Below are 57,671 nucleotides of genomic sequence, written 5' to 3'. Positions count from 1 at the left end.
CCCAATGGGGTATCGCCTCCGAATTTCATTAAATTTTCTTGTGTTTGTCCGCCACTTACCTGCAAGGGAGTCCAGACCGGACCGGGTGCAACACCGTTTACTCTGATTCCTTTTGGTCCCAATTGTTTGGCGAGGGATTTTACATAATTGGTTGTTGCAGCTTTAGTCTGAGCATAATCATAAAGATCCGGCGACGGATCATACGCCTGAACAGATGACAAACCAATGATACTTGAACCAGGTTTCATGTGGGGCAAAGCAGCTTTTGTAATCCAGAAAGGCGCGTAGATATTTGTTTTAATCGTCCAGTCAAAATCTTCTGTACTGATATCAAGTATTGACTCAACACTTTTCTGGTGACCTGCATTATTAACCAGTATATCTAAACCTCCGAGTTGCTGTACAGCCTGATCGACCAGTTTTTCACAAAATGCCTCACTACGGATATCACCAGGAATTGCAATGGCTTTCCGGCCTTCTTTTTTAATGAGTTCGATCACCTGTTGGGCATCTTCTTCTTCGGCCGGAAGGTAATTGATGGCTACATCTGCACCTTCTCTTGCATAAGCAATCGCTGCAGCACGACCAATACCGGAATCTCCACCTGTAATAAGTGCTTTTCTTCCTGCTAATCTTCCGGAACCGACGTAGGTTTTCTCTCCATGATCAGGAACGGGCGACATTTTACTTCCCAATCCTGGAAATGGCTGAGACTGATTTTTAAAAGGTGGTTTCGGATATTTATTTCTGGGATCAGTAAGATCGGGAGATGTCGTATTTGTTGTTTTTCTGTTTTGTGATTGTGCCAAAGCTGCCGGAGCAACTGCAGCTACAGCAATTGTTGCGGCTATTTTTCCTATAGCATTTCGTCTTGTGATTTGATCTTCCATACGATAAAAATTTGGTGTTTATTATTTTATTCTAATATTATAAATGAGAATTTCATCGGTGTCGGTCAAAGCCACGATAAAGAAGTAATACTAAAACAGCTCCTGAAATAGGTGCCCCGATTGTCAGAAAGCTCCAGAGATTTTCAAAATAAATATTGGTGATATTTAGTAGAACCCCTGCAACAACCGCTCCTACAATCCCAAAAAGTATAGTAAAATTATCATCTTCTTCAGCGGAATGTTCAGAACTTAATTTTGCAATAATTCCGACAATGATTCCGACAAAAATCCATGCTAAAATTTCCATATTTAAATTATTTAAAGATTCAGATCTATTTAGTTTAAGCCATCATCTGCACGTCAATAATATTTGGTACGCTCCTGTTCCTGTGACATGATCTGTAATTGAAACCGTCAAATTTTCTTTTTTAAACTGAGAAACCAGGATCTCTTCAGACATTTTCTTTTTTCCGATAATTGATAGCCTTCTGTAGGCAATTCTTCTTTCAGTTTGGTAACATGAGCTGCTGATCCGTTGACAATGCTCAACACATTTGAACAGCTTTCTGCATTTTTAATGACAGTGACAACAACCAATTGGCGAGTATCATTACTATCGTTGGTATATACTTTCTGGTTAGTGTCTTCAATATCTTCAACCCGTTTGAACCCATGTTTAGAAATCATCACTTTATCAAGCTCAGTAAAATCATGCTTTGCAATCTCAGTCATGTGAGATGCTTTGAGCTCCTGGGATTTGTTGAGATTTAAAAAAAACAAAAAAATGAGTACAAAAAATTTCATATTTAAAAATTGTTATAAATAATAATCAAACTACTAATCATCAATACCTACCTCAGCTTTCATAATCTGGTGAAGTTTGAGATGCCCTAAAAATCTTTGCAGAATCTGTTCGGTGTAATATAATTTGATCTCTAAAGAATCTGCTTTTTTATCCAACATCAGTTTATCCGAGAAAACCACATTTCCCTTATATAAAATTGAGTAATAGGCAAATATTTCATAAGCCGAATGTCTTTCGGGAATACAGTAACCGGATGTGGCAATGCACCACTCGCTTTCAAAGATCTTCGATGAGTGACGCCCCAACGTATCTGCAACAAAACTTGATACGCAATTGCAGTTTTTAATTTCGGCAATATCTACCTTCAGAAGTTTTACAATCTTATCTGGAGTATGCACTGTAATTCCGCCTTTGTAGAATAATTTTGAATTGATCATTTCTGAGAATGCCAGCTGCAAAAGACCAGAAGTTACACTTTCAGCAATACAAATGGTCTCATTGCCGGTCATGAAACTTTCATTGATCTCGTTTAAAAGTGTTGTATTGAATTCCATGGTATTAATTTTTACTTTTAAATATATTTTGTCCTTATTACATTATTTATTAAGAAATATCACAATGCACGATCAGAACATTTTTTAAAACAAGCCATACATTTAATTCTGTATGACTTGTTTTATGAACCTATTCTTAATCTTCCTGCTGTGCATCAAAATTGATGTTTGTCTCAGCAATCTCAGTAAGATTGTAATCTGTATCTTCTTCTTCCTGTAATGTTTTATCTAAAAGATCAGCTGCTTTATCATGACCCATTGTGATGGCCAACTGAACAAGACCACCGTAAGTTGCGATCTCATAATGTTCTACTTTTTGAGCTGCAATAATGAGTGCTGCATCTCTTGTCATAGAGCCTTCTTCTGTTGATTTGATGATTTCTTCACCTTCTTTGATCAGACCGTCCATTGCTGCACAGGTTTTCTGCTCGGGTGTTTCATCGATAGATTTAAATACTTTATCTAATCTGCTGATGTGTTTCTTGGTCTGAAGCTGATGGTCTTCAAAAGCATCTTTCAGCTCTTCTGTAGTTGCGGCATCGCCCATCTTTTGTAATGCATCAACAAGCTTGTGCTCGGCATAATAAATATCCTTCAGAGCATCAACAAAGAACTTGTGAAGGGGTGCATTTTTCATTTCGCTTTCGTTCACTTTAGCATTTCCTACCTCTGTTTTTTTTTCGGTTGAAGCTGCTGTTGTACTATTTTCTGTTGTTTTTGTAGCCATAATGTGATTGGTTTTAATGTTAATGAAAGATTGCCCCTTAAATAGGATCTAAGAGGCAATCAAGAAGAAAGAATTATGAATTACGTCTGCCTCCAAATCCTGATCTGCCAGATCCTGACGATCTACCGCCTCCGTGAGAGGCCTGACCGCCCATTCGGGCTATTCTTGTACGTTCAGATTGGCTCATTGAAGCAAAACCTCTTCTTGAAGTATCACCCCCTGAAGAGCCACCTCTGTTATTGCCGCCTGAATTGGAATTACCTCTATTTCCTGAGTTGCTATTTCCTCCTGAACGTGAACTGTTGCTGTTGTTAGAACCCGAAGATCTACCGCCTCCGTGAGAAGCCTGACCACCCATTCTGGCAATTCTGGTACGCTCAGATTGGCTCATTGAAGCAAAACCTCTGCGTGAAGTATCGCCACCTGATGATCTTCCCCTACCCTGTCCTGAAGATGATCCACGACTGCCTCCTCTTGATGAAGAACCGCCACGAGACTGAGATCCCGAACGTGAACCGCCAGACCTGCCACCACGACCGCCGGAAGTAAACCTACCCTGGCTGTCACGCTGCTGATTACCGTTTCCTGAACTTCTTCTTCCACGGTTATCATTGTCGTCGTCATCATCATCATCGTCATCATCGTCGTCGTAATCGTCATCATCATAATCGTCGTCATAGCTGTTTTGATATGAATCATCGTCATCCTCAAAATCATCTTCATAGTCTGAGAAATCATCATCGTAATCTTCATCTTCGCTTGCATCACTGTAACCGTGATCATAGCCTAACTGATACGCTTCTTCAAGACTTGACTGATCATTGTTTGATGAATTTCTTCCTGAGTTTCTTCCTGAATTTCTGTTGTTTGAATTTCTAGTGTTCATAACATTTACTTTTTTGAAATTAATATTGAGTGATTTACCACAATCCGTGACTAGTATTGAATTATGGCTGTTTTGGTTTTAAATTTCAGGCACTGTAATACCTGCATACCATAAAAACGGTATGAAATTAAAAGTCAATAAGGGCTCAGCAAAACATTAAATATGTTCTGGTCTACACTAACTTTAAAATAAAAGGGTTACTACCTTGGTGTAGTGGTTGCAGAATCTCTGTTCTGACGAGTCATCGTATCTCCTGTAGCAGGCTGAACGGTAGTCATTGTGTCTGATGGCATTGGTGCAGGATTCGTATTCATAGAATCCGTTGCAGGAATGGTATCTGAATCAGACGGAGTTGTTGTTTGTACTTCTTTTTTACAACTGATAACAGTAAGCCCTAAAATAAGAGCTATAGTGATAATTGATTTCATATAATAGATTTTTAATTTGGTATTTCAAAGCTAAATAATGCTCTAAAGCCATCCTATGATCATAGTCATACTCGAAAAATTATTTACTAATTACCACATTAACAATATATTAAAATTTAAAAAAAACTGCTAAAATGATAATTATTTCACTTTTTCTAAGGAACAAATTTTTTGCCAAAATGTGAGTTGAGTTTAAAAATTTTGCAAAAAAACTGAACTGTATTATTTTTGTTATTTGTCAATAAAAATATTTTTAAAAATTTAGCAATCCATCCGTAAGACTTTGCCACTGTATTTTCGAAAGACCTACCATTCCGCCTAAAGCTATGACTAAATTTCTGGCCTTATCTGCCATATTCGCATCTAAATTGGGCGATTCGTTACGACCGTAAACTCCGGATTTTATAAAATCTTCACCTCTTGAGATGATAAAGGTCGAGGTGGCTTCATTAGTATAAAAATGTGCTGTATGTTTTTCTTCTTTGCCGGGAATTCCGGAAGGCCGGCATTCCATTAAATAAAATTCTAAGGTTTTGCCGCTTGTGAATTCTTCGGAGTATAAATTTTTTATCTCAACCCAATCGTAACCTCTTGCTTCAAAATTTCCGGGACCCGGAATATCTATCCGTATAAAGTCACCGATTTCAGGCAGTCTTTTCTTAAGAATTCCTTCTTTCGTATGAAGCTTAAAATCTGCTCCCGCCGCTTTCGAATAGTAATACCAATAGTTAATCGACAGAAATCTGTCTTTCAAAATCTGAAAATTTTCGTAGGCAAGATCATGATTTTCAAAATACTTCACACTTTCTGTGTCATGAAAGCTTCCTTTTTCCTGTAAAGGAACGCCTGGGATCACTTTTGGTTTCATTTTAATAAAATTTTCAGATTAATGTTTATTTAATTTTCATGATGAGGCATATCGACAGGCTTAGATTCAGGAGAGCCTTTTTCTCTCAGCCAAATCGATAAGATCACAATGGATGCAACCGCTAAAAATTCGCTCTGCCAGTTTTGGAATGATTCAAACCAAAAACGGGAGTCAAAAAAATAATTCTGTGCAGACATTGCAGTCATTTTTTTTGCAGCCTGCTCAAAAACATAATCTTTATAGCTTCCGTAAAAATGCAAAGCAAAACTTATCAGAAATAATAATGCAAAGGCAATCGATAGAGAGTGCTTATACAATTTGAGCCATATTCCACCCTTTTTTACTGGCCAAGGCGCGTTTGCATGAGGTTTCGGTTCGGCATCAACATCTTCTTTTTCGTCCAGTGATTTTGATTCGCTGGAACCTTTCTGCCGTAATGAAACAGTCAGTACAATATACAGCATCATCTGTAAAAACTCACTTTCCCAGTTCTCAAAAGTAGCTTGAATAAAATGACCGCTGCGTATATATTCTCCTACACTCAAAAGATGTTGGCCTTCTTCTGCAAGCTCTTTATTTTCTGTTCTCCACCCTGTTACGAACTGACCATACAGACATATCAGCATCATTGCGATCAAAACGATACTCAAACTGTTGCGGTAAAAAAAACTTTGTTTTTTCATTCTTTCAATTTTTAAATTATTAAATATGAAGATTTGTCCATCACTGTAATGAAATAATCAATTTTCTTTCTTATTGACCTTTCACCCAAACGCTTACAGAATTTGCATTGACTTTAAAAGTGCCTTTCCCATTTTGATCTAAAACAACAGTATCTATTCTTTGTTTTAAAAAATCATAAAAGACAGCTTCTGCATATTCTTTCCCCAAATTAATTTCTTTATAACCTTCTCCATTGTTTGAGATCACAATCGCACAAGCTGAATGATTTTCATCTCCTGTTCTTACAAGCGCAATGCAATTCGGATGATCAAAATAATTCACTTGCGTGCCGTATGCAAACCGCTTTCTTGCTTCCAGTAGTTTCGGTAAAATTTCAACTTTGGGCATTACAATGTGTTTTTTCACTCTATCCTTCACATCTGTATATTCAGCACCAAAGAGGTCAGGGTAAAAAACACATGGATATCCATTTTCAGAAAGCAAAATAATTGCGTAAGCTATAGGACGAAACCAATTTTGAACAGCTGATTCTAAAGCCTGCATCTTTTGGGTATCATGATTTCCTACAAAAGACACGGAAAGTGCGGGATTATTTTTAAGGATTGTATCATTCAAGATCGAACTCAAATCGTAATCAGCACCTTTTTGTGAAGCTGTAAAAAACTGATAATGCAGGGGAACATCAAATAAAGATAATTGATGATCCATCTCTTCAGAAAATTCTGTGATTTTCTCTATTTTATCCTTCCAGTATTCACCTAGAATGTAGCAATCCTGTTTAACTTCTGTTTTAATATAAGTAATCCAGCCTTTTAAAAAATCGGAAGAAATATGTTTTAAAGCGTCTAATCTTATTCCATCGACCTTAGTGGTTTCGAAATACCATCTGATCCAGTTTTTCATTTCCTGAACCACATAAGGATTTCGATATTCTATGTCTGCACCCATCAGGTAATCATAATTTCCAAATTGATGACTTGCTGCATCATTCCAATCTGTACCGTACTGATTATGGATTTTAAAAATGCCTTTCATCTCCTCCTGATCTTTTGTAATGGTATCGATTCCGCTGAAGCATCGGTGATCCCAAATAAAATCAGAATATTTTCCTTTTCTGCCGGGAAATATAAACTTTGTTTTTGCCGTCGCTTCGAAAGCTTCACTTATCACTTCGTTTCGGTTTTCTCCATCGACTTCATGTACAGTAATTTTTTCTTCTTCATCACCACCTATCCTGTGGTTGAGTACAATGTCTGCATAGACATAAAGTCCCTTTTCATGGGCTTTTTCTATCGCCTGCAAATATTCCTCCTTAGTACCATATCTGGTGGGAATTCCATCTTTCTGGTCAAATTCTCCTAAATCATAGGGATCATAGATATCATATCCTCTCCCTTCGATCTTGTCACTGGATTTTGTTGCCGGTGGAAACCAGACTGCAGTAAAACCTAATTCTTTCAGGTAATCTGCCTTTTCTACAAATTCATTCCACAGATTTCCTTCATGATACCAATGAAAAAACTGAATAATGACGCCATTCATATTGATATTTTATCCATTAACAATTAAACCTCCGTTCGGGTGCAAAACCTGCCCCGTGAATTGTGCAGATGAATCTGTAGCCAAAAACAAATAGCTTGTGGCAATTTCTTCGGTAGAAGCATTCCGTTCCAGAGGTGGCATATTTTCGTCATCTTCTTCTTCTTCAAAAGTTTTTTCGGTAAGCGGTGTGGCCACCGGGCCTGGTGCCACTGCGTTGATACGAATACCTTTGGGTTTAGACTGTAAAGCAAGAGAACGGGTGAAGGAAACGATCGCCCCTTTTGTTGCTGAATAGTCAACTAATTCCTCGTGACCCTGATACGCAACAGCCGATGTTGTATTGATAACAGTACTTCCTTGTTTTAAATGTGGAAATACTGCTTTGGTGAGTAAAATCATTCCGATGATATTGGAATTGAATGTTTTTCTTACATCTTCTTCCTTTATCTCTGCAATGTTGTCGCACGGAATCTGAGTTCCTGCATTATTGATCAAAATATCGATTCCGCCAAATTCTGAAACCGTTTTTGATACGACTTCTTTGCAAAATTCATTATCATTGAGATCGCCACCAAATGATATTGCACGTACTCCTAATTCCTGAATCTCCTCCTCAGTCTTTTCAGCATCTTTATAATCTTTGTAATGAACGAAAGAAATATGGGCACCTTCTTTAGCAAAAAGTAAGGCAACTGCTTTTCCGATTCCACTGTCTGCGCCAGTGATAAGAACCGACTTATTTTTTAATTGCAAACTTTCCATATTCTACTTTTTTTGATCAACAGGTTTTTGCATTTCTCCCATGCGGTGTGCCGCCATACTGTCGCTGGCAAGATTTGACATGGCTACGGTCAATTTATTTTTTAAACCTGAAATAATTTTATCCTCACCATTCATTAAGGCCTGATAACCATCTTGTGCTACCTCTTCAGCAGTTGCAAGATTATCTTTATCTTCCAGAATTTTACTTTGATTCATATCAGCTTTGTTGAAAAAATCTGTATTGGTAGGCCCCGGAAGAAGAGCAGTAACCGTAATACCTGTATCTTTCAGTTCTTCACGAATTGCTTCAGACCATGATAAAATAAACGCTTTTGTGCCATGATAAACAGAATGCCAAGGTCCGGGAGCCTTACTTGCAATAGACGCCAGATTCAGAATTTTACCAGAACCTTTTCCCAGACGGTCTTTCAGAAAAAGTTTAGTTAAAATAATTACTGAATTGATGTTGAGATTTACTATATCGACCTCGCGATTAATGTCTGTATACTGAAATTTGCCATACACTCCCTGACCTGCATCATTGACTAATATCTCCGGACTGATTCCATTTAACATCAATTCTGAATATAGAGCATACACTTCTTCAGTTTTAAACAGGTCTTTAGCCATAGAGATTACTTTAACTCCATATTGTTCGAATTCTTTGGCCTTATTCGATAGCTCCACACTGTTTCTAGCAACGATGATCAGATGATATCCGTTTTGAGCAAATAATTTTGCCAGCTCATATCCTATTCCGCTTGTAGCACCTGTAATTAGGGCGTATTGATTTTTAGTTTTCATGTGGTTTATTTTAAGATTAATAGTTGATTGAGTTCACCTTTAAAACATCCCAGAATAAATTCTGTATAATATACCTGAGCTGCTAGAGCTTCAGTTTTATGATGCAGCTCTAGTTTTTTTGAAAGTATTACTTCATTCTTATACACAAATGAGAAATAAGCGAAAATTTTAAACTCAGATTCTGGTACAGGTGTTGCGTAACCTGTAATTGCAATTCCCCAATCGGTGTTAAATGATTTTGTTACCTGCAATGCCATTTTCTCAGCAATCTCCTGAGAAACACAATCACACTTTTCTGCTTCTTCTTTATTGACGTTCAGTAGATTTACTTTTTCTTCGAGTGTATACGCAGTAATACCGCCTTTAAAAAATTCTGAAGCATCCTTCATTTGTGAAAATGAAAACTGTAAATAACCCGACGTAACGCTTTCGGCTACAGAAACTGTTTCATGGGTACTCTTTAACGATCTGCTGATATCATCCAGCAAAGAATGTTGAAATTCCATAATAGTAAATTTGTGTTAGAATTGAAGATCAACTGCCTTTAAATAACATCCGAGGCAATATATTTTACTTCCAGGGATCAAGAACAACTTTCACACAGCCGTCTTCTTTTTTGTCAAAAAGTTCATATCCTTTTGCTACATCATCAAGAGAAAGTCTGTGGGTAATGATGTCATCCAATTTTACCTGTCCGCTTTCTACATATTTCATTAATTTATCAATGATGGCATGAACCGGAGATTGGCCTGCTTTTAAAGTAATTCCTTTATCAAACAGCTGCCCTACTCTGAAATTGTCATAATTCATTGGGTAGACGACTAATATAGAAACAAATCCGCCACGTCTTACTCCGCTCATACAGGCCTCCAGGACTTTAATAGAACCTTTTTCAAAATTAACCAGAGCTTTAGCTTTATCAACAAGATTCCTATCCGGTTCAAAGCCTACTGCATCAATACACAAGTCTGCACCTCTACCGTTTGTCATGCTTCTGATTTGTTCAACGGTTTGTTTGGAATCTTCCCAAAGGATAGTTTCGCAACCTGTCAGGTTTTTGATTTGATCTAATCTATACTGGAGCGTATCGATGACAATTACTTTTTTTGCATTGTGAAGAATAGCACTTTTAGCAGCCATTGAACCTACGGGTCCTGCCCCGAAAATAGCAACCGTTTCGCCACCTTTAAGATCAGCCCACATCACGCCGGTGTATCCTGTAGGGAAAATATCGGTAAGGAATAAAACCTGCTCATCGGATAATGAATCAAGAACTTTTCGAGGACCGAAATTGGCATATGGAACTCTCACATATTGAGCCTGCCCGCCATTGTATCCACCATAAAGATCGGTGTAACCAAACATTCCGCCTCCTTTTTCGGTAGCTATACCTCCTTCAGGTCCGTAATTTTCAGGATTGGAATTCTCACATCCGCCCGGAAGATCGTGCTGACAAAAATAGCACCCTCCACAAGCGATAGGAAACGGAACCACAACACGGTCACCTACGGCTAAATGTTTAATATTTTTTCCGACTTCCTCGACTATCCCCATGAATTCATGTCCCATGACCATCGGTCTTGGCTGAGGAATTCCTCCTGAATACATGTGCAGATCGCTGCCACAAATTGCTGTTGAAGTTACACGAAGGATGATATCATTTTCATCCTGAATTTTAGGGTCATCGACAATATCGCAAGTAATTTTACCCGGCGAATGAAAAACTGCTGCTTTCATAATATTATATTTTAAAATTTGGTGTTTTGTGGTGTATCATGCTATGAGAATTACTTACTCAGATGATTAATTCGAAAATAGTTTTTTATTCAGATAAATAAAATGATTTGGATCATAAGCCTCCAAAAACTTAATATCTAATACATCTCAGAATAAGCTATTTTTTAAATTCTGTGATGATTTTTATAAAAGAAAAAAGTTATTTCTTTGGAAAAATCAACCTTTTAAAGATTTAATCCTCTTCAGAAATAACTTATGATATTGGGTTGATTTTCGACTATTTTACTTCAGCCTTAGCCTTCTCTGATTCCATCAGATGATGTTCCAAAGTAGGAAGAGTTTTGCTTGCAAAACCTTTCAGTGAAGTTTCAGAACCGTCAGAAGCTTCTTTTTTAAAGTCTGCAATGTCTTTTTTGTGATCGCTGACCATAAGGTCGGTGTACATTTTGTCGAATTCTGTTCCTTTCTTGGTTTTCAGCTCGTCGTGCTTCTTCTGTTGCTCAGTATTCAGGCTTGTCGGTAAAGTATAGCCCGATGCTGAAGCCCACTTTTTGAGTTCTTCATTAGCTTTTCCGTGATCTCTGGACATCATTTCGCCTAAAGCTTTTACAGAAGCATTGGTAGAAGTTTTTGCAGCGAGATCGCCCATCATCACTTCCATCATTCCGCCTCTTGCAGCAGCGTCGGCAAACTTCTTATCCTGATCGTTGAGCGCAGTAGCTGTAGATCCTGTATTTGTACCTGACACAGTAGCAGAATCATTGAGTGTTAGTGGGGAATCTGCCGGAGCATTCATTGTGGTACTGTCTGCTGTGGAATCAGCGGTTGACGTGTTTTCTTTTTTGTTGCAGGCCACCATTGCAGCCAATGCCAACAATGTTAGAATTGAATTTTTCATAATAATAAAATTTGATTTGGTTTATAAAATTGAATAATATTTAATTACTCTGCAAAATGTGTTAACAATTATTTTGCCAATTTTAAGTAATATATATAAAATATTAAGGCAAAAGTTGCAAAAACTATTGTATTTACCTACTTTTACCATTGTGCATTTAAATAATACTAGCTTTTAATTTCTTGATATTTCGGTTGAAATACACTTTGTTGATAAATTGTACAACGGTTACAGCAGTTATTTTAGTTAATAATCTAGTTTTTGAATCCCTCAAAAGTCTTTGCGTAATTACGTCTGATCATAAATTGATCACAAAGCCGGGAGAATAATGTTTCAATCCTCTCTCGTTGTTTTTTGAATAAATAAAATTGAGGTTTGTAATTTTTTTGATTAATTCTCTTAGAGAGTTTGTAATTCTATGTGAGCATAGTTGAACAAGTCAATTTGAATTTCCGAAGATAAATATCCCTTATCTCCAAGTAACGTACAATCAGATAATTGTTCCCTGATATCTTTTAAGTAATGAATGTCATGAATTGAAGCAGGGCTTAAGTCTATGCTTTGAAAAATACCGCTCACAGAGCAAACTGCATGGAGTTTGTAACCGTAAAAATGCATTTTTTGAGAAGCACAATATCTTCTGTTGAGATAAAATATAGTATATTTTTCAATTTACTTTTTTGTTCATTTTCTAATATACTTTTACAAAATTAGTCGTGTAACTGTTTTATTCAAAATAAAATTAAAATATAATAGATGTTTTTTTGATTAATCTGCATGCATAATTATAAATTAAATGTCATTTAAGACCTTCAAAATATTATCTATATCTGTTAATAAATGGTTTGAATAGAGTCCTGTCGAGGTCACAAGACCGACATTTGAAGATTTCACTCTTCGATGTCGGTTTTTTTTATTTCCTAATTCACTGTTATACTGATAAATACACCAAGCAACAATATTCATTTTAGGTGTTTGAAAACTTTTCCCGTCAAATTCAACTTTTTTAAATTAACCCTAACCTACCATTTTTGCAAACTGCTGCTAACAACGTTTTTTCTATTTATTTAATTTTTCTAATTCGGGTAATTCACTTTTATATTTTTCAACGTCCCAAATTAAATTCCAATTTTTAACATAGTCAGAGATTGAACCTAAGCCAACTTTTGTTCTTCTTTTATCTACATTGTCAGGATCAATTAAAGGTAAAACATATTGAGTTTTGTTATTTGGATTGGTTCCTATTTGACTTCCATATATTTGTTTTTTACCTTCTCGAATTTCTATTCTGTCAATTAACAAAGCTAAAGAACTTGGACTTGCATTACCTCAATCTGATTTACATAACTTTCGTAAAGCTATTTATGTTACTAATATAAAATTTATTTTGATGATTTGATTCTTAAGTGCTTACTATTTTTTTTGACCGCCTTGAATCTATTAAGTAATTTCTGTCTGAAAAGATTAAGACTGTTTACATGCTTATACGAATCAGCTTACAAGATATTTTCGCAAGGATTTTTTAGAAGCCGAAGGTGCAGGACACTCTATTAAGGCATTCATACTAATTTAGCTAGAAATCAATTAGTAATCAGATTATATTATGTATCGAAAACTATATTTATCCTTACTTTTAGTAAGTTCATTTTGTGGACTAACTTACTCACAGCAACTGGCCTTTCCCGGAGCCGAAGGCTTTGGACGTTTTGCGGGTGGCGGACGGGGTGGCACTGTTTATCACGTGACCAATCTTAACGATACAGGCGTAGGTTCATTCAGGGATGCGGTGAGCCAGACTGGCAGAACTGTTGTTTTTGATGTTTCCGGTGTGATCAAAATCAAAGAAAAGATTGCTGCTGCTCCCGGAATTACTATCGCGGGACAGACGGCACCGGGAACCGGCATCACTGTTTATGGCAATGGCGTATCTTTTGGCGGCAATTCCATTATAAGATTTATCAGGTTCCGAGGGAGCATTAATATGCCTAAAGGAGCTTGCACCGTAGTAGCAGATGACCTGAAGGATATTATCTTTGACCACATTTCTATAGAATGGGGCAGATGGGATAATCTGCATGTAAAAAACAGCACCAATGTTACCCTCCAATACTGCCTTATCGGTGAAGGTATAGATCCTCAGCGTTTTGGAGCCTTATTGGAAAATCCTGTAGATATGACCGTGCATCACAGTTTATGGACGGGAAACCAAAGTCGTAGCCCCAAAGCGAAAGCAAAAATCGAATACCTTAATAATGTAGTCTACAACTGGGGCAAAAGCGCTTTCATTGGAGGACATTCTGCTACAGACCATTATCAGGATCTTGTTGGTAATTACTTTATTGCCGGGCCAAGTTCGACCAATGATTTCTTAAGCATGTTCACTCCTACTGATCATGTTTATCACAAAGATAATTATGTAGACCTCAACAAAGATGGCAAAGTAAACGGCCGATTGGTTATTGATGAAGATTTTATCAAACAAACAGCTACGCTGGTAAAAGAACCATCAGCAATGTCAAGAAGTAGTGTTAAAATTCATGCCGCGGATGATGCCTTGAAAATAGTTATGGCAGAAGCTGGTTCTTCTCTAAAACGGGATGCAGTAGATAACCGCATCATCGGGTATTTTAAGAGTCTTGGTAAGAAAGGTCAGATTTTCAAAACTGAAGCTGATGCCGGCGGACAACCGGAAATGAAACAGATAATCTCAAAGCTTAGAGATACAGATATGGATGGCATTCCTGATAGCTGGGAAGCTAAAAATAAGCTAAATGCTAACGACGCTACAGATGCAGCAACAATAACGCAAACAGGTTATACAAATTTGGAAAACTATATTAACAGTCTAGTAAAATAATTGAAAATATTTCTGAACCGTTAGTTATTCAGGTTGACGAATTGCAGTATGTAATTGACAAATTCTTCCATGGTGAAAATTTCGGGGTTATAAAGGGTATGTCTTTGTTAAAAAATAAAAGAGACTGTTTTTTGAGACAGCCTCTTTTTCATTTCTTAATCTTTAATATGCATTTCTGTTATTCATATTTAGAAAAATCAACCGCAAATATGCATCGGTTGACCTGACTTCCGTTCTGTGCTCCGGCATTGGGTTCAAATTCCGTCAAACTCCACAGATAACCATATTGAGATTCATAGTAAAGGGATTCGGATCCGTATGGCCATCGGTAACGTACAGTATCATCGGCTCCATCGGTATAACGGGCTAATCTTGCATTGGAGCCATAAGAATTGCTTGGAGATCCGGTACACGAAAGCCAAGTTCTGTTCCCTTTTCGGAATACCCCTTGTATTCCATGAGCGTGATTATCCGTGAAAAGACTATTCTTTGGGGTCACCGCGACAATTCCAGTATTTTGAAGTGTTCCATTCACGTCAACAGGAAAACCAAATACCTGAGGAACAATGGAAGCATCAGCACTGCCTGCATAATATTGTCCTGTCCAAAACTGAGTCCCTTCATCATTGACTTGTATAGTGGAAAAAGGATTAGCATTGTTAATTTTTTGATACCCTATCTGAGGCAATATATATCGATAATTGAAGGCGAATAAATTACCGTTGGCATCTTTACCACATTTCTCATTGGTCGTTTCACCTGTAGTCACTTCAATTATTTTATTCAAATCAAATACCCGAACACCCAAATTAGTGCTGCTTAGATATATTTTACCTTTAAAATAGGCAATCCCACCGGCATGTACATTCAATGGAGCGTAAGAGCCATATTGTGAATAGGTTGTTGTAGTTGTCGGAATATCAGGCTGCACCAACAGAATATGACGGTACGTAAGATAAGTAGGAGAACTCGGACTAATATCAATCAGTGTAATGCGGGAGCCTTTATACTCCGCATCATCTTTTGCATACCAGCTCACCAAAAGATAACGAACACCATCTTTGGTAAATCCTGCAATCCCTTGGGGTCTCCAAATCGATGTAGTTTCATCATCGGTATTCCAACGGATTCCTCTTACTCTGTTTTCTTCAGGGATATTAAACCCGTATACCTCGGTGTAAGCATTTCCGCCTATAGCCTGACGGTTTTTATCGATCTGAGATGGGTTCAGAAAACTAAAGCCAGAATTGATGTAGGTACTTGTATCCACATAAGCATTGACACTTACATCCGTAGCCGCTTTATTGGCGTTGAGTTTTGAAGAAAGCTCTTCTTTCATTGAAGTTGAAGAAATTTCATCATTCTGGCATCCGATGCCTGTTACTGCAAGCATAAGCATCCATCCAATGAATTTTTGTCTTTGAATCATGATTAATTTAATGTGTTTTAATAGTTTTTAAATTGCTTGCGAAACTATCGGATTCTCTTTTTATTTAAATCACGTAAGCGTTAATTATCTATTAAATTTATGATTCCAGCACTACTTTGGAGATTTCACCAAAAGTGATCAGTCTTCAAGATACCATCCGAACAAGATGTTAAAAGTGGGGCTTTAATAAAAAAATAGTGACGGATATAATTCTGTCACTATTTTTTAGATTAATTTGTTAGCGCTACATATTGATGAATAAATCTTTGATTTTCAGCTTCATCAATTAAGAATTTCGCCACGTCGGCTCTTGATATCTTTCCCACTTTCATCCCTTTTTTAAGTTCGGATAATACTTTGTAAAATGAGGTTGCACTTCCGTTGGTAAGCATTCCGGGTCTTATGATCTCCCATTTCAAACTACTTTTAGTGATCAATTCTTCCATTTCTGTTTTATTGATGTATTGATCTTTTAAGAATAATGATATAACCGTTCGCATAAAAAAACTTAAATAATTTTTACTTTCTCCCGCCCCGAAACCTGTAATAACCAAAATTGGTGGAGAAGAATTAAGTTCATCAGTCACATTAATGAGCGTTCTAGCAATGTCTGAAAAAAGGGTTGTTGCTTTTTTATTTTTTGTTCCTACAGTTATCAAAACCGCCTCAGAATTTTTAATTGCTTTTTTCAAATCAATTGATGAGGTTGCACTTCCATTTATTTTAATGAGATTGTGATGATCTGTAATATGATTTGTGTTTGTAGATAATGCTGTTACCGTATGACCTTTTTCGAGCGCTTGATTTACAGATTCCAATCCAATTCCAGCTCCGGCTCCTATAATTGCTATATTCATTTTAAATTTTAGATTTAATTGAGAGATATTTTTCAGCAGCCGTTTTTTGTGCTACCAAGAGGTTTTCACTTCCCCATTTCCAGGATTTTCCATCGGTTGTTAAAATTTCAGCTCCAGCTTCTTTAGCGATAAGCAATCCTGCAATCCAATTATAGGTATCGAGATCTTCCTGAATAAACAGATCAATCCTTCCTGCAGCTACATAAGCCAATTGCAGTCCGTGTGGTCCATAATTTCTAACAACTCCAAAATTATCCAGCAGTTTTGTTACCGTGGATCCAATCTTTCCATTCAAATGATTGTTGGATTTGTCCTGATGTCCATACTCAAAAACCGAAAGCATAACGGCCGGATCTGTTTTATGACTTATTTTTAATTCTTTATCATTCATAAAAGCACCTTCACCATGTTTTGCCCAAAACATTTCATCAGCCAACGGATCATAAATAACAGAAAATAAAGGTTTTCCATCACGTATAAGGGCTAAATTGATCGTCCAACCCGCAATATGCTGAAGATATTGTATGGCGCCATCCATTGCATCACACAGCCAATATTCGTGTTGTCCGGCGGGATTTCTTTGTGATTCGGTATCGAACTCGTCACCAATATTCCAAGGAGTATTTGGAAATTCAAGAGATAAATCTTCTTTTAAAGAAGTCAGACACAAGGTATCGATGTCTTCCAATTGTCTTAAAAGCTCATCCATACTTTGCGGTATAGGATTTTGTTTATAATCTTTTAGAAAGGCATCCCCCACTTTTCTTACAGCATCGAGTATGGCAGGAATATTAATTTCGTTTTGCATTTTAATTATTGTATTAATTACAATGCAAATCTACTCACAGGATTGCCCTTAATGATAGTTTTAATGAGGGGAAGGATAGTCCTGATCACGGAATTTCTTCCGAAATTCAAGAGGTGTAAGTTTTGTAATTTTTTTAAACAATTTTCCAAAATATACAGGCTCATTGTAACCCACTTCGTAAGCAATTTCTTTAACAGTTTGTTCTGTAAAATAAAGCAATCTTTTGGCTTCCATAATTGACGCTTCCTGAATATGAGCCGAAACCGGACTTCCTGTTAATGATTTTACGGTGTCGTTTAAGTGAGAAACTGAGATAGAAAGTGCCGAGGCATATTTTGCGGGCTGTTTCCAGACTTTGAAATGTTCTTTGCTAAGTTTGATGAAGTTTTCCTTAATAGTAATACTGCGGTTTTCTTTCCCTTTTTCAGCGGGCAAATTGGCAACCAATTCTCCAGCAATAAGACTTAAAAGTGCATTTAGTAAAGAATTAACACTTTTTTGAATGTACGAATTTGTATCTCGTAGTTGTACTTTCTCCATTAAATCAAACAAGATAATGATTTGCTGAAAAAAAACGGATTCCTGATGAAGTAAAAACGGATTATTGAATTTATTTTCTAAAAGCTGCAGCACTTCTTTATTGATGAGCGAAGGATCAAAACTGATTAACCATCCTTTTTGATCTTTTACTTCTGACACATAATGTACGGCTTCAGGAAATACACAAATTAATGCCGGAGCAGTAAACTCAATGATTTCAAAATCAATATTTAACCTAAATTCACCTTTTACCGCTACCATCAATTGACAGTGATTATCCCGGTGCGGTTTAGAAACATCGTGTTCTTCAACTTCCTGATCTTCCATATTTACAATCACAATTCCTGCCTTTGCCTGCGGCGAAAGTTCAAAGTGTTGGATTATATGTTTTTCATTTTTCAAGATTGATAAATGTAGAAATATCTTGACTAATTGCAAAATGGATAATAGAAAATTTTAGTGATTTGCTATTTATAAAAAGTCACAAATTCTTCCATTGGTTTGCGTACTTTTTCATTTTTAAAATTCCAGTCATTTTCTTTGTCTCGATAGCCTACTGCCAAAAGCATCGAACTTCTTAGTCCTTTGGAACTTAAGTCAAGAAGCTCATCAAGAGCTACAGGGTCAAAACCTTCCATTGGCGTTGTATCTATTGCCTGTGATGCGGCAGCCACAATGGCTAAACCTAAAGCGATGTTGGCCTGTTTTGCAGCGTGATGGAAATTCTCTTCAATGCTCATATTTCCGAAGAATTGTTTAGCAAAATGTCTTTGTCTTTCATAAGGTGCAGATTCAGAATGTCGTTTTAAAATGAGATGATCAAAAACGTGGTCAATCCTTTCCTTAGTATATTCATCCCAAACGGCGAAAACCAAAAGATGTGATGATTCGGTAATTGCAAATTGATCCATAGCAATTGGAAGAATCTGTTTTTTTATTTCAGAATCACTGATGACGATAATCTCATACGGCTGTAAACCAATTCCTGAAGGTGCCAAATGTGCAGCTTCCAGAATGATATTGATTTTTACTTCTGCAACCTTTTCTCCTGTCATTCTTTTAGTAGCATAGCGCCAGTTCAAAAGGTCTATTATATTTTCCATTTTTGATAAGGTTTTTAAAATCAAGGTGAAAAAAAATTCAATCACCTTGAAATATGTTTTATTAAAAGATTCCCAGCTGCCCAAACATAATCGTTGCTCCAGTGTAACAATGGAATGATTTGATCTTGCCGTTTTCGATTTTGAAGACATCACAACAAGGAACTTGTATCGTTTTTCCCGTAGCTTCAATAGGTCCTGATGGTAATTGTAACGGACCTTTATGTGTTCCGTTCAGAGATAATTCTACAACTACTGTATTCTCATCTTCCAAAACATACAGATCATATAATTCTCTGTGCATATCTGGAAATGCAGTGGCGTAAACATCTACTGTTTTACCGATGTCTTCACCGTAATATTTGGTTCCCGCAGAGACATCCCAGAAATAACCATCTTCTGCGAACAGATCAACAAATCCTTTTGTATCTTGGATTTCAGCAATTCTGTACAATTCACGGATCAATGTTTCATTTTTTGAGTTTGGGTTGATGATTGAAGATTTCATAATTGATAATTTTAAATGTTATTATTAAGTAGATTATATTGATTTTAATTTCAAAGATTATTTTTTGCTGTCCACGAAAACATAGAGTTTAACCGCTTTTCCGTTCTCGAATACAAAAAGATCCATTCCGGTCACTGCATCAGGCTTTTCTGATGTTCCGTTTTGCCAAAAAAGACGTGCAATATTGTGATTGACATCAATCGTTTTGATGTGAGTGAATTTTGAACCAGGCGCTTTTTTCTGCAGATCTTCCACAAAACCGTTGATCTCTTTAAAGCCTTTTGCGATAAAATGACTGTCTACCATTTCGATATCATCTGCATAAACTTTTTTCATCAAAGCTTCACGTTTCTTCAGATCACTTTCATTCCAGATGGCAAGATGTGTTTCAACTAATGAACGAATTTCTGCCTCGGATAAAGTTTTTGAACTAATTTTTGATTTTGATGAATTAAAATCTTTCGGAGACCATAGAATTGCAGCAGGTTTATTCTTTTCATAACCTTTACCGTTGGGATAAGAAACCAGTTCCATTTTTGCACCCCAAGGTGTTAAGAAATAAACCCAGGTTTCGCCTTCTGTATCGCCTGACGGCATTAGAAATGGTTCACCCAAAAATTTTACGCCTTTACTTTTTAAAAATGTTACACTTTGCTTGATGTCATCTGTATAAAAAGCGATGTGGTTTGCACCAAGATCGTCTCCGCCAGGAAATTGTTTGCTGCCTTTATTATCCTGATATTGGAATAATTCTATATTGGCACCAGTTCCTGCTTTTACCATTTTGATCGTTACTGCGCCAGTTCCGGACTGCATGTGATTGTTCTTTTTCCAAACATCGTCTAAAGGAATTGGACCTAATGTAGTGACTGCAGAAAAGCCTAATATATCTGTAAAGAAATTAACTGCCTGATTCATATCTGGAACATTGATTCCAACATGATCCACACCAAGGATTTTTGATTTCTCTTGTGCGCCAAGATCAGAAACTGAAGCTGATACTAATAATGCACTGGCGACTGCAGTTGCTTTGATTTGTTTTTTTAAATTGCTCATCTTATTTAATTTTTTTGTTGTTATTTGATAAAGCAAATTTCTACCATTTGACCGTGTTCTTCCATTGACAAAAGCTTGAAAAAAAAACAAACAAATGTCAATAAAACTGAAATTTTATTAAAAACTATTTCCTTTTAATTTCAACAAAAAATACCTACAAAAAAGGGTTGAAGCATAAATCCTTCAACCCTTTTTAATTTTTTCGAAAAGTAATTAATCATTATATTTTGCTAACCATTTAGCTTTGAGTTCAGCTCTTGCATTGATAAATTCGAGATCAGTTCCTTGAGCAACAGCGTCCAGCGGAAAACGTAAAGGACGGGAACCTTGCTTCATCTGTATCAATTCCAGAATTCCGTCGGCAATAGTTTGTGGATCCATATTGAACTCTTTCATCTTACCGAATAAGGCAGAACCTATGGCATTGAATTGCTCTGTCGCAACCGGATCATAAATACTTGCAATTTCAGGTTTATCTGCATTAACTCCGGCTTTTTGGCCTGTGTTCATCTCAGTCGGATAAACTCCGGGTTGTATGGAAACATTATCGATATTAAACTGTTTAAGTTCATCCTGCAGACCTTCCGTTATACTTTCAACACCAAATTTTGACGCAAAATATGGAATCATAAATGGCGATGTATGTGCACTTGCACCTGAACTAATATTGATGATTAAACCACTTTTCTGCTCACGCATTGATGGTAAAACAGCCTGATACGTTCGGATAACGCCATAAAAATTAACCTCAAACATCTGACGTATTTTGTCCAGACTGTATGCTTCTAATAATCCAAAACCGGAGACGGCAGCATTGTTGACCAAAACATCTATTTTTCCAAATTTCTCTAATGTTTCTGCAAAAGCATTATTTACAGATCGGTCGTCTGTGACATCAATTTCAATGACGTAGATATTGGGTAATGCTTTCAGTTCTTTGGCAGCGGCTTCATTTTTACCTGTCACGCCACGCATTCCTGCAATGACCGTATAACCCGCTTTAGCAAGTGTAGTTGCTGTTAATTTTCCAAATCCTGTGCTTGTTCCTGTAATAAAAATTGTCTTGTTCATCTTTTTAAATTTTGATTGTTATTTAATAAGACAAAATTGACACAACAGGACCTCATCTTCCATTGATAAAAGCTTGAAAAAACTCCAAACAAATGTCAATGAAATGAATTAAGATTATTTCTTCACCTTATTTCTACGCAGTCTGGTAAGCGTTTCCGGCGTAATGCCGATATAGGAAGCAATCATATGCTGGGGAATTCTGTTGACGATGTGAGGGTATTTAGCAAGGAAATTCTCATACTTTTCTTCTGCTGTAAAGCTGATATTGGCCAGGATTCTTCCTTGCGAAACAATAAAACTTTTCTGAATAAGCTGATTCACCAACTGATTAAGCTGTGGAATATCTGCGCACAATTTTTCAAAATCTGTTTTTTCAATCAAAATCAATTCGGTAGGTTCTATGGCATCAATATTTAAACGTGAAACTGTTCCGTTGATAAGGCTTTCACGGTCGCCTGTCCAATAATTATCGGGCGCAAAATTGATAATATGTTCTGTACCATTCTCAGCAATGGAGAAAGTTTTCACCAATCCCCGACAGATGAAAGCATTGTAATGCCAGACCTCGCCTTCCTGCGAAAGAAATTGTTTTTTGCGAAGTTTTTTCTCTTTACTGACCGATCTTATTAATTCTAATTGGTCGTTGGAAAGCTCAATTTTGTCTGTGAGATACTTTTGGAAAATTTCGAACATCTATTTCATAGTTATAGAACAAATTTAGAAATTTAAAAAGAATAAAGTAGCTTTAAAACTAAATGTTCAGACAACTAACGAATCTTTTACATTAAACAGCATTTAATACATTCAAAATATTATAATATGCTTTAATATAGTAAACTTGGCACCTATTGCAGAGAAATAAACTAGATGATAAAATAAGGGATGTTATAGTTTTTGATTCGTTACTTTCAAGTATATAATTGTCTTAATAAAATATGTTGCATTCATTGAAAAAACATGAATGATGTACACCTCGACACATTATAAAATTTGCGTATCCAAATTTACAACACATGTTCAAATTTCGGATCTTTTTCCAGAGCTTTTAAATCATTTCGGTTATTTTCGCCTCCATACTTCGGCAGCCGAACCGATCTATGAGGAAAATGTGATAAAGTACTTTACAATTTTATTAAAACTTAATCAACTTTATCTGGATAAAGAGATTTCATAACCTGCTGGCGGTTAGACAAACCAAAATCAATCAAGGTATTCAGAACCGTCCAGATTTCCTGGGCGTGCTCTGTAAGGACATAATAGGTAATATCTTGAGTAGGTGTATATTCAATATTCTTTCTTATTAATCGGTGTGCTTCCAGTAATGAAAGTTCAGAACTTAAAACTTTAGGAGAAATATCTTTCAAAACTTCAAAAAAATCTTTAAATCTCAGTTTTTCGTAATAATGCAGATCCAAGAGGATAGAAAAACGCCATTTTCCGCTTAAAAGATCCAAGGTATCGCGTAGCGCTATAAATCTTTGTTTAAGTATCTGTTCATTTTCTATACAATGTTTTATCTTCTTTTCCATCATACTTTCCTAAAGGTTATCAAATACAAATATACTAAACAGAGAAAGTAAATTTGCTCAAAAGAATTTTAAAAATGAAAAAAATATTGGTAGCTGGTGCTACAGGAAAACAAGGTAGCGCCACAGCGTATGAATTATTAAAAAACGGCTTTGAAGTGTTTGCACTTACAAGAAATCCGATGTCGCCGGAAGCAGAGCAACTGAAGCAAGCAGGAGCTCAACTGGTAAAAGGTGATCTGGAAGATGTGGAGGTTTTAAGAGATACATTGAGTAAAATGGATGGTTTGTATCTTGTATTGCCCGGTGTGTGGGTCTCAAGTATAGAAACGGATGAAGCCGAAGCTGCGTTAGGTATACAAACTCTGAAATTAGCAGAAGAACAAGGCGTTAAGTTTGTGTTGTATTCTTCAGTTATGGCTTCGGACAAACAGGATTTGTTCCGTCCAAAATTTAAATTTACCATAGAAAAATACCTGCTTGAAAGCCAATTGCAAGGTACCGTCATAAGACCTGCATCCTTTATGGAAAATCTCATATTACCAAGTTTTGGATTAGGTGAAGGAAAATTTGTTAATCCGTTACCTGAGGAAACCGCCATATCGTGGGTTGCCACAAAAGATATTGGAACTTTTGCCCGTATTATATTTCAGAACCACAACGCTTTTAATGGAAAAATAATTGATTTCGGAGGTGAAATGTTTACCCCGAAACAGGTTTTAAAATTACTGGAAGACAAATTGAATCAAAAAATCGAATTCATACAGGTTCCAGTTGAAATACTGTATCAGCAAAGTGAAACTTTTGCAAAATTGGTCGAGATGATTGCCAAAGAAGGTTATGACCCTATCGACTACGAGTTGATTTCATCGTGGATGCCGAAGCTGACAGGTTTTGATGAATGGCTGGATGCTGAAGGTGTAGATAAAATCAAAGAACTACAGGCTGCAGCTAATTAAATCAGATAAGATTTCAAAAATTTTTTAAACAAATAAAGATTAATCAGGTAAATTTAAATAATATTTAATGTGAAACCGCATAGACTTTCAAAGCGATATGCGGTTTTATATTATTAGAAAATCCGCAGATCAAATCAACTTTTAACAATTTATCTTCCAACTCTTTTATAGAAATTCTTACATTTGGTTAATACCAATAACCTTAAAAATCCAAATATACAATATGAAAGCTATCCAATACTTTTCTCTTTTACTGTTTCCTGCCTTATACCTTTCTCAGGCTAACCCCGACAAATACATCATTGATGAAGATGGTATTACAGGCGAGAAAATAGAACAAACCAAAACATATGACGAAAATGTAAATTCCAACAATATCATATATTCAGTTGGTAGAAAATTCACTTACTCTTATTACTATCAAAATAAGAAAGATGAAAAATTTTTAATAAAAAAAGGAAAAGAGATTTTACAGCCTGAAGGCTACACGATCTCAGATTGGGAGTTTGTCGATATTCAAAAACAAGACAATTTAACAATTGATAAGCTATTATTACAAGCTAGTTCAGGAAACCCATTTGCAAATATTCCGGGGTATAATCAAACAGCCATCAGTTATGAGTACATAATGAAGAATGGAGAACCCTTTACTATGGAAACGACAGGTGCTGTTGAGAACGAAATGAATGTATGGATTCATCCTCCGAGAGGAAGTTTTTTCGAAATTTTAGAATTAAACCCATTTCCCTACATAAAAGCACCATACAAAATAGGAACAAAATGGAATTGGAAGTTGGAGATTGGAGATCATTGGTCGGACAAAAGATGGCTGGAGTGGAAAGGCTCTATTGAAAATATGTATGAATACGAAATTGTAGGAAAGAAAAACATATCGACCAAACTTGGAAATTTAGAATGCTTTATAATTAATGCCAAAGCTAAAAGCAGAATCGGAGAAACAGAACTACTTTCTTATTTTAATCCTGTCTTTGGTTTTGTAAGACTTGAATACAAAAATATTGACGGAAGTAAAACAATTCTTGAGCTCGAAAAGGTTGAATAATAAACTATACCATTGACGACATAACTTTTGGATCATAAATAGCAGTTATTTTTGAAATTAGAAGTCAAAAATAAAATTAACTGATTTTTATAATAGTATCGAACTGCAAATTAAAAAAAGTCTGCTCATATGAACAGACTTTACCATAACCTAATTAAAATTAAAGAATTAAGCAGACATATGGGAAGTCTCCTAATAATTTTATATAGACATTTGCATTTTTAATTATAATGAAAAGTGAGGGGAAATTTCATTATGATTTTATTAATTTGAACCTAAGCTTGTGATTGTAAAAGTTGCACCTTGTGCAATAGTGTAAGATTCATCAGCACCAGGATTACATCCTTGACAATGTTTCGAACCAAAACTTATGGTAGAACCCGCATTTAAAAATATTGCTACCGAACCTCCTCTATATGAAGAAAATCCTATTCCAAAATTAGTTACGGAAGCAAGTACCCAATCTTGTGCACCGTTATTTATGGTAATAGACCAATTTGATTGATTAGCACCTTTATTACAGGAAATACCTCCCGCTAAAGCAAATTGATAAAATCCATCTTTCCCTACAGCCACAGTATATGTATTGGTAGAAGGATTCCAGTTTCCATCATTCGTAAAAACCTGAGAAAAAGCCCATTTATTATATACATTGTTTGCCACTGCAGGTTGTGTCGTACCCGCTCTTCCGGAAGCAACCACTCTTGGAACAAAAGATGTTGTTGTTTGGTTTGCCGCCATAGACACCCAAGTTGTACCGTCACTGTAAAACATTTGCTTTGTTGTATTATCATATTTCATCGCTCCGGCTCCCGCTGCTACGGCTGTTTGGTTGGTATTTCCGAAGGCAATGGCAGAATTTCCCGTGGCTGATCTTGCATCAAGGTTTACAGCAGGATTTGAATTTCCCACTCCCACCTGCGCAGAAGATATTCCGAACACAGCGAATGAGAAAAGTAGTAGAAATTTGTTTTTCATAGTTGTTGATTTTTTTGTTTTTATTAAAATTTAATTTTTAAACACGTTTTTAATTATCATTTAAAATTTTTAATCAAAAACATATTTAATTCTGTAAATTTAATTGCAATAAAAATTCTGGCTAAATTTTTTCTGTGGAGAAAAAACTATCATTTGTAGAAAAAATTCTACAAAAATTAAAAATTATGTTAAATGTTCATTGTAAATTTGCATCCGGATATATCACCAGCAAATGAGGAAATTTCTACTTTTATTCTCCCTTCTACTCATTTCCACGGTTTTTGGTCAGCAGTATTCTTCCACATGGTACAATACTGATAACGGTATGCCTCAAAACAGTATTAAAGATATTGTAAAAGACAAATATGGTTTTATCTGGATCTGCACAGACGGCGGAATTTTAAGATATGACGGTCAAACTTTCAACAATTATAAAAACCTTAAGCTTACCAATTTCAGTTTTTCAAAATTTTTAGGAAATGTAAAATCGGATCATATTGGATTACCCAATTCCGGACAACTCCAATATCTTATCATAAAGGATAGAAAAATTACAGTTACAAAAAAGAAATCTCCGTTATTAAAGAATATTGCAGAAAGGATAATCTTTAGAAATAAAGAGTATATTAATTTTAATAGAAATAATTCTCATAATACTGTAGATAACGGATTTATAAAGTTTCAAAGAGGAATTTATTTCTTTGATACTAAAACTATTATATACAGAAAAAATTCAGGAAAAGAAAAAATAATTCCCATCGAATTTAAAAAGGAAGATCAGAAAAATATTTTCCGTTTTGGTGAGTTTTTGTTTTTGAGAGATGTCAGAAATAAAAGAATTTTAAAATTTTCTGAGGAAAATATTTCTGTATTAAATGCTAATAATTCGTTGTATGATGATCCTTCAAGTAAAATTTTCTGGCAGGATCTGAATCAGCAGAATTTCATTATTAATAAAGGAAAAATCTACATTTCTGAATTCGATAATGGAAATTTGAAAACCACTCCTATTCTGGAACTGAAAAACAACGAAATCGATATTTCCATGATTTTCAGTTTATTGTACGACAAAGAAAACAATACAATATACATCGGAACATTAAATAAAGGATTGAATATCATTAAAATTCCTTCATTTTCTACCCCAAAAGTAGATCCTACCTTAGAAAACAGGGTACAATATTCCGTACTTCCATTTGGAAAAGATAAAATTATCAATTTTCAGGGAAGAGTTTATGACAAAAATTCTTTGATTAAAGATTATCATTTTAATACAGTTGATGAATGGTGTCTTGTTTACGATGAAAGCAATAATATTCTTTATCCAAAGAGTGGAAAACTTTACAGAAGATTTGCTAAATACAATTATGAAAAGCCTGATTCTGTAGACATTGGTAAAAATAATAAAGCCATAGCTATATTTAAAGACAAAGACTTTTATCTATTAAAGCTGGAAGATGCGACACAATTTTATCTGAAAATTTACTCAGATGGTAAATTACAGAATCTTCTTGGGAGTTTTGCTTTCAAATCGGAAATAAGCACTTCAATAGCAATTAATAAAGATGAATTTCTCGTAGGTTGTGACGATAAGTTATACATTACATCGTTATCTAAAAAAATAGTAAAAAAACTAAATATTCCCAATCTTTCTTTAAAAAGTACGATTGTAACAGAAGGCGGAAATATTTGGATCCTTACCAGAGGAAAGGGCCTGTTTCTTTATAAAAACAACAAATTTACCCAAATGCCGTTCGACGAAGGCGGTTATTTATCTTATGCCAATAATCTTATAAAAGATTCAAAAGGATATTTGTGGATCTCAAGTAATAACGGATTATTTAAAATTCCTGAAAATACGCTTCTTGAGTATGCAAAAAATAGTACAACAAAGGTTATTTACTATCGCTATACCAAAGAAGACGGCTTTAATATTAATGAATTCAATGGTACAGTTAATTCCTTTACAAAGCTGGATGATGGAGATTATGTCGTTCCTTCCATGGACGGTTATGTATTCTTTGATCCTTTTAAAGTTCCCTCCTATTATCCAAAAGCTGGGAATATTTATATAGAAAGAGCAAAATCAAAAGGTGCAGATTACATTTATTTTAAAGATACTCTGAATCTTGAAAATGATTTTAATTTAGCTTCAGTTTATATCGATATTCCTTATTATTCCAACAACGACAATCTTTATATCGAAACCAGCCTTCAACAAGATGACCAACCTGAAAAATGGCAAAGGCTGAAGGATAAGGAATTTACATTAAGCAAACTTTCTCCGGGAAATTATACTTTAAAAGTAAGAGTTTTGATTTCGCCAGACGGAAAATTTGCTTACAAAAAAATATTCATCAATGTTCCGGCGCTTTTTTATCAGACCATTTGGTTCAGGCTTTTGATTTCAATTTTGTTTCTGGGTTTAATACTATTCATTATTCTTTTAAGAACAAGAATTTTAACAACTAAAAACAAACAATTAAAGAAAATTGTACATCAGAAAAATGATGAATTGAAAACCACCCAGCATCAACTTAAAAATGAATCTGAATATCAGAAAAATCTTATTCAGACTATTAATCATGATATTACAACACCGATAAAATATCTTTCGGCGATGTCCCAAAAATTATCGGAAACAGAGAATCCGAAACTACAAAAACAGTATTTTGATACCATCTATAAATCTTCGGAAGAGCTTTATAAATTTACTTTAAATCTTAAAAATTATACCGAATTATTCAATAATGAAAGTTTGAAATATCAGGAAAAATTCTATTCCATTTTTGATATTTTGGAAACAAAAAGAAAATTATTTGAGGAAATTGCTTCTCAAAAAGGTACCACAATTATTAATAATTCTTCGAAAAATATTAAATTGAACTTCAATGAAAATATTTTGGCTGCTATTATTCATAATTTGTTGGATAATGCGGTAAAAAATACTTCAGGAGGAAACATTATTTTGAATGCGAGAGAAGAAAATAATTCTACGATCATCAACCTTTCAGATTCCGGAAAAGGGATGAATGACAAGCTGTTGGAATATTACAATAACTTAATGAATGATATTGAAAACAAGCCTTCTTCATTTAAAAATCATGGACTTGGACTTCATCTCGTGATCCAGCTTCTGAAAAAATTAGATGGAAAAATAAGTTTTAACAATAATATTCCGGCAGGAACCCAAGTGGAAATAATCATACAAAACCTGAGCTAATGCAGAAAAAAATACTCATTGCTGATGATCATTACGTGGTAAGAATGGGAGCTTCTTTACTTTTACATTCAACTTACGAAGATCTGGAAATAGACTTTACCGAAAACTATGAAAATGTAAAGGAAAAGATTTCTGAAACCCGCTATGACCTTCTCATGCTGGACATCGATATGCCCGGAAGTATTTATCTCAACATGATAAAAGAGCTGAAAAGCATAGATCCTGAATTAAAAATTATGATGTTTTCTGCTTATGATGAAAAAACTGCTCTGCAATATATTAATGAAGGCGCAGATGGTTATCTTAATAAACAACTAAGTGAAAATGTAGTGGAAGCTGTCACCCTTATTTTCAGGCAGGGATATTACTACTCTCAGGAACTTGCCCGTCTTCTCATTTATAACAGAAAGGAAATAAAACCTTTGGAAAATTTATCCAAAAGAGAATTGGAAATTTTTAAATTATTGGCGCAAGGCAACGGAAATCTTGAAATCTCCAATAAATTAGATCTTAAAATGTCGACCGTAAGCACTTTCAAAAAAAGAATTTACGAAAAGTTGGAAGTAAAAAGCATTGTCGAGCTTATTAAACTTCATGAAAAATATAGTTTGGGAGAAATAAAATAACAAAGAGCTTCATAAATGAAGCTCTTAAAATCAAATCAATATATAAACGAAAATCATTACAGATTTCCTAAATATTGCCAAATAACTTCCTGCTGATTAATTTTGGTTCCTGTATCACAGGTATAACTATTTCCCAGAATCCACTGAAAATATCCTGAAGAATCTCCTGCATTGAGAAAAACTACGGAAGAATAGGAAACATTTCTGTTTGCATATCCAGACGGCTCTCCTCTGAAAGCAAAAGAGAATCTGATATCATTGGAATTGGTTCCGCCCAAATACGCCAAAACAGGATTGTATTGCAACGCCTGAGCTGTAATTCCAGTACTGATCGTGAATTTGTAGAACCCTGTTTTATCCGCTACAATAGAACCATCATCTCCAATATTTGCATCTTTGGAATTTAATGCAAACGGAGCTCCGTTAAGATTGATACAAGACGTATTGATTGTTGTTTTTCTTCCTTTTGCAAATACTTCAGGCAAGGTAATAAATGTATTAATTTTCACATCATCCATCATATCCTGCCACTGCGTTCCGTTAAAAACATAGGGAATATCTGCGTAAACTTTAATATTATCTGCTGTAGAAACATCACTGTTATTCGTATTATAAATGACTAATCCTGCGGCGGGATTTTGTATGGTCGTGATATCTGTTTTTGATGCTAAAGCTGCATGAGGTAAGATTAATCCTTTATTTGCACTTGCCAGTTCCAGTGCTGCAGAAGGATGAGGATTTGCCGTTCCTATACCGACTTGAGAAAACATTAAAGAAGCAGTCAGAATAAAGATAAAGCTGAGGTTTTTATTTAATTTTGTCATGATTTCAATTCTTTAAACTTTTATAAATTTATTCTCCCATATAGATCCATACAACCTGTTGTTCACCAATCTGATCATCAGCAACACAAGTTCCGCCCAAATCCCAGGTAAAGCCTTCCGATGTCTGCCCCTGATTAAGATACACCGAACCCGAAAAATTATTAGATTGCCAACCTCTTGCCCCTGTAGATCCTAATTGGAAAGCATACGTTAACATTCCCGGATATATTGCAGGATTATAAGATCTTCTGAGCATAAACTGTTTAATATTAATAGACCAATAATAGTATCCGCTTCTTCCCGCAGTAAGCGCGCCAGTGGAAGATATTATGTTTCCACCTACAGCATTTAAATTCGTCAGTGCAAAATTAGCTGTGGAAATACCTGTACAAGAAGTATCTGTTGTCGTTTTCTTACCGATGGCAACCACACTTGGGAATAAAAAGCTTTGTGAATTGGTATTGTTTTCTAATAATTCCTGCCACGAATTTCCGTCAAATTTATATAAAGTTCCTTCTGTGATTTGAGCATTTCCTGCACCCACAGTTGCAGAAGCAATAATTAAAGTTCCTCTTTTAGGATTGGGAATTGTAGTGATATCATTTCTCGACTGTAAAGGAACTTTATTGATCAAAAAACCTTTATTTGTTGAACCAATATCCAGTAAAGCTGATGGATGTGGAGTTGTTGTATTAATTCCAACTTGAGAATATACATTTACAATACCTGTAACGCTCATTAATAATGTAAAAAGAAGTTTTTTATTTTTCATTTTTTCTTATTTTAATTATAATGTACCTCCGATAAATTCCCAAATTACACTCTGATCCTTTATACTTCCTGTCGATCCGCAAGTATTACCTGTACCAAAAGTCCATTGCCATGGTGGGGTTACTTGTCCTTGTACTAAATATACAATTCCTGATGTGGCAGCTCCCTGATCACTCACCCCACTTCCTCTGAATTTATACGTAAAAGCTTCTAAACCTACTGCAAAAATAAATGGAGCAGTATTGTAAGCCTGATCAGGATTTGCCTGCATATATTGTTTGCTGTACACAGAAAAACTGTAATATCCGGTTTGTGGAGCTGTGAATGCTCCTGCATTTGTAAGTAGCGATGGGTTACTAATCTGGTCGAGAGAAAAATTGGCAGTATTAACTCCGTTACAACCTGTTACTGTAGTTTTTTTTCCGAATGCAACTACTTTGGGTACATTTCCGGTGAGTGTTTCATCCTTTGTGCTTAGTTTTTTCCAAATAGTTCCATTGAATTTATATATACTTCCAGCTGTTACAGCATTAATTCCTGTTCCTGCATTTGCTGTCGTGAAAACCATTAATCCGATTGCCGGATTTGGAATTGTTGTAATATCAATCGTCGATTGTAAAGCTACGGCTGGAAGCTTCAAACCTCCAACTTTCGAAGATTGACTCAAATCTAAAATGGCAGACGGATCAGGCGTTGCTGTATTAATTCCGACCTGCGCGCTGGCGAGTCCAAAAGCTGTTATTAATAATGAAAAATAAAATCTAGTCATGTTATTGTTTTTACATCCTTACTTTGATTCAAAATATTCTCTTTTTCAAAATTGAGATAAACAAAGAGCCTTTTTCCAAACAAATGGAAAAGACTCCGGTTTTCTCTTGATAAAAATTTGTGTCATTAGTTTTACGCCTGATTTTAGGAATGGGAAGTATTTTTTTTCAGGGCGAAATTATGACGGTTTTGGGGTTTAATCAGAATAGAATCTGTAGGAAGAAAACTATGGTTTGTAGAATAAATACTACAAATTATGAAGTAGCTTTTAGAAATAAAAAAAACAAGCCAAACAATTTGTCATTGTTTGGCTTGTTTTGACAGTTTATAATCATCTTAAAAACATTTGAATATCTGCACTTAAAGGAGGTTGTTATCATAAAACATATGACACTTTTCTAGAGAGCTTTCACTTTAAACAACGAAGGTGAAAATCCCGAAAGTCTTTTGAAGAAATTACTGAAATACGATACATCATCAAAGCCTAGTTCATAGGCAATTTCTTTTGAAGACCTGTCCGTATAAAGCAAAAGGCGTTTTGCTTCCAGTAATATTCTCTGCTGTATGATAAAAGATGGTGTGGTGTCTCCGTACATTTTGAAAATATTGGATAATGTTTTTGGAGATTTACTGAGTTCTTCTGCATAAAATTTTACAGAATGTTCGGTTTTATAATTTTTTTCAACCAGCAGGTTATATTTTCTGATAATATCTAATTTATGGTCAGGAAGCTCATGAGCGATGTATTGCTTTTTAGCTAAACGAGTAACCAGAATAATCAATCTTTTAAATAGCATTCTGAGCATATCTTCCTGAATATCATCAATATCTAAAAATTCTTCCACACAGATTTTTAATAATAAATCCAGTTTTCTATTATTTTCAGTCTCAATTTCTATAAACATGGCCTGAATTGTTCCATAAAATAAAAATCCGACACAACTTACCTCTTTGTCATGGCTTTCTATGCAATAAAAATCCCTATTAAATTGCCATGCTGTTATTTTCGACGCATCTTCAAAATGGAATGTCTGATTAACCATTAAACAAACTATAGTATTTTGTTTAAAGCAATACGAAATTCCATCAATCTCAACATTCTGATCCTCATTTTTATTCCAGGCTATCGTAAGGAGGGGTTCTGCTCTATCTTTTGTATAAAAATCCCTGCCAAAATCATGATCATTAATCCAAAGTTTACAGTGAGAACCTTGTTTATTATTTAGAAACTCATACTTCATAGTTTATTATTAAACGGTTAAAATTACATAATTTTTATATTCATGAAATTATTATACAAAAAATAAAAAAAAGGAAAATATCAATAGTCTTCGGGAAAATATTCCATTTTCTCCGGTTGGTATTTGGCGGACATTTGCAGTATCAATTTTAAACAATTAAACAATGAAAAATTTTCCGGTTCTAAAAAAAGAACAAGTATCAGAAGCAAATCAGGCAATTTTTAATAATCTTGAAAAAGGTGTAGGATTTGTACCTAATCTCTATGCAACGTTTGCTTATTCTGAAAATGCATTGAATACTTATCTGACGTTGCAAAATTCCAAATCATCATTAAAAGCTAAAGAAAAAGAAGTAATCAACTTGGTTGTAAGTCAGTACAACAACTGCTTATACTGTCTAAGTGCTCATACTGCTATTGCTAAATTAAACGGTTTCACTGATGAACAGATCATTGAAATCAGAAAAAATACCATCTCTTTTGATACTAAGCTAGAAGCGTTAGCAAATCTTGTAAAAAGTATTGTTGAAAACAAAGGCGAAGCTACAGATTTCCTAAAAGAAAAGTTCTTTAATAGTGGTTATACAGAGGCTAATCTTGTAGATACTATTATTGCAATTGGCGATAAAATGATGACCAATTATCTGTTTGCTGTTGCAAAAGTGCCTGTTGACTGGCCTGAAGCTCCACAAATCTAATCGTTAAAGATAACCGATCAAAAAGCTGTGTTAAAAATTTATACACAGCTTTTTTTGATTATTGTAAATTGTATTTAAATGTCTGTATATTCCGAAAATTGCTGCTATAAAGGTTACCAAGCTTAAATTATCTTTCTTTTTTATTATTTTTAACTAATTATCATTTAATATTTTTTTAGCTGCATCTGAAGATATGACCAGGCCTCCAGCGAGCATTATAATATCTTTAATCACCAGTCGGCCAGCTCCGGACAGCAGTGGAAATCCGTGATCCGGACTACCTAAATCCGGGACATAGGCTTCGGGTGTTGTTATAAGAAATGAAAGTGTTACCAATGACATCCCGAAAGTAAGAATTCCACCTGCAAGCCCTGCTTTTGGAAACCAAATTCCAAGCAAAACCATTAAACCAATTACCACAATCGCAGTTCCTAAAGCATTTGCAAAAGTGTACGTTCCATTGGCTTTATTCCATTCGATATTAGCAATTACTAATTCGCCTTCTTTATTTTTATGTGCTTTGTATTCCTTAGGATGATTGTAAAAAAAACTCATCAACGGACTGTTGGCGACAAAAGGAACAATTCCGTCGGCTTCATATTGATAAGACTTCAGGCCACCGATCCAGGCCATTACCACAAAAATTGAGATTCTTAGAAAGTTGATGAAATGCTTTTGGCTGTCAGCGATGATTTGAAGAATATTTTTCATTTTATTAATTTTAATTCTGAAAATTTTATATACTAAAGGTGTTTTGCCAAATTCAGTTCTACATCACCGTAGGTATGAAGTCCTTTTTCAAGTAATGCCTTTACCCGTTTTCCAGCTTCTGGTTGTGCAAGCATTTCATAAAAACGTGTTTGGGTTTCCATTAGATGCTCGTTCGTAGGATTAACCACTCTTTCATTGATGATTGCTTTGATGATGGCGATCACATTTTTATCAAAAGAAGCAATTCGGGTTGCCAAGTGATCCACAAAAGCGTCCAGTTCGCTATCCGGAAAAGTACGGTTCACCCATCCATAAGCAGCAGCCGTTTCTGCGTCGTAATCTTCACCGCTAAGGATAATTTCTAAAGCTCTTGCTTTACCAGTTAGAAGGTGTAATCTTTCCATTCCCCCACCGCCTGGGAATGCACCTATTCCAATTTCTGGTTGTCCAAAAATTGCTTTCTCCTTACTTGCAAAACGCATATCAAGTGCCTGAATAAATTCACTTCCTAAACCTCTCGCTCTACCTCTTATGGAAGCAATGCTGACAAAAGATGCCTGTTCCAGACGTTTAGCAATGTCTGGCCAAGATTTGGAAAGTCCGGTTACACCAGGACCTTTTGGAAATCCATTCACATCGATCAGTTCAACGTGGGCAATAAAAAATTCAGGATTGGCACTTTCGAAAACCACAACTTTTAATTCTTCATTGGCTTCCAGCTCATCCATTGTTTCTCTCAACTGAATTGAAAATTCGGGATCAAAAATGTTTAATGGTGGATTGTTTATGATAACTTTCCAATAACTTTCGCTTATTTTTCGTTTAGTAAAAATCATATCGTAATTTTGATTGTTAAATATTTTTTTGACCGTGATTTTAATAAAATTTAATCAGAACTTTTCCAAATGGTCTTTCTTCAATTAAGTAACGCTGAGCTTCTGCGATATTCTCAGCATCAAAAACCTTTGCTATTAATGGTTTTAATTTTCCTTCTTCAAATAATGGCATTAGTTCATTCCAGACTTCTTTTTCAGCCTCCTTATCAAACCATCCGTTAAGGCTTTGTCCGCGCATCTGCAAACCTTTCCAAACGAAATCTGTAATATTTGCACTAAATGTGGTACCAGCCGAATAGCCAATTGTAACGAGAATTCCATTGCGAGAAAGCGCACTAATGGCATCACCGGTAAGATGGCCACCCACGCTATCTATGACAATATCAACACCTTTTCCATCTGTCAAACGATTGACTCCTTCGGTAATACTTTCTTTTGATAAGTCGATAACATTCTTAAATCCTAAGGAATAAGCCTTTTGTACTTTTTCTGATGATCCTGCAGTGCTGATGACTTGTGATGCTCCTAAAATCTCAGCCAATTGAACAGTTGCATTACCTACACCCCCACCAATTGCCAATGAAAGAACACTTTTTCCTGACTTAAATTCTGCCTTGTTAAGACAAGCTTTTGCAGAAAAGAAACTTACGGGAAATGCAGCCGCCTCTTCATCAGAAATATGATCTTTAATTATGATAAGTTCACTTGGATTTACAGCAATATATTCTGCCCAGACACCATCAACATAGATACCGCGAATTTGGCCATCCGTTGTAAAGCAAGAAATCATTACTCTTGTGCCTTCAGGAAATTCTGTATTCCCCTTTGCTACAACTCCTACTCCTTCATTACCAAGAATACCAAAAGATCTTTTTCCTGCCAGTTTCCCGCTGCGAACAGTATTGTCAACTGCGTTAACTGCTGCAATTTTAACCTTCACCAAAATTTGATCATCCACAAGGATAGGTATAGGTTTTTCTACAATTTTTAAAACATCGTAGTTACCCGGAGTTTTAAATTCTATTATTTTCATTTAATATTTGCTTATAGCTTAATGATTAAGAAATAAATTGATATATCCTGCAATCAGTTCAGGGTGTTGATGTTGCAAGCCGTGCCCGGAATCATTGATGATAATATGTTGCATAGAAGGTGCATTCCTCAAAAGTGGAAACCAATTTTCTACAGCAAAACTGATATCGTGATCTGCCGAAATTACCAAGACAGGAATGTTCAACGTTTTATACTGACCTCGAAAATCTTGCTCATCTTTTTTCATCATCGCAGAACCTTCGAAGTAATGTTGAAATTTGTCAGGCGTTGAAGGAATTTTACTACGGTCTAAACGCTTAGAAATCCTCTCATTTGAAGCTTTTGCAGCGGCTCTACTAAGTTCAGAAGTTGGTTCAAAGAAAATAACCGTTTCGTCATCCAGATCATTATCAGGTTTCAAAGCTCTCTCAAAGAAAGCCGGGTCGAAAGAAACTTCGTTGATTCCAGGAGGATTGGTTCCTATTAATACTATCTTCTGAACTTTATCTTTATTTAAAAATAATGCTGCCTGCGCAACAAGACCGCCATAAGACCAGCCTGCAACAGAAAATTGATTGTGTTCCAAAAGTTCCATCAATTGAATTCCAACCGATGCCATTTCTGTAATGTCGGATGAAAAATTACCTTCAGAATCTCCAATCCCGGGATAATCAAAAAGAATAATAGTATGTTTAGCAGATAAAGAATCTAGGAATAATGGATCCCAAGTATCAAGGATTCCCCGGAATCTGTTGTAAAAAAGAATCGGCGAACCTTGTCCGAAGCTTCTGTAAGCAATTTTTGCGTCATTGATAATGACCGATTGATTTTCAGAATTTGAAAATGATAAATTCATAGTAAAAGTGTTTGTTTATTCTTACCAAATTTAGCAGAACAAACATTCGCCTTTTAACACAAATCAGGGTTTATCTTATCCTTTTCTCTGATTCCGAACTTCGCTGGGAGAAGTTCCTTTTATTTTCCTAAAAAATCTGGAAAAGTAAGGCACATTGCTAAATCCGAGCTGGTAAGCGACATCACTTATATTCATATCAGTCTGAAGAAGTAAAATTTCCGCCTGCTCCGTAATAAATTCGTGTATGAGTGTGATGGTACTTTTCCCCGTTTCTGCACGCACGAGATCTGAAAGGTAATTTGATGTTAAATTTAGCTCTCCTGCAATCGAAGAAACGGTAGGAATACTTTTGACGGGCTGCGAAAAATCATTGTAATGATTCTGCAAAAGTGATTTTATTTTTGACGATATAGAAATCGAGTTGCTTGATTTTTCTTTAAACTGTCTTTCATAAAAAAGTTCTGAATAGGTAAGAATCACATTCAACAACGAGAGAATGACATCAATATTGGCCTCGGATTTTTTTTCCAGCAACTCGTAATGGATTTTTGTAAAAAGCCAGGTTACAGTTTCTTCCTCCGCCGCAGTCATAAACAAAGCATCACTAATTTCGTAACTGAAATACTTGTAATAGTTTATTTTATTTACAATCGCACTTTTCTTAATCAGATCCGGATGGAAAACAAAAGCATAACCATCCCAAAACGTCAGGCTTTCCCAGGAAACGACCTGTCCAGGCTCTGTGAAAAGCATTAATCCGTTTTCTGTGTAATATTGAGAACGTCCATATTTAATGTCTCCTGTAAAGTTTTTCTTTAACGAAATTCTAAAAAGATTGACCTGAATCTCCTCACTCGTCTGAGGAAAATTAGGAATAGCCTCTTTACAAACCCGACTGTCCATCAAAGGGTGTAGTGGCGGTTGTAAATTCAGATATTTATTATATTCCGTTAAATCACTAAATACTTTCATAAACACAAAATTGCAAAATTGTTTTTATTTTTAATCAGCAATTTTTAGAAAAAATTGGTTATTAATATTTTTTTTAGATTCAAAGTATTTTTTTTATTTAGAATTTCAATAAACCCTTTATGCAGTGACTAGCTATAATAAGTTTTCCTGTTTTTAAATTCTAAAAAAGTCATCGGTATTAAAATAAATTCGTTTTATTAATTCGTATGAAAGAACTATATTTAAAGACAATTTTTAATATAAAAATTTGATCTATACAACACTTTTAAATATTGCGATTTTCCAAGGAATAGTCTTAGGTTTAGTCATTTTAAGGTCTTCTCTATTCAATAGTAATTCAAATAAATATTTAGCCTACTTACTATTTGCACTTTCCATTGTTTTACTGAATTATGTTTTTGAAATTGAAGGTGCATTTACCTCCTATCCTTTGCTACGTTTTCTGGATTATATTGAGTGGATATTTTTACTACCCGTCTTCATCTTCCTGTTTATAATAAACCGAATAGATGATTCCGTAAAGAACAGACAAAGAACTTATTTGTATTACATTCCGTTTGTCTATTCCTCTACTTTTACGATTACCTACCATCTTAATGATATTTTAGGGGTTTATAAAATCGAAGATTCAGGTATGTTTATAATTAATATACTTAGACTGATCCAGCTTTTATTTGCCTTTATCATCATCTTGTTTCCACCTTTTTACTCTTATTTTATGATAAAGCACTTAAAAGACCCACAAGAGAAAAAATGGATAATTACCTTATTAACTACGCTCTATTTATTATTATCTACCTGGCTAATTACATATATGACTGGCTTCTTTTTTGGAATAGACATTTCTTCTACCATGAGTGTGTTGGCTTTATGTGCAACATTTATTATGCACTGGACAGCTTATATAGGCATTTACAAATACAAGCTTGCAAAAAACAAAGATGCTGTCTACCATTTTTTAAATCAAGATTCAGCTGTTTCGTATAGTAACGTGCAAATTGTACAAAATAATTTTCCACAAGAATATAAGGAATCTATCACGGCTGACAATCTTTACTTTCAAAAACTAGAACTTCTTTGCAAGGATCATCACATTTATACCGACAGTACATTAAACAGAGAAAAAGTTGCTGAAAAGCTAGGCATAAGCGCAGGATATGTTTCACAAATTGTAAACACGATAACAGGAGACAACTTTGCCCATTATATCAATCAATATCGAGTGGAAGCCGTCAAGGAAATGATTTCAAATTCGGAATATGAAAACTATACTTTGTTGACGATGGGATTAGAATCTGGGTTTACTTCAAAAACGACTTTTTATAATGCCTTTAAAAAAGTTACGGGTCAGACACCCAATGAATATAAAAATAGCAACAAATAAGTCCCATTTTATCCATTTTTAAGCTTTTGGAACCCGTTCTAATTTGATTTATTTGAGTTTTGCATTCAAATAATTCAAATTAATTTTTTATGAAAAAAACCTTTTTACTGGTAATCATTTTGTTTGCCTTTTATTCTGTTAAGGCTCAAAATGAAACTGATGCAAATCCTTATCAGAAAAACAATGAAATCAGATTAAATTTAATCGCGCCGTTATCCGGTGCTGTGGAAGTAAATTTTGAACGTCACCTCAACAAAAATTCATCATTGGGGATCTCTGCATTTTTTGTTTATGATGATAAAAAAGAAGAGGATATGAATTACTTCATTTCCCCGTATTACAGATATTATTTTGGAAAAAAATACGCTTCCGGATTTTTTGTCGAAGGATTTGGAGCGTTCACTTCCATTGATGGAAAAAAAATATACGCAGCAGATAACCTGACATTCACGGAAAATAAAGATGTTTATGATGTTGCGCTAGGTGCCGGTCTGGGCTATAAACTGGTCACAAAAAAAGGATTTGTTTTTGAAGCCAACGCAGGTTATGGAAAACTTTTGTTCAATGCAGACAAAACGGATCATGACGTGGTTGCAAAATATGGATTGAGTATTGGCTACCGATTTTAAATATCTAAAGAATGAATGAAATCCCAATGAGAGTTGGGATTTTATTCAATAACATAATGTTTAAAAATAAAATCAGTGTGCAGGAATATCCATACACACTGATTTTTAATCAATTTATGATCTCACTATTATTATCTAGTTTTCACATAAAAGCTTTTTTATCAACACTTATCGTTTGATTACTTTCACTGTTTTCACCGTATTATTAACAGTATTTATCTGAACCAGATAAACTCCTGATGCAAATCCTGAGAAATCAACTGTTCCTTTTGTATCATTAATAACTTTAGTTGTTACCAATTGTCCCGCTGCACTGTAAACTGTCACAGAAGCAATCTTTTCGTTATATGAAACATTTAAATAATCCTGTACCGGATTTGGGAACACTTTCAGATTATCATTCTTTGATACTGTTGAAGTTTCATCCACTGCTAAAGCACTTGTAGGACAAGCGACAGGAACAAAAATTCTCTTTCGAACATATGTACCATCTCCTAGTTGACCAGAACCATTAAACCCACAACCTGATAAAAATCCACTATTATCTATTACAAATGTATTGAATGAACCTCCTATAACAGTCTGTCTGTTACTGGAATTTCCTATTTGCATTGGAGTATATTTAAAGTCTGTAGTTCCGTCTCCCAATTGTCCAACATCATTGAATCCCCATGTCCAAAGTGTTCCATCGGTTTTTATTCCTAAAGAAGTATAAAAATTGTTAGCATCAATACTCTGCCAATTTGTTGATGATCCAATTTGTATAGGACTTATTTTATCAGTTGTAGTTCCGTCACCTAATTGTCCATAAGTATTAAGTCCCCAAGCCCATAACGTTCCATCGGTTTTTAATCCTAACGAATAATTAAGTCCTCCAACAATACTTTTCCAATTTGTAGCAGTTCCAATTTGTGTTGGGATATTTTTAGGAACTGTAGTTCCATCACCTAATTGTCCATTACTATTAAGTCCCCAAGCCCATAACGTTCCATTGGCCTTGATGGCAACAGTATGCTGTACTCCAGGTGCTACAATTATCCAATCATTTGCTGTTCCTATTTGTGTTGGAATAGAAATATTTACTGCAGTTCCATCTCCTAACTGTCCGCTATCATTAAGTCCCCAAGCCCAAAGAGTTCCATTGGATTTTATAGCCATTGTATAACTGTCTCCAGTTGTAATACTTGTCCAATCATTTGCTGTTCCTATTTGTGCTGGAGTAGATTTATTTACTAAAGTTCCATCACCTAATTGTCCATTATTATTATATCCCCAAGACCATAACGTTCCATCTGTTTTTAATGCTATAGAATGGAATTTACCAGCAGATACTTTTGACCAATTATTTGCTACTCCAATTTGTGTTGGGGTAGTCTTTTGAATAGTCGTTCCATCTCCTAACTGTCCATAATTATTGCCTCCCCATGCCCATAATGTTCCATCGGTCTTTATTCCTAATGAATAAGTATCTCCGGGACTAAAGTTTTGCCAACAACCTGTTGTAGATGTAGGAAGTGTAGTAAATGATCCTCCCGATATCCAATTAACCTGGCTGCTTGATCCACAATTAGAACTTACCCACCAATAGTAAATAGTATTAGGTAATAAATTTGTCAAATTTGCCGTTGTGGAAGATGTAGTTCCATCTATACCACCAATTGTTGAATTTGTACTGTAAAGATACTGATAACCTCCACTAGGAGCCGATATCGGTGCCACCCAATTAAGAGTAGCTGATGAAGAAGTTATATTAGAGCTGTACAATTGACTTGGAGGATTACAACTTCCCGACGTCGGACAAGTGATAGAAGTGAATGAAGTTTTATTCACTGTAGTACCGTCTCCTAATCGTCCTCCTTCGTTATTTCCAGTAGCTTTCAAAAAAGCATCATTATCTATGGCTAGAGTATGATATGCACCTGCAGAAACGATGCTAAAGTCGGTAGCATTACTTACAGAAATTGAGTTTGAACTATTATTGGTTGTACCGTTACCCAGCTGTCCATAATTGTTTTGCCCGCAAAAAAACATATTTCCAGGTGTTATTGTCCCTACCGTATAATACCATCCTGCATCAATACTTTTAATCTGATCAAATACTGGAGCTGGTGTAGATCGATTGTTATTTGTACCATCACCAAGTTGTCCCTCGGCATTTCTTCCCCATGTATAGAGAGATCCATTCGCATTGCTTGCTACAGAATGATAAGCTCCCGCTGCAATATTTATCCAACCCGTAGCAGTTCCTATCTGTATAGGTGTTATTTTATTTACCGTTGTACCGTCACCCAATTGACCTGATCCATTGGCTCCCCAAGCCCAAAGTGTTCCGTTGGTTTTTATTGCTAGAGAAAACTCAATACCAGTTGCAATACTTCGCCAATTAGTTGCTGTTCCTATTTGTATAGGTACAACTTTAGTTACTGTAGTACCATCTCCTAATTGTCCATTATTATTATATCCCCAAGCCCAAAGTGTTCCGTTTGTTTTTATAGCTAATGTATGATTGCTTGCTATATCAACCTCAGTCCAGTCGGTAGCGGTTCCTATTTGTGTAGGGATATTTCTGTTGACCGTAGTTCCGTCTCCCAGTTGACCTGTCCAGTTGTAGCCCCAAGCCCAAAGTGTTCCATCTGTTTTTATTGCAATTGAATACAGAGCACCTGCAACAACTTTTTTCCAATTATTGGCCATTCCTATCTGAATTGGAGCATTTTTATCAACAGCTGTTCCATCACCTAACTGACCAAACTGGTTACTTCCCCATGCCCAAAGTGTTCCATCTAATTTTACTCCCAAAGAATGAGTACTACCTGCACTAATTTTTTGCCAACAGCCCGCAGGAGGAAGAGTCGTAAAAGATCCTCCGGGAATCCAAGCGCTTTGGTTGGTTCCGCAATTTGACATTACCCACCAGTAGTAAGTAGTATTAGGTAATAAGTTGGTTGCATTGGCTGTTGTTAAAACTGTATTACCGTTCGCAGCTCCCATAGTTGAAGAAGTTCCATAAGCATATACATATCCTCCGGTAGGTGCTGTTGCTGATGGTAACCAATTTAAAGTAGCCGTTGTAGAAGCAATATTAGAAGTATATAATTGTGTTGGAGGATTACAACTCGTTGTTGGGCAAGCAATCGAAGTAAGCGTATTTTTTTGAGTAGTGCTCCCGTCTCCTATCTGCCCTACATTATTGGCTCCACAAGCAGATAAAAATCCGTCTACATTGATAACAAGTGTAGTTCTAAAACCTGTTGCAACAGTTTTTCTGTCAAAAGCAGTTCCTATAAGTTTTGGAGTATTTCTATTTGTAGTAGTTCCATCACCCAATTGTCCCGCAGAATTTTCTCCAAATCCATAGAGAGATCCATTTGATAAAATAATCATAGAATATGCATTTCTTGCCGCAATACTCTGAACTCCCTGATAAATTGAACTTGGTGTAGCTCTGTACGCATTACTAGTTCCATCGCCCAATTGTCCCTGATCATTTTGCCCCCAAGAATAAAGAACATTATTTGTTTTAGTAGCTAAAGAATGACTAAAACCAGCCGCCACATCTCTCCAATCTGTGTTTGTTCCGATTTGAGTGGGGATAGTTTTATTGCTTGTAGTTCCATCACCCAGCTGCCCAGAACTATTAATTCCCCATGCCCAAAGTGTACCGTTCGTTTTTATAGCAAGAGTATGGGTTATTCCCAAAGCAGCCGTTTTCCAGTTGGTATCTGTTCCGATTTGAGTGGGAGTATTTATATTAGTTGTTCCTGTGTTTACTAATTGTCCACTGCCATTATTCCCCCAGCCCCACAATGTTCCGTTTGTTTTTATAGCTATTGTTTGGGCGCTTCCTGCAATTATCGTTTGCCAGTTTGTTGCTGTTCCTATTTGTACAGGTACATTTTTACTTGCAAAAGTACCATCACCCAATTGTCCATAAGCATTAAATCCCCATGCCCAAAGCGTTCCATCGATTTTAAGACCAACTGTGTGTGCACTTCCTGCATATATTTTAAGCCAATTTGTGGCTGTTCCTATCTGAGTAGGAACTGTTCTGTTTGTATTTGTACCATCGCCTAATTGCCCATCGGCATTATTTCCCCAGCCCCAAAGTGTCCCGTCAGTTTTTATACCTACCGAATGGCTGGAACCTGAGCTCACGCTTTGCCAACACTGGGCAAATGACTGCAAGCTGATTAGCAGCAATAAGAAATAAAGAATTTTCTTCATGTTTATTAGTTTTAATTTTTCCCTACTCGTATAGCTTTTCGGTTTCGCTTCGTTTGAATGGTTTCTGAACTCCATAAAGAATGAAAATGTTTCAAAATCAAATTAATTCATATAAAAACATGAATACTAATTGACAAATAATCGTTGATTTTAAAATATTTTCGTGATAAAATAAAGTATCATCATTACTGATAAAACATAAAATCCCCTGTGAAATTGCTAAAATTTCTGTTTCATTTTTAGACAAAAAAATAAAATCATGTTGTAGTAAACATCATTTATAACTCTAAAAATTGAGGATTTATTATTGTTTTAAATTGTTGGAAACAATTCGTATTGATGTATTAATAAAATACAGTGTAGTTTTCTTCATTTTCATGATTTAATTGGTTTCAAATTAGGTTTTAGTTTTTTTAGTGAAAACAATATTTCATCAATGATGATTTTATGTTTTCGATTGCAAAAATATGGCTTTCTTACGGATCATCAAATAGTTGATTCAAAAAAAATGGCGCCACTTGAATTAAGTGACACCATTTTAATATACTCTATAAGTAAGTTAACTTTATCTTTTAATTACTTTTACCGTTTTCACGAAGTTATTGGCAGCACTTACTGTAACCAGATAAACTCCTGATGTGAAAGCTGAAAAATCAACTGTTCCTTTCGTATCATTGATTGCTTTTGTCAATACAAGCTGTCCCGCTGCATTGTAAACCGTTACCGTAATAATCTTTTGATCGAACGAAACCGTTAAGTAATCCTGTACCGGATTCGGGAAAATTTTCAGGTTATCTGATTTTATTACAATTTCATCCACTGCTAAATTACTTGCAGGACAAGCAACAGGAACAAATATTTTTCTTTCAATTTTAGTACCATCACCTATCTGACCATAATCATTACGGCCAGCTCCTGATAAAAATCCATCATTATTTATTACAAGCCTGCTAAATGTATTGGCTGCTACACTTTTTCTATCAGTAGCAGAACCAATTTGTGTTGGAATGTATCTATTAGTTGTTGTTCCGTCTCCTAATTGTCCTGCGTTGTTTTGTCCCCATGCCCAAAGTGTACCATCTGTTTTTATTGCAACAGAAGAATGATAATAATCAGCGCTAACAGTCTTCCAATTTGTTGCATTTCCAATTTGACTAGGCGTATATATACTATTAGTGGTTCCAGAACCTAATTGTCCTATGGTATTATTTCCCCAGCTCCAAATCGTTCCATCTGTTTTGAGTCCTACAGAGTGAAGATATCCCGCATCAACAGTCTTCCAATTCGTAGCAGTTCCGATTTGGGTAGGTACCTTTCTATTAAAAGTAGTACCATCACCTAATTGTCCGGATGCGTTATCTCCCCACCCCCATAGTGTTCCATTTGTTTTTATTGCGAAAGTATGCTGTACTCCAGCTGCAATAGCTTCCCAATTATTTGCTGTACCTACTTGTGTAGGAATAAAATGATGTAGGTTTGTTCCATCTCCTAGTTGCCCAGCACTATTTCTACCCCAGCTCCATAAAGTTCCGTTTGTTTTGATAGCTAGTGCATGAGTATCCCCAGTGGCTATACTTGCCCAATCTGTTTCTGTACCAATTTGTGTTGGAGTTATTTTACCAACTGTGGATCCACTACCCAATTGCCCATAGGTATTTTGCCCCCATGCCCAAAGCGTACCGTCTGTTTTGATCGCAACAGTGTAATAAGCTCCAGTAGCTATTTTCAGCCAATTATTTGCTGTTCCAATTTGGATTGGGGTAGTTTTCCCTATTCCCGTTCCATCTCCAAGTTGTCCAAGAGAGTTATCTCCCCATGCCCATAGTGTTCCATCAGTTTTGAGCCCTATAGAATGCATATATCCAGCACTCACACTTTTCCAACATCCGGTTGTATTTGTAGAAAGTGTAGTAAACGAACCTCCCTGGATCCAGTTACCTTGGCTAGATCCACAATAAGATGATACCCACCAGTAGTAAGTGGTATTAGGTAGTAAGTTTGTCAAGCTTGCCGTTGTGGAAGGAGTAGTACCATCTATACCTCCAACAATTGGATTCGTGCTATAGAGATACAAATAGCTTCCATTCGGAGCTGATGCTGTCCAGTTAAGGGTAGCCGTTGAAGAAGTAATATTAGTCGTTGAAAATTGTGTTGGAGGAGTACAATTTGAAGGACAGGCAATAGAAATAAATGTATTTTTTTTAATATTTGTACCATCACCTAACTGACCGAACTCATTTCGTCCACACACTTTTAAAACCCCTCCAGTATTTTGTTGAAGAACATGATACCCACCTACAAAAATCATCATATTGTCTGAAGAGGCTCCCACTTGTGTAGGTAATAAAGTATTCGTTGCCCCATTTGTACCGTTACCAAGCTGTCCATAAGCATTGTCTCCCCATGACCAAAGTGTTCCATCTGTTTTGTTTGCAAAAGTAAAACCTGTTCCAGCAGCTATATTAAGCCAATTGGTCCCCGTTCCTATCTGCGTTGGTTCAATTTTACTCATAGTAGTACCATCCCCCAATTGTCCATACTGGTTATAACCCCAACCCCATAGCATTCCATTTGTTTTGGTTCCTATCGAATGATGATCACCAGCATCTATACTTTTCCAATTCGTTGCTGTTCCTATTTGTACAGGAATCGTTTTCGCTGTTGTAGTTCCATCTCCTAATTGTCCATAATTATTTCTTCCCCATCCCCAAAGTGTACCATTTGTTTTTAGGGCTAATGTATGAGAAACTCCAGCACTAATACTTTGCCAATCCGTTGCTGTTCCTAGTTGTGTAGGTACAATTTTACCGATAGTAGTATCATCTCCCAATTGCCCATATACATTAGCACCCCAGGCCCATAGTGTTCCATCAGTTTTAATAGCTAATGAATGGGCAACCCCAGCACTAATACTTTTCCAATTTGTCGCTGTTCCTATTTGTGTCGGGATAAATCTATCAATCTTAGTTCCATCACCTAACTGACCATCGCTATTCATACCCCAAGCCCATAGTGTACCATCTGCTTTGATGGCAAGAGAATAATAGGAATTGGTATCTATTTTCAGCCAGTTATTAGCAGTCCCTATTTGGATAGGGATATTTCTGTCAACTGTAGTTCCATCTCCCAGTTGCCCATACAAATTATTCCCCCAAGCCCATAGAGTTCCGTCTGTTTTTATTCCTAACGAATATTCCGCTCCGGCACTAAGAGTTTGCCAGCAACCTGTAGAAGTTGGAGCTTGCACATTAATTACATTCTTAAAAGCCGGTCCCCAAACACCCGTATTATCTTTAATACGAACATTAAAAACGTGCAGTCCGGAAGAAGGTAAAGCAATTCCTGTTTTCGTTAATTGTTCGAAAGAGCTGTCAAAATTTCCATCAGCAGCCAAAACAGCTGTTCCGTTTCCTAATCCTGGATCGGCATCCCAAAAATATTCGGCCTGAGAAATAGACATTATGGTAGAGGTCGGATTTTGTTGAACATTAATAATGTTGGTAAAAACCGGTCCCCAAACACCTGTATTGTCTTTAATACGCATACAGAATTTGTGCAGACCATTGCTTGGTGTGGTAATTCCTGTTTTGGTCAATTGCTCAAAAGCACTGTTGAAAGTCCCGTCGACAGCAGAAACAGCAATTCCGTTTCCTACTCCCGGATCGGTATCCCAAAAATACTCGGCTTGGCTTACGAACATCTGTGCGGGGCACAAAACGATCATAAGCAAAGCGATTATACTATAGATATATTTATTCATATTGTTGTATGATTAGCGATTATTTAGAAAAACCAGATCCCGTGATATTTAATGTTCCACTGCTAATGGTTCTCGGCGTCTGCAAATAGTTTACCTGAGGTTTACCACCGCTGTCTGCCGGCCAATAATTAGCCCAACTGTTTGAACCTCCATAGTGACCAGCATCGTTTCTTGTTAAATCTAAATCGGTGTAACTTACATCTGGATTTCCAGCATTTGCATTCATTCCACTTATGGTATAATCTATATTGTTGAAGTTCATATTGACTGATCCTGAATTGTTGCTTTGAGTCATAGCTCCTTCTGTTACAAACGGATTGGTAAATACGTTGTAGCTAGCAGTTACAGTAGCATTATTATTGTTTTTAATACAAACATTGGTTATCCCTACCACAAAAGAAGCCGCATTGTTCATGATGGCAATATTTCCGGTATTTCCATTATTTAAGTTGATGAAAAATGGCGCTACATCACCTCCATAAGGATCATAAATAGTATTATTAATGATTTCGTTGGAGCCACCTGTTTTAATAGCGTAAACAAATACACCACGGCAAAAATTATTGTAGAATTTAAAATTATAATTTGATTGTGTGTATGTTAGCCCAAAATCTGCTACATTGCCGTAAACTTCTACATCTGATGTAGCAAGACTAGTGTCTGTTGTAGTAGAATTAACGCTAATACTTTGTGCTTTATTAGCTGTACATCTTCCATGGGAAAAATTAATCCCTCCCGAAACTGTACACCCAGAAATGTTGGTGGTAGTATTGGTTTGGTTGGTAGAAACATTATTCAAATAACAGTTATACAGGTTAATGGTAGTTCTTCCTCCGGTTGTTGGTCCACTTGCCACTACGTTGTAGATGGTAAAGTTTCCTGAACTCAAACTACTTATATTCACTACCCTTCCTGCTGCCGGATTAATAGTAACAGTTCCCTGAATAAAATATTTGTTATAAATGGTTTCAGAGACAAAAGTCAATGATTTGTTGATGGTAAGGTTTTCTACATAAGCAGTCCCATTCGTTTTAGGTTGAATAATTATTCGATCTCCATCTGAAGCAGCGGTGATAGCTGCACTTACGGTAGAATAAGCTCCACCAGCTCCAGCATTTCTAACATACAAATCGGCCGCAAATGCCGTTGTGCTGAATAAACCTGTCAAAACAATGGTTAATAGTTTCTTTGTCATAATAGTGAAAAGATTAATAGTTTAATATTAAATATATATTGATTTTTAAATACTTCGTCTGAGATCTGTAAACAGAAAACTTGTCATTCAAAAATAAAAGCAAGAGCTTTAATCAATGATGAACATTGATTTTGAAAGTATTTTTGTTGGCAAATAAGTCTCTAAAGAAATTTTTCGAATTTAATGTTGATGTAAATTGTTGGAAACAATTGGTATTGATGTATTAATAAAATACAGTCTAGTTTTCTCTATTTTAATGGTTTAATTAGTTTTCAAATTAGGTTTTAGTTTTTTTAGTAAAAACAATATTTCATCATTGATGATTTTTTGTTTTCGATTGCAAAAATATGGCTTTCTTACGGATCATCAAATAGTTGATTCAAAAAAAATGGCGCCGCTTAAATTAAGTGACGCCATTTTTATATATTCTATAAGCTAGTTAACTTTATCGTTTGATTACTTTTACCGTTTTCACTGTATTATTAACAGCATTTACTTTAACCATGTAAATTCCTGAAGGTAAAGTTGAAACATCAACTGTTCCTTTATTATCATTGATAGTTTTAGTAAGAACTTGTTGCCCAGCCGTGCTGTAAACCGTTACAGAAAGGATATTCTTATCAAATGAAACATTCAAAATATCCTGTACAGGATTCGGGAAAACTTTCAGATTATCCGATGTTGTTGAAATTTCATCCACTGCTAAATTACTTGTAGGACAATTAACAGGAGTAAGTACATGTCTATAAATTGTAGTACCGTCACCTAATTTTCCACTATCGTTATTTCCACACGCTTTCAAAAATCCATCATTATTTATAGATAAAGTATGATCATACCCAGCAGTAACTAGTTTATGATCAGTAGCATTTCCTACAAAGATTAATTTTGAATCGGTGGTTGTATTGTTACCTAATTGACCGAAACCATTTAGTCCACAAGCAAACATATTTCCGTATATTGTTGTTCCCATAGTATTAAGAAACCCTGCAGAAATAGTTTTAACTCCATTATAGACAGCAGTAGGCGCAAATTTATTAATAAGGGTACCATCACCAAGCTGTCCTTTTTCATTACTTCCCCAAGTATAAAGTACTTCATTAGAATTTCTTGCTAAAGAATGATTATATCCGGCAGCCACATTGGTCCATCCATTATCTGTACCTATTTGTTTAGGCGTAAGTCGATTAGTGTTTGTTCCGTCACCCAATTGTCCGGTATTATTATAACCCCAAGCCCAAAGTGTTCCGTTAGTTTTTATCGCTAAAGAAAAATAAGCTCCCGCTGCAACACTTGCCCAATCGGTTGCTGTACCTATTTGAGTCGGAACAAGTTTATTTACTGTTGTTCCGTCTCCTAATCCTCCATAAAAATTACTACCCCAAGTCCATAGTGTTCCATTGGTCTTTATGGCTAAAGTATGATTATTTCCAAGAGAAACATCTGCCCAATTGTTTGCTGTTCCGATTTGTGTGGGTACATATCTGTCAAGAGAGGTTCCGTCACCTAATCTGCCTTCTCCGTTGTAGCCCCAGGCCCAAAGTGTTCCGTCAGTTTTTATTCCCATTGAGTAATAACCGCCTGCAACAATTTTTTTCCAATTATTCGCTGTTCCTATTTGAACCGGAGTTTGTCTGGTAATGAATGTTCCATCACCTATGTGTGCGCCACCACTACCCCAAGCCCAAATTGTTCCATCATTTTTTAATCCTACAGAATGATTATAACCTCCACTTACACTTTGCCAGCAACCTGTTACAGACACAGGAAGTGTCGTAAAAGAACCTCCCGATACCCAAGCACTTTCACTGGTATAACAATTAGCCGCAACCCACCAATAATATGTGGTATTAGGTAATAAATTTGCAAGAGTCGCTATTGTTGAAACAGTATTCGTAACCGTACCTGCCATAGTTGGACTGGTAGAATATATATATTTATAAGCTCCAGTATAGCCTGGTGTTGGTTCCAGCCAGTTAAGAACAGCCGTTGAGGATGTAATATTAGAAGTATACATCTGGTTTGGAGGATTACAAACAGCCGTAACTGGCGACATTTTCACCAAACCAAGTTGTAATGTTCCCAACCAAATAGTTCCGGAGCTTTGTGTTTTAATTGCACTAAAATAATTATCTGGCAAACCTGAATTTGTATTTGTAGTATTATAAATAGTGCAATTCGTAAAGTTTTGTACACCTTGCCCATTAAACCCGATCCACACTTTGCTGTTGCCGTCAACATCCAAAGCATTGAGTTGGGATCCTGCCAGACAAGAAGTGTTTTGATAGGTAAATGTGATGTTAGTTCCACTTGTTGTTAAAGTGATTAAACTATCATAACCTTTAACATAAACTATATTATTTGCAATTCTCAATATTTTTTGAGTTCCCTGTGCTATGAAATTAAAATCAATCCCATTAAATTTGTACAATACCCCATCATTGGTAATCCAAACACCATTATTACTATCGGTTGCTACTGAGTTCATATTTGGCACTGAATTATAAGTAGTCCAAGTAGTACCGTTGAATTTTGTAAGTCCCGCATCTGTTACAACCCAAAGGTTATTTAGTCCGTCAACAGCTATGTCAATGATATTATTATTTGGCAGCCCTGAATTTGAAGTGGTATAATTCGTCCAGGTGGTTCCGTTATATAAGATAATACCATTGGACTGAGATGCCAGCCATTTCCTGCCCAGACCGTCAATTTCAATTTTTAAAATTACATTCGATGCAATACCTGAGTTGCTGGTATTATAATTGGTAAAAGTAGTTCCATTAAAAGTTGAAATACCATAGTAAGAAGCAACCCATAATAAGCCATTTGCATCGGATTTAATATCATAGATAGAGTTGCTCCCTATTCCTGAATTTCCACTATTATAAGTCGTGTAACTATAAGTTTGTGCAAAGGCAGAAATTGAAATGAAAATTAAGAGTAAAAAGTAGAGTTTTTTCATGGTTTTTAATAAAATAATTCTCTTCATGTTTAAGTTTTATACTGTTTTCCTACTCGTTTAGCTTTTCGGTTTCGCTTCGTTTGAATGGTTTCTGAGCTCCATAAAAAATAAGTTTTATCAATTAATAAAAATTGATTTTGAAAGTATTTTTCGTTGATAAAAAATGTACCATTATTATTTGTAAAACCTAAATTTCCTTTGATATCACAGAAATTTTAATCTGATTTCTGTAAATAATCAAATAAGAAATATTGATTAAATTCAACTTGTGATCTAAAGAAATTTTGAGGATTTACTCTTATTTTAAATTGTAAGAAACAATTAGTTGTGACGAATTAATAAAGTAAAGTGTCGTTTTCTTCATTTTAATGATTTAATTAGTTTTCGATTTAGGTTTTAGTTTTTTTAGTAAAACAACATTATCATCAATTATGATTTTATGTTGCTGGCTGCAAAATTATATTTTTCTTACGGATCTTCAAATAGTTGATGAATAATTAACAGTAATTTTATCAAAATATAAATGTTGTTCCATTTTTAGAAATTAGAATCAGAACCTGTCTTTTACTAATTTAATCTTCCAAAAAAGTCTTTATAGATAATTCTGGTTGAGTTCACCAATAATGCAAAAAATTTCCCAATGAATCATTGGGAAATTTTTTATAATCAACAAAGATAAAATCTTAATACATTACAAACTAGATCTATAAATTACAAAATCCCCTCACTACCAAAACCGATAGTGAAGGGAAATCATTAATCTATGCTATTATTTAGTTTTGTCCACCAGTACCTCCTCCGGTACCTCCTCCTGGATTAGTTGAGGGACATGTTTTTGAATAAACCTGTCTTGTACTACAGATAAAGCAACCAAGAAAATATTTCGATGTTACTCTATAAGTTACTGTACAATCACCTTCTTTTGCGGTAGTATACGTTGTTACATAGCAAAAGAATTTAGCCTCTTCCGGATCTGCAAGCTTTGTCGGTTTTGCACTGATCATTGATGTACTGAAAGTTGCAAGTAAAAGACCTGCCAAAATAGTTTTTTTCATCGTAAATTGAATTTAAAAGTTAATAATTAAGTTAAAATATTTTTGTACAAAAAATTTTCTGATTAATATAGAGCAACTGCCTGGAACTTTGTTCCTCCACTGCCTCCGCCTTGTCGACATGTAATATATGGGTTACAAGTACCTTCTAATTTAATTGTATGCGTTCCTGCATTTAGTTTGATAAAAGCACTTCCTGTGTTAAAGAAAACGCCTTTAAGCGCTTCAGGACTAGTCCCGGTTCCTGTACCTGTAGAAGAATTGCTATAAGCATTTGTAGCTTTTACCAAAATGGAATTGTCTACTACTAAATGTGTTCTCAACATTTTGGATCCACCATCTGTAGGGGCTGCAGTTGTGCCATATTTAAAAACATCCCAAACAGGTACCGCAAAGTTGATCTGTACCAAAGCATCTCTTGTAAGAGTTATCGTTTGACTGTTAATCGCAACTCCAGGTCTATTATCATCTCCATTAGGGTTACTATCACTAATCGTGACATCAGCGAAAGGAGTAAGGTCAAATAAAACCTCATAAGATGATGACGCAGGACCTTTTTTAACAACACCATTAGCATCAATAACCAAATTGGAACCAGTTCCGTTTTGTACACCTTCTAATTTTAATGGGTCAGCAGTTGCTTTTACATGTAATGTATTTGTTGGCGTAGAAGTTCCAATACCAACAAAGCCCGTACTCTCTTTAATTCTTAAGCGTTCAACATAACTACCTGTGGTAGCATTCCCAATATAGAAATCTTCTCCGACACTAGCACGTATGCTTCCAACTCCCCAATTAGCCCCTCCCGCTGTTGGCCCATTATTAGTAAAGCCCAAAAGAGAAAGATTGCCGGTTGCAACTGGTGAAGTATTTCTTAATGCTAAAACTACAGCACTCAGATTTCCTACAGGAGCATCAATCAAATTATACCTGTTTGCATCGCTTATGCTTGCAACTACATGAAGTTTAGTAGTTGGAATTGTAGTTCCTATTCCAACTCTACCATTAGCTGCGTCTACTGAAAATGTATTTCCATCTACCGAGAAACCATTAGTAGCAGTAGAATTAAAAGTTAGTGTCTTATCTCCTTGTATTACTACTCTATTTCCTGTAAGCGTTCCGTCTGCATTGTAGATATTAGTGGAAGCAGCTGCGGTAGTATTAAGAGTTCCACCAGAAAGTGATAATCCAGAACCTAGCGCAATACTTCCTATGTCTCCGTTTGCATCTCTACCCATAATATTAGTAGAAGTACCTACAGATCCTGTAATACGGGCTGCTCCTTCTATATGTAATTTTTGTGCCGGAGTTGCTGTTCCAATACCAACAAATCCATTATCTTTAATTCTTAAACGTTCAGTATAAGGGGCTCCTACTGGTGTTGCATTCCCAATGTAGAAATCTTCAGCAGTAGCAGAACGTATACTTCCAATTCCCCAACTCGCACCCCATGCTGCAGGCCCATTATTGGTAAAACCTAAAAGAGAAAAATTCCCAACAGCAACTGGCGAAGTATTTCTCAATGCCAAAGCCACATAACTTGCGCTTCCAATCGGTGCATCAAACAAATTAAATCTGTTTCCGTCACTTGCATTTGCAACTACATGAAGTTTAGTAGTTGGTGATGTAGTTCCTATTCCAACACTACCTGTGTTTGATACAACTATATCATTAGCTTGTTGCGTTGCATTTGGTACTCCTGTAACAGGGTTATCTTTACCTCCATCTACATGAAAGGTTCCTTGTGGGTTGGAAGTCTGTACTCCCACTTGGGAATAAGCACATATTGGGAAAAATAGTGCAGCAATTAAAATCGAAGTTTTGTTTTTCATCTTTAGTTAATTTTTAGAATTGTGTTTTTAGAATTCTATATAAAAAATTGTTTAATGCATTAGCTAATTGCGATATTCAATAATCTTTGTGTTTACATGTGCAAATTTGAATAAAAATACCGGCAATAGCCATTGAAATATTTTAATAAATACCATTGAAATATCTTATAATAAAATATTAAGTTTTATTAATACATCGGATTAAATGACTAATTACCAGCTATTTAATTTTAAAAAAATCGGATTAATTATTTCACAATCGATAAATTGCAGCTATTGATATGCTATTTTCATAACATGTCTGTTTAAATTGAAATAATTTATTAATACAAAGAGAAAGTATGGAACTTGATTAGAACCTTATATTTTAGCCACAAAAGCAATTCCTAATAAAATTGAAGACAAGAATACTATAAGAAAAATGATTATCCAACCGGAGTAAATTGCTTTTGTAGATAAAAACAATTTTTTAATATAATGCTTTTAAAATCTTCGGTAAGATTTTGTACTTCGGCATCGGAAAGAAAAGTGATATTATAAACTAAAGTAATTTTCTTTTGATGTTGTTTTATGTATAATTTTTTGTTTATTCCTGCTTCTTTTATTTCAAAATCAATTAATTGATACTTTGAAAATCTGTCTGTCTCCCAATCAATAAATTTCAAAAAATTTTCATTTTTAAAAGTCAATATTCCTTCCACATTTTCATATTGAAATGTGTGCCTTTTTATAAAATTAAAAATAAAGAGTACTATAATACAGCAACAAAATACTATACCGCGAAAAAAAATACTATTTATGAAATGATTTTTTGTAAATGCCCATAATAGAACTGTAGCAGAAAAGACAATAATCATATTTACTGTTGCTATTTTAACGTATAAATAAATACTGTTTTTATTAGTTATCTTCATAAAATATAATTTAAATAGTATAAAATTTATTTTGGATGTATTTGAATTTTTGAGCTTTTTTCGGCTATAAAAATCTTAAAAAAGGCTCTACATACTGCAAAAAGAATCTTGGAATAGCTTTAAGAAATATTGCTTAATTTTTTAACTATAAAAATTTTAATTTAAACTATGAAATCTAATTGTATTAACTTTGCAAATATATAAAGCCTAATATTTTTATTTCATTCTCCAAATGGTAAATATTGCCTTAGAGTTAGTAAGCAAGCCAATATCTGCTAAAGGTACCTTCACTCCAAATACTATTTTATCCCCTTTATTTAGTTTTACTATAGTTTGTGTTTTTCTTATGGGTGATGAAACATTTACTCCCAACAAACTCACATTCAAAAATGATTCATCTGAAATTAAAGCTGCAGTGCTTGATCCCGAATTTATTTTAAAAATTCCAGCTCCTAATGTAGAAGCCGATAGCAGTGATGCCATTTCTATAAAAACATAGACATTGTAAATTCCGGTTTCTGGAGCAATAAATTCCTGGTTTGTAACATTAAAATTGAGCCCTTCATTTATCTCTAAAGTTGGGAAATATATTTTTTGCCATCCAGACAGCAAGTTCAAAGACAAAACTGAAAAACCGTTTCCGCCAATCCCTTTTATAATAGACTGTGCATAAGGTGCTTTCTCAAATATTCTATCTAAATCAACCGTATTGACTATATTATCACTGTCAAAAACCATGAGTTTATCAATATTTTCCGAAACCTGTAAGACTGGCGCTACTCTTATCTTTACATTACCATTTACATCTAAAGTTGCTGTAGGATT

The 57,671-nt window shown here is 35.3% G+C and carries 52 protein-coding genes and 1 pseudogene (2 of these 53 cut by a window edge); 8 read left to right on the top strand and 45 right to left on the bottom strand.

Annotation, left to right across the window (positions count from 1 at the left end; all coding sequences use genetic code 11):
• The 17 genes and pseudogenes from SB689_RS21215 to SB689_RS21135 all read right to left on the bottom strand — a co-directional run.
• Positions 1–890: the 5' portion of an SDR family oxidoreductase gene (locus SB689_RS21215; RefSeq protein WP_410694082.1), read on the bottom strand. Its footprint begins 115 nt before the window's first position; 890 of the gene's 1,005 nt are visible here — the first part of the coding sequence; its start codon is at positions 888–890; the stop codon falls past the left edge of the window.
• 52 nt (positions 891–942) lie between these two features.
• A complete protein-coding gene (locus SB689_RS21210) occupies positions 943–1,197 on the bottom strand; it encodes a GlsB/YeaQ/YmgE family stress response membrane protein (protein WP_410694081.1) in 255 nt (84 codons plus the stop codon).
• Positions 1,198–1,304: 107 nt separating this feature from the next.
• Entirely contained in the window at positions 1,305–1,622 is a 318-nt protein-coding gene (locus SB689_RS21205) for a hypothetical protein (protein WP_410694080.1), read from the bottom strand.
• A gap of 105 nt (positions 1,623–1,727) precedes the next feature.
• Positions 1,728–2,249: a CinA family protein gene (locus SB689_RS21200; RefSeq protein WP_410694079.1), complete on the bottom strand. Its 522-nt coding sequence runs from the start codon at positions 2,247–2,249 to the stop codon at positions 1,728–1,730.
• A 136-nt stretch (positions 2,250–2,385) separates the two neighbouring features.
• Positions 2,386–2,976, bottom strand: a complete 591-nt coding sequence (locus SB689_RS21195; RefSeq protein ID WP_410694078.1) for a ferritin-like domain-containing protein — start codon at positions 2,974–2,976, stop codon at positions 2,386–2,388.
• Between the two features lie 73 nt (positions 2,977–3,049).
• The gene (locus SB689_RS21190; RefSeq protein ID WP_410694077.1) at positions 3,050–3,862 is read right to left on the bottom strand and encodes a stress-induced protein; all 813 of its coding nucleotides are present in this window, start codon (positions 3,860–3,862) and stop codon (positions 3,050–3,052) included.
• Positions 3,863–4,062: 200 nt separating this feature from the next.
• Positions 4,063–4,290, bottom strand: a complete 228-nt coding sequence (locus SB689_RS21185; RefSeq protein ID WP_410694076.1) for a hypothetical protein — start codon at positions 4,288–4,290, stop codon at positions 4,063–4,065.
• A gap of 253 nt (positions 4,291–4,543) precedes the next feature.
• Entirely contained in the window at positions 4,544–5,158 is a 615-nt protein-coding gene (locus SB689_RS21180) for a hypothetical protein (protein ID WP_410694075.1), read from the bottom strand.
• 29 nt (positions 5,159–5,187) lie between these two features.
• The gene (locus SB689_RS21175) at positions 5,188–5,841 is read right to left on the bottom strand and encodes a DUF6766 family protein (protein ID WP_410694074.1); all 654 of its coding nucleotides are present in this window, start codon (positions 5,839–5,841) and stop codon (positions 5,188–5,190) included.
• 70 nt (positions 5,842–5,911) lie between these two features.
• Positions 5,912–7,384 (bottom strand): alpha-amylase, encoded by a 1,473-nt coding sequence (locus SB689_RS21170; protein ID WP_410694073.1) that lies wholly within the window; start codon positions 7,382–7,384, stop codon positions 5,912–5,914.
• 9 nt (positions 7,385–7,393) lie between these two features.
• Complete coding sequence (locus SB689_RS21165; protein WP_410694072.1) at positions 7,394–8,146, bottom strand: SDR family oxidoreductase; 753 nt, start codon at positions 8,144–8,146, stop codon at positions 7,394–7,396.
• Positions 8,147–8,149: 3 nt separating this feature from the next.
• Entirely contained in the window at positions 8,150–8,950 is an 801-nt protein-coding gene (locus SB689_RS21160) for an SDR family NAD(P)-dependent oxidoreductase (RefSeq protein ID WP_410694071.1), read from the bottom strand.
• Between the two features lie 5 nt (positions 8,951–8,955).
• On the bottom strand, positions 8,956–9,456 hold the full coding sequence (locus SB689_RS21155; protein ID WP_410694070.1) for a CinA family protein: 501 nt from the start codon (positions 9,454–9,456) through the stop codon (positions 8,956–8,958).
• 64 nt (positions 9,457–9,520) lie between these two features.
• On the bottom strand, positions 9,521–10,687 hold the full coding sequence (locus SB689_RS21150; protein WP_410694069.1) for a zinc-dependent alcohol dehydrogenase: 1,167 nt from the start codon (positions 10,685–10,687) through the stop codon (positions 9,521–9,523).
• 277 nt (positions 10,688–10,964) lie between these two features.
• The gene (locus SB689_RS21145) at positions 10,965–11,585 is read right to left on the bottom strand and encodes a DUF4142 domain-containing protein (RefSeq protein WP_410694068.1); all 621 of its coding nucleotides are present in this window, start codon (positions 11,583–11,585) and stop codon (positions 10,965–10,967) included.
• Positions 11,586–11,742: 157 nt separating this feature from the next.
• A pseudogene (locus tag SB689_RS21140) lies at positions 11,743–12,221 on the bottom strand (IS982 family transposase); the annotation flags it as partial.
• Positions 12,222–12,644: 423 nt separating this feature from the next.
• Positions 12,645–12,887 (bottom strand): DUF6624 domain-containing protein, encoded by a 243-nt coding sequence (locus tag SB689_RS21135; protein ID WP_410694067.1) that lies wholly within the window; start codon positions 12,885–12,887, stop codon positions 12,645–12,647.
• A 439-nt stretch (positions 12,888–13,326) separates the two neighbouring features.
• Here SB689_RS21135 and SB689_RS21130 point away from each other — a divergent pair, with 439 nt between their 5' ends.
• Positions 13,327–14,442, top strand: coding sequence for a hypothetical protein (locus SB689_RS21130; protein WP_410694066.1), 1,116 nt, complete (start codon positions 13,327–13,329; stop codon positions 14,440–14,442).
• Positions 14,443–14,620: 178 nt separating this feature from the next.
• Here SB689_RS21130 and SB689_RS21125 read toward each other — a convergent pair whose 3' ends face one another.
• The 10 genes from SB689_RS21125 to SB689_RS21080 form a co-directional block, all read right to left on the bottom strand.
• Positions 14,621–15,871 (bottom strand): hypothetical protein, encoded by a 1,251-nt coding sequence (locus tag SB689_RS21125; RefSeq protein ID WP_410694065.1) that lies wholly within the window; start codon positions 15,869–15,871, stop codon positions 14,621–14,623.
• Positions 15,872–16,101: 230 nt separating this feature from the next.
• Positions 16,102–16,728 (bottom strand): NAD(P)-dependent oxidoreductase, encoded by a 627-nt coding sequence (locus SB689_RS21120; RefSeq protein ID WP_410694064.1) that lies wholly within the window; start codon positions 16,726–16,728, stop codon positions 16,102–16,104.
• 1 nt (position 16,729) lies between these two features.
• Positions 16,730–17,536: an inositol monophosphatase family protein gene (locus SB689_RS21115; protein ID WP_410694063.1), complete on the bottom strand. Its 807-nt coding sequence runs from the start codon at positions 17,534–17,536 to the stop codon at positions 16,730–16,732.
• A 60-nt stretch (positions 17,537–17,596) separates the two neighbouring features.
• On the bottom strand, positions 17,597–18,478 hold the full coding sequence (locus tag SB689_RS21110) for an AraC family transcriptional regulator (protein ID WP_410694062.1): 882 nt from the start codon (positions 18,476–18,478) through the stop codon (positions 17,597–17,599).
• A gap of 65 nt (positions 18,479–18,543) precedes the next feature.
• The gene (locus SB689_RS21105; protein ID WP_410694061.1) at positions 18,544–19,179 is read right to left on the bottom strand and encodes a nitroreductase family protein; all 636 of its coding nucleotides are present in this window, start codon (positions 19,177–19,179) and stop codon (positions 18,544–18,546) included.
• Positions 19,180–19,240: 61 nt separating this feature from the next.
• Complete coding sequence (locus SB689_RS21100; protein ID WP_410694060.1) at positions 19,241–19,684, bottom strand: nuclear transport factor 2 family protein; 444 nt, start codon at positions 19,682–19,684, stop codon at positions 19,241–19,243.
• Positions 19,685–19,741: 57 nt separating this feature from the next.
• Positions 19,742–20,740 (bottom strand): VOC family protein, encoded by a 999-nt coding sequence (locus SB689_RS21095; RefSeq protein WP_410694059.1) that lies wholly within the window; start codon positions 20,738–20,740, stop codon positions 19,742–19,744.
• 213 nt (positions 20,741–20,953) lie between these two features.
• Positions 20,954–21,811, bottom strand: a complete 858-nt coding sequence (locus tag SB689_RS21090) for an SDR family oxidoreductase (RefSeq protein WP_410694058.1) — start codon at positions 21,809–21,811, stop codon at positions 20,954–20,956.
• A 114-nt stretch (positions 21,812–21,925) separates the two neighbouring features.
• A complete protein-coding gene (locus SB689_RS21085) occupies positions 21,926–22,504 on the bottom strand; it encodes a Crp/Fnr family transcriptional regulator (protein WP_410694057.1) in 579 nt (192 codons plus the stop codon).
• Between the two features lie 446 nt (positions 22,505–22,950).
• Positions 22,951–23,343 carry a winged helix-turn-helix transcriptional regulator gene (locus SB689_RS21080; protein WP_410694056.1) on the bottom strand — a complete coding sequence of 131 codons (393 nt, stop codon included), beginning with the start codon at positions 23,341–23,343 and terminating at the stop codon, positions 22,951–22,953.
• Positions 23,344–23,393: 50 nt separating this feature from the next.
• Between SB689_RS21080 and SB689_RS21075 the strand changes: the two genes are divergently transcribed.
• Together SB689_RS21075 and SB689_RS21070 are read left to right on the top strand one after the other, a co-directional pair.
• Positions 23,394–24,296: an NmrA family NAD(P)-binding protein gene (locus SB689_RS21075; RefSeq protein WP_410694055.1), complete on the top strand. Its 903-nt coding sequence runs from the start codon at positions 23,394–23,396 to the stop codon at positions 24,294–24,296.
• Positions 24,297–24,519: 223 nt separating this feature from the next.
• Positions 24,520–25,359 carry a hypothetical protein gene (locus tag SB689_RS21070; protein ID WP_410694054.1) on the top strand — a complete coding sequence of 280 codons (840 nt, stop codon included), beginning with the start codon at positions 24,520–24,522 and terminating at the stop codon, positions 25,357–25,359.
• Between the two features lie 264 nt (positions 25,360–25,623).
• Here the strand turns inward: SB689_RS21070 and SB689_RS21065 are convergent, their stop codons facing one another.
• Positions 25,624–26,337 carry a hypothetical protein gene (locus tag SB689_RS21065; RefSeq protein ID WP_410694053.1) on the bottom strand — a complete coding sequence of 238 codons (714 nt, stop codon included), beginning with the start codon at positions 26,335–26,337 and terminating at the stop codon, positions 25,624–25,626.
• Between the two features lie 232 nt (positions 26,338–26,569).
• Here SB689_RS21065 and SB689_RS21060 point away from each other — a divergent pair, with 232 nt between their 5' ends.
• Together SB689_RS21060 and SB689_RS21055 are read left to right on the top strand one after the other, a co-directional pair.
• Entirely contained in the window at positions 26,570–29,560 is a 2,991-nt protein-coding gene (locus SB689_RS21060; RefSeq protein WP_410694052.1) for a sensor histidine kinase, read from the top strand.
• Entirely contained in the window at positions 29,560–30,186 is a 627-nt protein-coding gene (locus SB689_RS21055) for a response regulator (protein WP_410694051.1), read from the top strand. The genes SB689_RS21060 and SB689_RS21055 overlap by 1 nt, the downstream gene beginning before the upstream one ends.
• Before the next feature lie 56 nt (positions 30,187–30,242).
• Here SB689_RS21055 and SB689_RS21050 read toward each other — a convergent pair whose 3' ends face one another.
• The 4 genes from SB689_RS21050 to SB689_RS21035 form a co-directional block, all read right to left on the bottom strand.
• The gene (locus SB689_RS21050) at positions 30,243–31,010 is read right to left on the bottom strand and encodes a hypothetical protein (RefSeq protein WP_410694050.1); all 768 of its coding nucleotides are present in this window, start codon (positions 31,008–31,010) and stop codon (positions 30,243–30,245) included.
• Positions 31,011–31,038: 28 nt separating this feature from the next.
• Positions 31,039–31,782, bottom strand: coding sequence for a hypothetical protein (locus tag SB689_RS21045; protein ID WP_410694049.1), 744 nt, complete (start codon positions 31,780–31,782; stop codon positions 31,039–31,041).
• Positions 31,783–31,797: 15 nt separating this feature from the next.
• Complete coding sequence (locus SB689_RS21040; RefSeq protein WP_410694048.1) at positions 31,798–32,550, bottom strand: hypothetical protein; 753 nt, start codon at positions 32,548–32,550, stop codon at positions 31,798–31,800.
• Between the two features lie 397 nt (positions 32,551–32,947).
• Positions 32,948–33,790 (bottom strand): helix-turn-helix domain-containing protein, encoded by an 843-nt coding sequence (locus SB689_RS21035; RefSeq protein ID WP_410694047.1) that lies wholly within the window; start codon positions 33,788–33,790, stop codon positions 32,948–32,950.
• Between the two features lie 163 nt (positions 33,791–33,953).
• Here SB689_RS21035 and SB689_RS21030 point away from each other — a divergent pair, with 163 nt between their 5' ends.
• A complete protein-coding gene (locus SB689_RS21030) occupies positions 33,954–34,487 on the top strand; it encodes a carboxymuconolactone decarboxylase family protein (protein WP_410694046.1) in 534 nt (177 codons plus the stop codon).
• Positions 34,488–34,640: 153 nt separating this feature from the next.
• Here the strand turns inward: SB689_RS21030 and rclC are convergent, their stop codons facing one another.
• The 5 genes from rclC to SB689_RS21005 form a co-directional block, all read right to left on the bottom strand.
• Positions 34,641–35,198, bottom strand: coding sequence for a reactive chlorine resistance membrane protein RclC (rclC, locus tag SB689_RS21025; RefSeq protein WP_410694045.1), 558 nt, complete (start codon positions 35,196–35,198; stop codon positions 34,641–34,643).
• Between the two features lie 32 nt (positions 35,199–35,230).
• Entirely contained in the window at positions 35,231–36,034 is an 804-nt protein-coding gene (locus tag SB689_RS21020; protein ID WP_410694044.1) for an enoyl-CoA hydratase/isomerase family protein, read from the bottom strand.
• A gap of 40 nt (positions 36,035–36,074) precedes the next feature.
• The gene (locus SB689_RS21015) at positions 36,075–37,067 is read right to left on the bottom strand and encodes a quinone oxidoreductase family protein (RefSeq protein WP_410694043.1); all 993 of its coding nucleotides are present in this window, start codon (positions 37,065–37,067) and stop codon (positions 36,075–36,077) included.
• Between the two features lie 18 nt (positions 37,068–37,085).
• The gene (locus SB689_RS21010) at positions 37,086–37,922 is read right to left on the bottom strand and encodes an alpha/beta fold hydrolase (RefSeq protein WP_410694042.1); all 837 of its coding nucleotides are present in this window, start codon (positions 37,920–37,922) and stop codon (positions 37,086–37,088) included.
• Between the two features lie 75 nt (positions 37,923–37,997).
• Positions 37,998–38,894, bottom strand: a complete 897-nt coding sequence (locus tag SB689_RS21005) for a helix-turn-helix domain-containing protein (protein ID WP_410694041.1) — start codon at positions 38,892–38,894, stop codon at positions 37,998–38,000.
• Positions 38,895–39,141: 247 nt separating this feature from the next.
• On the opposite strand from SB689_RS21005, the gene SB689_RS21000 reads away from it, so the two are divergent.
• Entirely contained in the window at positions 39,142–40,278 is a 1,137-nt protein-coding gene (locus SB689_RS21000; protein WP_410694040.1) for a helix-turn-helix domain-containing protein, read from the top strand.
• Positions 40,279–40,367: 89 nt separating this feature from the next.
• The gene (locus tag SB689_RS20995) at positions 40,368–40,907 is read left to right on the top strand and encodes a DUF3575 domain-containing protein (RefSeq protein ID WP_410694039.1); all 540 of its coding nucleotides are present in this window, start codon (positions 40,368–40,370) and stop codon (positions 40,905–40,907) included.
• A gap of 168 nt (positions 40,908–41,075) precedes the next feature.
• On the opposite strand, the gene SB689_RS20990 is transcribed toward SB689_RS20995, so the two are convergent.
• The 8 genes from SB689_RS20990 to SB689_RS20955 form a co-directional block, all read right to left on the bottom strand.
• Entirely contained in the window at positions 41,076–45,131 is a 4,056-nt protein-coding gene (locus SB689_RS20990; protein WP_410694038.1) for a T9SS type A sorting domain-containing protein, read from the bottom strand.
• A gap of 565 nt (positions 45,132–45,696) precedes the next feature.
• Entirely contained in the window at positions 45,697–48,891 is a 3,195-nt protein-coding gene (locus SB689_RS20985; RefSeq protein WP_410694037.1) for a T9SS type A sorting domain-containing protein, read from the bottom strand.
• 19 nt (positions 48,892–48,910) lie between these two features.
• Positions 48,911–50,086 carry a hypothetical protein gene (locus tag SB689_RS20980; RefSeq protein WP_410694036.1) on the bottom strand — a complete coding sequence of 392 codons (1,176 nt, stop codon included), beginning with the start codon at positions 50,084–50,086 and terminating at the stop codon, positions 48,911–48,913.
• Positions 50,087–50,531: 445 nt separating this feature from the next.
• Positions 50,532–53,048 carry a T9SS type A sorting domain-containing protein gene (locus SB689_RS20975; protein WP_410694035.1) on the bottom strand — a complete coding sequence of 839 codons (2,517 nt, stop codon included), beginning with the start codon at positions 53,046–53,048 and terminating at the stop codon, positions 50,532–50,534.
• Positions 53,049–53,821: 773 nt separating this feature from the next.
• Positions 53,822–54,103 (bottom strand): hypothetical protein, encoded by a 282-nt coding sequence (locus SB689_RS20970; RefSeq protein ID WP_410694034.1) that lies wholly within the window; start codon positions 54,101–54,103, stop codon positions 53,822–53,824.
• A 62-nt stretch (positions 54,104–54,165) separates the two neighbouring features.
• Positions 54,166–55,932 (bottom strand): hypothetical protein, encoded by a 1,767-nt coding sequence (locus SB689_RS20965; RefSeq protein ID WP_410694033.1) that lies wholly within the window; start codon positions 55,930–55,932, stop codon positions 54,166–54,168.
• A gap of 425 nt (positions 55,933–56,357) precedes the next feature.
• A complete protein-coding gene (locus SB689_RS20960; protein WP_410694032.1) occupies positions 56,358–56,846 on the bottom strand; it encodes a hypothetical protein in 489 nt (162 codons plus the stop codon).
• A 216-nt stretch (positions 56,847–57,062) separates the two neighbouring features.
• On the bottom strand, positions 57,063–57,671 hold the 3' portion of the coding sequence (locus SB689_RS20955; RefSeq protein WP_410694031.1) for a hypothetical protein. 78 nt of this gene lie beyond the right edge of the window; only the last 609 of its 687 coding nucleotides appear in the window; its start codon lies off the right edge, out of view; it ends in the stop codon at positions 57,063–57,065.

It is taken from the genome of Chryseobacterium sp. SIMBA_038 (assembly GCF_046535115.1).
Classification (GTDB): domain Bacteria; phylum Bacteroidota; class Bacteroidia; order Flavobacteriales; family Weeksellaceae; genus Chryseobacterium.
Note: the sequence above shows the minus strand (reverse complement) of the source record. Positions and strands in the feature narration are given on the sequence as shown.

Excerpts from the sequence above, each read along its gene's own strand:
- SB689_RS21210 (WP_410694081.1), bottom strand. The coding sequence starts at position 1,197 with ATGGAAATTTTAGCATGGATTTTTGTCGGAATCATTGTCGGAATTATT.
- SB689_RS21205 (WP_410694080.1), bottom strand. The coding sequence starts at position 1,622 with ATGACTGAGATTGCAAAGCATGATTTTACTGAGCTTGATAAAGTGATG.
- SB689_RS21200 (WP_410694079.1), bottom strand. The coding sequence starts at position 2,249 with ATGGAATTCAATACAACACTTTTAAACGAGATCAATGAAAGTTTCATG.
- SB689_RS21195 (WP_410694078.1), bottom strand. The coding sequence starts at position 2,976 with ATGGCTACAAAAACAACAGAAAATAGTACAACAGCAGCTTCAACCGAA.
- SB689_RS21190 (WP_410694077.1), bottom strand. The coding sequence starts at position 3,862 with ATGAACACTAGAAATTCAAACAACAGAAATTCAGGAAGAAACTCAGGA.
- SB689_RS21185 (WP_410694076.1), bottom strand. The coding sequence starts at position 4,290 with ATGAAATCAATTATCACTATAGCTCTTATTTTAGGGCTTACTGTTATC.
- SB689_RS21180 (WP_410694075.1), bottom strand. The coding sequence starts at position 5,158 with ATGAAACCAAAAGTGATCCCAGGCGTTCCTTTACAGGAAAAAGGAAGC.
- SB689_RS21175 (WP_410694074.1), bottom strand. The coding sequence starts at position 5,841 with ATGAAAAAACAAAGTTTTTTTTACCGCAACAGTTTGAGTATCGTTTTG.
- SB689_RS21170 (WP_410694073.1), bottom strand. The coding sequence starts at position 7,384 with ATGAATGGCGTCATTATTCAGTTTTTTCATTGGTATCATGAAGGAAAT.
- SB689_RS21165 (WP_410694072.1), bottom strand. The coding sequence starts at position 8,146 with ATGGAAAGTTTGCAATTAAAAAATAAGTCGGTTCTTATCACTGGCGCA.
- SB689_RS21160 (WP_410694071.1), bottom strand. The coding sequence starts at position 8,950 with ATGAAAACTAAAAATCAATACGCCCTAATTACAGGTGCTACAAGCGGA.
- SB689_RS21155 (WP_410694070.1), bottom strand. The coding sequence starts at position 9,456 with ATGGAATTTCAACATTCTTTGCTGGATGATATCAGCAGATCGTTAAAG.
- SB689_RS21150 (WP_410694069.1), bottom strand. The coding sequence starts at position 10,687 with ATGAAAGCAGCAGTTTTTCATTCGCCGGGTAAAATTACTTGCGATATT.
- SB689_RS21145 (WP_410694068.1), bottom strand. The coding sequence starts at position 11,585 with ATGAAAAATTCAATTCTAACATTGTTGGCATTGGCTGCAATGGTGGCC.
- SB689_RS21125 (WP_410694065.1), bottom strand. The coding sequence starts at position 15,871 with ATGATTCAAAGACAAAAATTCATTGGATGGATGCTTATGCTTGCAGTA.
- SB689_RS21120 (WP_410694064.1), bottom strand. The coding sequence starts at position 16,728 with ATGAATATAGCAATTATAGGAGCCGGAGCTGGAATTGGATTGGAATCT.
- SB689_RS21115 (WP_410694063.1), bottom strand. The coding sequence starts at position 17,536 with ATGCAAAACGAAATTAATATTCCTGCCATACTCGATGCTGTAAGAAAA.
- SB689_RS21105 (WP_410694061.1), bottom strand. The coding sequence starts at position 19,179 with ATGGAAAATATAATAGACCTTTTGAACTGGCGCTATGCTACTAAAAGA.
- SB689_RS21100 (WP_410694060.1), bottom strand. The coding sequence starts at position 19,684 with ATGAAATCTTCAATCATCAACCCAAACTCAAAAAATGAAACATTGATC.
- SB689_RS21095 (WP_410694059.1), bottom strand. The coding sequence starts at position 20,740 with ATGAGCAATTTAAAAAAACAAATCAAAGCAACTGCAGTCGCCAGTGCA.
- SB689_RS21090 (WP_410694058.1), bottom strand. The coding sequence starts at position 21,811 with ATGAACAAGACAATTTTTATTACAGGAACAAGCACAGGATTTGGAAAA.
- SB689_RS21085 (WP_410694057.1), bottom strand. The coding sequence starts at position 22,504 with ATGTTCGAAATTTTCCAAAAGTATCTCACAGACAAAATTGAGCTTTCC.
- SB689_RS21080 (WP_410694056.1), bottom strand. The coding sequence starts at position 23,343 with ATGATGGAAAAGAAGATAAAACATTGTATAGAAAATGAACAGATACTT.
- SB689_RS21070 (WP_410694054.1), top strand. The coding sequence starts at position 24,520 with ATGAAAGCTATCCAATACTTTTCTCTTTTACTGTTTCCTGCCTTATAC.
- SB689_RS21065 (WP_410694053.1), bottom strand. The coding sequence starts at position 26,337 with ATGAAAAACAAATTTCTACTACTTTTCTCATTCGCTGTGTTCGGAATA.
- SB689_RS21060 (WP_410694052.1), top strand. The coding sequence starts at position 26,570 with ATGAGGAAATTTCTACTTTTATTCTCCCTTCTACTCATTTCCACGGTT.
- SB689_RS21055 (WP_410694051.1), top strand. The coding sequence starts at position 29,560 with ATGCAGAAAAAAATACTCATTGCTGATGATCATTACGTGGTAAGAATG.
- SB689_RS21050 (WP_410694050.1), bottom strand. The coding sequence starts at position 31,010 with ATGACAAAATTAAATAAAAACCTCAGCTTTATCTTTATTCTGACTGCT.
- SB689_RS21045 (WP_410694049.1), bottom strand. The coding sequence starts at position 31,782 with ATGAAAAATAAAAAACTTCTTTTTACATTATTAATGAGCGTTACAGGT.
- SB689_RS21040 (WP_410694048.1), bottom strand. The coding sequence starts at position 32,550 with ATGACTAGATTTTATTTTTCATTATTAATAACAGCTTTTGGACTCGCC.
- SB689_RS21035 (WP_410694047.1), bottom strand. The coding sequence starts at position 33,790 with ATGAAGTATGAGTTTCTAAATAATAAACAAGGTTCTCACTGTAAACTT.
- SB689_RS21030 (WP_410694046.1), top strand. The coding sequence starts at position 33,954 with ATGAAAAATTTTCCGGTTCTAAAAAAAGAACAAGTATCAGAAGCAAAT.
- rclC (WP_410694045.1), bottom strand. The coding sequence starts at position 35,198 with ATGAAAAATATTCTTCAAATCATCGCTGACAGCCAAAAGCATTTCATC.
- SB689_RS21020 (WP_410694044.1), bottom strand. The coding sequence starts at position 36,034 with ATGATTTTTACTAAACGAAAAATAAGCGAAAGTTATTGGAAAGTTATC.
- SB689_RS21015 (WP_410694043.1), bottom strand. The coding sequence starts at position 37,067 with ATGAAAATAATAGAATTTAAAACTCCGGGTAACTACGATGTTTTAAAA.
- SB689_RS21010 (WP_410694042.1), bottom strand. The coding sequence starts at position 37,922 with ATGAATTTATCATTTTCAAATTCTGAAAATCAATCGGTCATTATCAAT.
- SB689_RS21005 (WP_410694041.1), bottom strand. The coding sequence starts at position 38,894 with ATGAAAGTATTTAGTGATTTAACGGAATATAATAAATATCTGAATTTA.
- SB689_RS20995 (WP_410694039.1), top strand. The coding sequence starts at position 40,368 with ATGAAAAAAACCTTTTTACTGGTAATCATTTTGTTTGCCTTTTATTCT.
- SB689_RS20990 (WP_410694038.1), bottom strand. The coding sequence starts at position 45,131 with ATGAAGAAAATTCTTTATTTCTTATTGCTGCTAATCAGCTTGCAGTCA.
- SB689_RS20985 (WP_410694037.1), bottom strand. The coding sequence starts at position 48,891 with ATGAATAAATATATCTATAGTATAATCGCTTTGCTTATGATCGTTTTG.
- SB689_RS20980 (WP_410694036.1), bottom strand. The coding sequence starts at position 50,086 with ATGACAAAGAAACTATTAACCATTGTTTTGACAGGTTTATTCAGCACA.
- SB689_RS20975 (WP_410694035.1), bottom strand. The coding sequence starts at position 53,048 with ATGAAAAAACTCTACTTTTTACTCTTAATTTTCATTTCAATTTCTGCC.
- SB689_RS20970 (WP_410694034.1), bottom strand. The coding sequence starts at position 54,103 with ATGAAAAAAACTATTTTGGCAGGTCTTTTACTTGCAACTTTCAGTACA.
- SB689_RS20965 (WP_410694033.1), bottom strand. The coding sequence starts at position 55,932 with ATGAAAAACAAAACTTCGATTTTAATTGCTGCACTATTTTTCCCAATA.
- SB689_RS20960 (WP_410694032.1), bottom strand. The coding sequence starts at position 56,846 with ATGAAGATAACTAATAAAAACAGTATTTATTTATACGTTAAAATAGCA.